45 protein-coding genes, 3 tRNA genes and 2 pseudogenes are annotated in these 56,379 nt (G+C 37.3%); 41 read left to right on the top strand and 9 right to left on the bottom strand.

Annotated features, from left to right (window positions below; translation table 11 throughout):
• A partial coding sequence (locus ACFIKD_RS06555; RefSeq protein WP_375647553.1) for an autotransporter outer membrane beta-barrel domain-containing protein occupies positions 1-407 on the top strand: 407 nt, incomplete at its 5' end.
• A 393-nt stretch (positions 408-800) separates the two neighbouring features.
• On the top strand, positions 801-1,223 hold the full coding sequence (gene ndk / locus ACFIKD_RS06560; RefSeq protein ID WP_375628682.1) for a nucleoside-diphosphate kinase: 423 nt from the start codon (positions 801-803) through the stop codon (positions 1,221-1,223).
• A 297-nt stretch (positions 1,224-1,520) separates the two neighbouring features.
• Here the strand turns inward: ndk and pgsA are convergent, their stop codons facing one another.
• The 3 genes from pgsA to ACFIKD_RS06575 all read right to left on the bottom strand — a co-directional run bounded on the left by pgsA (position 1,521) and on the right by ACFIKD_RS06575 (position 5,415).
• Positions 1,521-2,102, bottom strand: coding sequence for a CDP-diacylglycerol--glycerol-3-phosphate 3-phosphatidyltransferase (gene pgsA / locus ACFIKD_RS06565; RefSeq protein ID WP_375647554.1), 582 nt, complete (start codon positions 2,100-2,102; stop codon positions 1,521-1,523).
• A gap of 72 nt (positions 2,103-2,174) precedes the next feature.
• A complete protein-coding gene (uvrC, locus tag ACFIKD_RS06570) occupies positions 2,175-4,154 on the bottom strand; it encodes an excinuclease ABC subunit UvrC (protein WP_375636520.1) in 1,980 nt (659 codons plus the stop codon).
• Positions 4,155-4,551: 397 nt separating this feature from the next.
• On the bottom strand, positions 4,552-5,415 hold the full coding sequence (locus tag ACFIKD_RS06575) for a 23S rRNA (adenine(2030)-N(6))-methyltransferase RlmJ (protein ID WP_375644903.1): 864 nt from the start codon (positions 5,413-5,415) through the stop codon (positions 4,552-4,554).
• A gap of 1,183 nt (positions 5,416-6,598) precedes the next feature.
• Here ACFIKD_RS06575 and tatA point away from each other — a divergent pair.
• The 9 genes from tatA to ACFIKD_RS06620 all read left to right on the top strand — a co-directional run bounded on the left by tatA (position 6,599) and on the right by ACFIKD_RS06620 (position 15,343).
• Entirely contained in the window at positions 6,599-6,910 is a 312-nt protein-coding gene (gene tatA / locus ACFIKD_RS06580; protein ID WP_375636516.1) for a twin-arginine translocase TatA/TatE family subunit, read from the top strand.
• Between the two features lie 55 nt (positions 6,911-6,965).
• Entirely contained in the window at positions 6,966-7,370 is a 405-nt protein-coding gene (locus ACFIKD_RS06585) for a twin-arginine translocase subunit TatB (protein ID WP_375647555.1), read from the top strand.
• Positions 7,367-8,149 carry a twin-arginine translocase subunit TatC gene (gene tatC, locus ACFIKD_RS06590; RefSeq protein WP_375636512.1) on the top strand — a complete coding sequence of 261 codons (783 nt, stop codon included), beginning with the start codon at positions 7,367-7,369 and terminating at the stop codon, positions 8,147-8,149. The genes ACFIKD_RS06585 and tatC overlap by 4 nt, the downstream gene beginning before the upstream one ends.
• 61 nt (positions 8,150-8,210) lie before the next feature.
• Positions 8,211-9,488 (top strand): serine--tRNA ligase, encoded by a 1,278-nt coding sequence (gene serS / locus ACFIKD_RS06595; protein ID WP_375636511.1) that lies wholly within the window; start codon positions 8,211-8,213, stop codon positions 9,486-9,488.
• Positions 9,489-9,621: 133 nt separating this feature from the next.
• Entirely contained in the window at positions 9,622-10,281 is a 660-nt protein-coding gene (locus ACFIKD_RS06600; protein WP_375636528.1) for a protein-L-isoaspartate(D-aspartate) O-methyltransferase, read from the top strand.
• Between the two features lie 155 nt (positions 10,282-10,436).
• The gene (locus ACFIKD_RS06605) at positions 10,437-11,618 is read left to right on the top strand and encodes a peptidoglycan DD-metalloendopeptidase family protein (protein WP_375647557.1); all 1,182 of its coding nucleotides are present in this window, start codon (positions 10,437-10,439) and stop codon (positions 11,616-11,618) included.
• Positions 11,619-12,305: 687 nt separating this feature from the next.
• A complete protein-coding gene (yajC, locus tag ACFIKD_RS06610) occupies positions 12,306-12,758 on the top strand; it encodes a preprotein translocase subunit YajC (RefSeq protein WP_375647558.1) in 453 nt (150 codons plus the stop codon).
• Between the two features lie 461 nt (positions 12,759-13,219).
• Positions 13,220-13,606 (top strand): Mth938-like domain-containing protein, encoded by a 387-nt coding sequence (locus ACFIKD_RS06615; protein ID WP_012754989.1) that lies wholly within the window; start codon positions 13,220-13,222, stop codon positions 13,604-13,606.
• A gap of 876 nt (positions 13,607-14,482) precedes the next feature.
• Complete coding sequence (locus tag ACFIKD_RS06620; protein ID WP_375644900.1) at positions 14,483-15,343, top strand: phytoene/squalene synthase family protein; 861 nt, start codon at positions 14,483-14,485, stop codon at positions 15,341-15,343.
• 735 nt (positions 15,344-16,078) lie between these two features.
• Here the strand turns inward: ACFIKD_RS06620 and ACFIKD_RS06625 are convergent.
• On the bottom strand, positions 16,079-17,968 hold the full coding sequence (locus tag ACFIKD_RS06625; protein WP_375647559.1) for a peptidyl-prolyl cis-trans isomerase: 1,890 nt from the start codon (positions 17,966-17,968) through the stop codon (positions 16,079-16,081).
• A 152-nt stretch (positions 17,969-18,120) separates the two neighbouring features.
• Between ACFIKD_RS06625 and tpiA the strand changes: the two genes are divergently transcribed.
• The 13 genes from tpiA to ACFIKD_RS06690 all read left to right on the top strand — a co-directional run bounded on the left by tpiA (position 18,121) and on the right by ACFIKD_RS06690 (position 32,228).
• Positions 18,121-18,885: a triose-phosphate isomerase gene (gene tpiA / locus ACFIKD_RS06630; RefSeq protein WP_375647561.1), complete on the top strand. Its 765-nt coding sequence runs from the start codon at positions 18,121-18,123 to the stop codon at positions 18,883-18,885.
• A gap of 82 nt (positions 18,886-18,967) precedes the next feature.
• The gene (gene secG, locus ACFIKD_RS06635; RefSeq protein ID WP_375647562.1) at positions 18,968-19,420 is read left to right on the top strand and encodes a preprotein translocase subunit SecG; all 453 of its coding nucleotides are present in this window, start codon (positions 18,968-18,970) and stop codon (positions 19,418-19,420) included.
• Positions 19,421-19,547: 127 nt separating this feature from the next.
• Complete coding sequence (locus ACFIKD_RS06640) at positions 19,548-21,176, top strand: CTP synthase (protein WP_375647563.1); 1,629 nt, start codon at positions 19,548-19,550, stop codon at positions 21,174-21,176.
• 36 nt (positions 21,177-21,212) lie between these two features.
• The gene (gene kdsA, locus ACFIKD_RS06645; RefSeq protein WP_012754995.1) at positions 21,213-22,049 is read left to right on the top strand and encodes a 3-deoxy-8-phosphooctulonate synthase; all 837 of its coding nucleotides are present in this window, start codon (positions 21,213-21,215) and stop codon (positions 22,047-22,049) included.
• A gap of 71 nt (positions 22,050-22,120) precedes the next feature.
• Positions 22,121-23,392: a phosphopyruvate hydratase gene (gene eno, locus ACFIKD_RS06650; RefSeq protein ID WP_375647565.1), complete on the top strand. Its 1,272-nt coding sequence runs from the start codon at positions 22,121-22,123 to the stop codon at positions 23,390-23,392.
• A 111-nt stretch (positions 23,393-23,503) separates the two neighbouring features.
• A complete protein-coding gene (locus ACFIKD_RS06655) occupies positions 23,504-23,911 on the top strand; it encodes a TM2 domain-containing protein (protein ID WP_012754997.1) in 408 nt (135 codons plus the stop codon).
• A gap of 915 nt (positions 23,912-24,826) precedes the next feature.
• Positions 24,827-25,138: a septum formation initiator family protein gene (locus ACFIKD_RS06660; protein ID WP_012754998.1), complete on the top strand. Its 312-nt coding sequence runs from the start codon at positions 24,827-24,829 to the stop codon at positions 25,136-25,138.
• 135 nt (positions 25,139-25,273) lie between these two features.
• Positions 25,274-26,314, top strand: coding sequence for a pyruvate dehydrogenase (acetyl-transferring) E1 component subunit alpha (gene pdhA, locus ACFIKD_RS06665; RefSeq protein ID WP_273788346.1), 1,041 nt, complete (start codon positions 25,274-25,276; stop codon positions 26,312-26,314).
• Positions 26,315-26,330: 16 nt separating this feature from the next.
• The gene (locus ACFIKD_RS06670) at positions 26,331-27,695 is read left to right on the top strand and encodes a pyruvate dehydrogenase complex E1 component subunit beta (protein WP_375636497.1); all 1,365 of its coding nucleotides are present in this window, start codon (positions 26,331-26,333) and stop codon (positions 27,693-27,695) included.
• Between the two features lie 14 nt (positions 27,696-27,709).
• Positions 27,710-29,053, top strand: a complete 1,344-nt coding sequence (locus ACFIKD_RS06675) for a pyruvate dehydrogenase complex dihydrolipoamide acetyltransferase (protein WP_375636495.1) — start codon at positions 27,710-27,712, stop codon at positions 29,051-29,053.
• 220 nt (positions 29,054-29,273) lie between these two features.
• Positions 29,274-30,734 (top strand): dihydrolipoyl dehydrogenase, encoded by a 1,461-nt coding sequence (lpdA, locus tag ACFIKD_RS06680; protein ID WP_375636493.1) that lies wholly within the window; start codon positions 29,274-29,276, stop codon positions 30,732-30,734.
• Between the two features lie 67 nt (positions 30,735-30,801).
• The gene (lipA, locus tag ACFIKD_RS06685) at positions 30,802-31,764 is read left to right on the top strand and encodes a lipoyl synthase (RefSeq protein WP_273723360.1); all 963 of its coding nucleotides are present in this window, start codon (positions 30,802-30,804) and stop codon (positions 31,762-31,764) included.
• Between the two features lie 2 nt (positions 31,765-31,766).
• On the top strand, positions 31,767-32,228 hold the full coding sequence (locus ACFIKD_RS06690) for a type II toxin-antitoxin system RatA family toxin (RefSeq protein WP_273788342.1): 462 nt from the start codon (positions 31,767-31,769) through the stop codon (positions 32,226-32,228).
• Between the two features lie 540 nt (positions 32,229-32,768).
• Here ACFIKD_RS06690 and ACFIKD_RS06695 read toward each other — a convergent pair.
• From ACFIKD_RS06695 to rirA, 3 genes are read right to left on the bottom strand one after another with little or no spacing between them, the layout of a single operon-like run.
• A complete protein-coding gene (locus ACFIKD_RS06695; protein ID WP_375636491.1) occupies positions 32,769-33,257 on the bottom strand; it encodes a CinA family protein in 489 nt (162 codons plus the stop codon).
• A complete protein-coding gene (locus ACFIKD_RS06700; RefSeq protein WP_375644921.1) occupies positions 33,254-34,444 on the bottom strand; it encodes a bifunctional 2-C-methyl-D-erythritol 4-phosphate cytidylyltransferase/2-C-methyl-D-erythritol 2,4-cyclodiphosphate synthase in 1,191 nt (396 codons plus the stop codon). Before ACFIKD_RS06700 ends, ACFIKD_RS06695 begins: the two co-directional genes overlap by 4 nt.
• A gap of 24 nt (positions 34,445-34,468) precedes the next feature.
• The gene (gene rirA, locus ACFIKD_RS06705) at positions 34,469-34,912 is read right to left on the bottom strand and encodes an iron-responsive transcriptional regulator RirA (RefSeq protein ID WP_273788340.1); all 444 of its coding nucleotides are present in this window, start codon (positions 34,910-34,912) and stop codon (positions 34,469-34,471) included.
• A 172-nt stretch (positions 34,913-35,084) separates the two neighbouring features.
• Between rirA and ACFIKD_RS06710 the strand changes: the two genes are divergently transcribed.
• The 8 genes and pseudogenes from ACFIKD_RS06710 (at position 35,085) to ACFIKD_RS06745 (ending at position 46,268) form a co-directional block, all read left to right on the top strand.
• Positions 35,085-37,352, top strand: a complete 2,268-nt coding sequence (locus ACFIKD_RS06710; protein ID WP_375636489.1) for an ATP-binding protein — start codon at positions 35,085-35,087, stop codon at positions 37,350-37,352.
• Position 37,353: 1 nt separating this feature from the next.
• Positions 37,354-38,712, top strand: a complete 1,359-nt coding sequence (locus ACFIKD_RS06715; protein ID WP_375647566.1) for a sigma-54-dependent transcriptional regulator — start codon at positions 37,354-37,356, stop codon at positions 38,710-38,712.
• Between the two features lie 4 nt (positions 38,713-38,716).
• A complete protein-coding gene (gene trkA / locus ACFIKD_RS06720) occupies positions 38,717-40,093 on the top strand; it encodes a Trk system potassium transporter TrkA (RefSeq protein WP_375644896.1) in 1,377 nt (458 codons plus the stop codon).
• A 10-nt stretch (positions 40,094-40,103) separates the two neighbouring features.
• Positions 40,104-40,911 (top strand): annotated as a pseudogene (locus tag ACFIKD_RS06725) (hypothetical protein).
• A gap of 146 nt (positions 40,912-41,057) precedes the next feature.
• A complete protein-coding gene (clpP, locus tag ACFIKD_RS06730) occupies positions 41,058-41,690 on the top strand; it encodes an ATP-dependent Clp endopeptidase proteolytic subunit ClpP (RefSeq protein WP_012755012.1) in 633 nt (210 codons plus the stop codon).
• A gap of 183 nt (positions 41,691-41,873) precedes the next feature.
• On the top strand, positions 41,874-43,148 hold the full coding sequence (gene clpX / locus ACFIKD_RS06735; protein WP_012755013.1) for an ATP-dependent Clp protease ATP-binding subunit ClpX: 1,275 nt from the start codon (positions 41,874-41,876) through the stop codon (positions 43,146-43,148).
• Positions 43,149-43,331: 183 nt separating this feature from the next.
• Complete coding sequence (gene lon / locus ACFIKD_RS06740) at positions 43,332-45,758, top strand: endopeptidase La (protein ID WP_375644895.1); 2,427 nt, start codon at positions 43,332-43,334, stop codon at positions 45,756-45,758.
• A gap of 231 nt (positions 45,759-45,989) precedes the next feature.
• Positions 45,990-46,268, top strand: a complete 279-nt coding sequence (locus ACFIKD_RS06745) for an HU family DNA-binding protein (RefSeq protein WP_012231443.1) — start codon at positions 45,990-45,992, stop codon at positions 46,266-46,268.
• A 1,118-nt stretch (positions 46,269-47,386) separates the two neighbouring features.
• Here the strand turns inward: ACFIKD_RS06745 and trmFO are convergent.
• Positions 47,387-48,781 (bottom strand): methylenetetrahydrofolate--tRNA-(uracil(54)-C(5))-methyltransferase (FADH(2)-oxidizing) TrmFO, encoded by a 1,395-nt coding sequence (gene trmFO, locus ACFIKD_RS06750; RefSeq protein ID WP_375647567.1) that lies wholly within the window; start codon positions 48,779-48,781, stop codon positions 47,387-47,389.
• A 134-nt stretch (positions 48,782-48,915) separates the two neighbouring features.
• On the opposite strand from trmFO, the gene ACFIKD_RS06755 reads away from it, so the two are divergent.
• The 6 genes from ACFIKD_RS06755 (at position 48,916) to ACFIKD_RS06780 (ending at position 54,895) form a co-directional block, all read left to right on the top strand.
• A tRNA-Leu gene (locus tag ACFIKD_RS06755) sits at positions 48,916-48,998 on the top strand.
• 135 nt (positions 48,999-49,133) lie between these two features.
• Positions 49,134-50,561, top strand: coding sequence for a trigger factor (tig, locus tag ACFIKD_RS06760; protein WP_375647569.1), 1,428 nt, complete (start codon positions 49,134-49,136; stop codon positions 50,559-50,561).
• A 128-nt stretch (positions 50,562-50,689) separates the two neighbouring features.
• On the top strand, positions 50,690-52,189 hold the full coding sequence (gene gatB, locus ACFIKD_RS06765) for an Asp-tRNA(Asn)/Glu-tRNA(Gln) amidotransferase subunit GatB (protein ID WP_375647570.1): 1,500 nt from the start codon (positions 50,690-50,692) through the stop codon (positions 52,187-52,189).
• A gap of 181 nt (positions 52,190-52,370) precedes the next feature.
• Positions 52,371-52,769: an NADH:ubiquinone oxidoreductase subunit NDUFA12 gene (locus ACFIKD_RS06770; protein ID WP_012755018.1), complete on the top strand. Its 399-nt coding sequence runs from the start codon at positions 52,371-52,373 to the stop codon at positions 52,767-52,769.
• An 89-nt stretch (positions 52,770-52,858) separates the two neighbouring features.
• Positions 52,859-53,284, top strand: a complete 426-nt coding sequence (locus ACFIKD_RS06775; protein WP_375644920.1) for a DUF2155 domain-containing protein — start codon at positions 52,859-52,861, stop codon at positions 53,282-53,284.
• Between the two features lie 885 nt (positions 53,285-54,169).
• The gene (locus ACFIKD_RS06780; RefSeq protein WP_375636474.1) at positions 54,170-54,895 is read left to right on the top strand and encodes a rhomboid family intramembrane serine protease; all 726 of its coding nucleotides are present in this window, start codon (positions 54,170-54,172) and stop codon (positions 54,893-54,895) included.
• A 3-nt stretch (positions 54,896-54,898) separates the two neighbouring features.
• On the opposite strand, the gene ACFIKD_RS06785 is transcribed toward ACFIKD_RS06780, so the two are convergent.
• Positions 54,899-55,729: an RNA methyltransferase gene (locus ACFIKD_RS06785; RefSeq protein WP_026500346.1), complete on the bottom strand. Its 831-nt coding sequence runs from the start codon at positions 55,727-55,729 to the stop codon at positions 54,899-54,901.
• Between the two features lie 205 nt (positions 55,730-55,934).
• Here ACFIKD_RS06785 and ACFIKD_RS06790 point away from each other — a divergent pair.
• The 3 genes and pseudogenes from ACFIKD_RS06790 to ACFIKD_RS06800 all read left to right on the top strand — a co-directional run.
• Positions 55,935-56,018, top strand: a tRNA-Tyr gene (locus ACFIKD_RS06790).
• Positions 56,019-56,049: 31 nt separating this feature from the next.
• Positions 56,050-56,123, top strand: a tRNA-Gly gene (locus ACFIKD_RS06795).
• A gap of 180 nt (positions 56,124-56,303) precedes the next feature.
• Positions 56,304-56,379 (top strand): annotated as a pseudogene (locus tag ACFIKD_RS06800) (elongation factor Tu); the annotation flags it as partial.

Here is a 56,379-nt window from a genome sequence, read left to right on the forward strand (position 1 = left end):
CAAAGAGCAGTTGGTTGCAGCCTTATGGACAATTTACATGGTTGCAAGTTGAGGGTAAAGAAATCAAGTTATCGAATGACATGACAGGTAACATGCGTCCATTCACTTCATTACGCAGTGAGGTTGGCTTAACTTTAGGATATGAATTTGGTTCTCGCGTGGATTCCTCATCACTTGCGTATATTACAGCAGCATGGTTGCGTGAGAATAAAAATGACAACCATACATTGATTAATCAACGGCATTCATTTACCACTGACTTATCGGGTAATGCAGGTAAGTTAGGAATCGGTTTGAGCAGTTTAGTGAGTGAGAAGTTAAAGTTATATGGTGAGGCACATTATGTTAAAGGACGTAAAACAAAACAGTCCCTTCAGGGTATTTTAGGTGTACGCTATAGTTTCTAATCATATGGTTATTTTTTGATAGATCTCAATGTGTGTAGAAGGATTTTCAAACCTAGATCGGAGTATCTAGGTTCATCCTCTTTAAAGAAGAAGGCTTTCAAAAAGATATATATTTTGCATGTTAGGCTTTTCTTATGATTCTTTATTGCTTCAATGATAAATTTGATGAGAGGCATTTAAGATTATGTAAGAAGGTTCAATATTTATTGAGAGTCGGTAGCGCATCTTTATGATGGGATGAGAAATTAAAGGTATTTCTATTAAAGTTTTTTTTATAATTCATTCTATATTTTTGAGAATTTGTGTAGATTTTTGCAGAGTCACTTGGCAAAGGGCTTCTTGCTCGCTATAGAAATGGCGAGAGAATGTTATAAATGAAATAAAGGTGGTTAAATGGCTTTAGAGCGTACTTTTTCGATGATTAAACCAGATGCAACCCGTCGTAATTTGACTGGCGCAATTACTAAAATGCTTGAGGATGCGGAGCTACGTGTTATTGCGTCTAAACGTGTCTGGATGAGCAAACGTGAGGCTGAAAATTTTTATGCTGTTCATAAAGAACGCCCTTTTTTTAGTGAATTGGTGGAATTCATGTCTTCTGGTCCAACCGTTGTACAAGTTTTGGAAGGCGAAAATGCAATAGCTAAAAACCGTGAAGTAATGGGGGCTACGAATCCTAGTGATGCAGAAGAAGGGACAATTCGTAAGGTTCATGCTTTATCGATTGGCGAAAATTCTGTCCATGGATCCGATAGCGCTGAAACGGCAAAAACAGAAATCGCCTTTTGGTTTTCTGAGGTAGAAATTGTTGGTTAATAAAGCGTTTATAATAATAAAGCGTATATAAGAAGCAAAAATCCGAAACACTATATTTCGGTTTTTTGCTTATAAGATTATAGACTTTTTTAAAAGCATAGGGAGCATTCATCGTTTTTTTAGCTTTTTACTATTTTTTTGAAGAGCTTTTATCTACACGCCACCCTTACTTGTAATGTGCAAAAAAGTGTTTTATTGATTTATCATTAATAGATTTAAAATAAATTAATCTTATGCTATCCTCATCTCTTATTTAAGTACAAAAAGATAAATTATCATTATAAATCTCCATACTCTTCATGGGATAACGTGTTTTAAACCTGCACGAAAATAGTCCCATCCTGTCCACAATGTAAGGAGGGCAGCAATCCACAGCATAGTAATGCCAAACTCTACTGTGTAAGGGAAAATTTTATTACCGGCTGGTCCAGCTAAAAGAAATACAATAGCGATCATCTGTACAAAAGTTTTCCATTTTGCAAGACGAGAGACAGGAACACTAACTTTTAACTCAGCCAAATATTCACGTAATCCTGATACAAGAATTTCTCTGCAAAGAATGATAATAGCTGCCCATAGTGTCCACCCAGCGATGGTACTGTCTGCGGCAAGCAAGAGCAAACAGGCAGAGACGAGAAGTTTATCAGCAATTGGATCTAACATGCGACCAATATTGGATGTTTGTTCCCAAATACGAGCAAGGTAACCGTCAAGAAAGTCAGTAATGGATGCAATGATAAAAATGGAAACAGCAATCCAGCGAGTGATATCACTTGATTGTAGTCGCCCTTCTAAAAAAAAGCATGCAACAACCATTGGGACTGCAACAATTCGTGCATAAGTTAAAATATTTGGAAAAGAAAAAGTATGATTTTTCATGGAGCCATTTTTAATTCTTGTGAAAGAGAATATATTTCCTAAACGTAACAAGGCAAAGGTTATGAAACAAGCCTATTTTTCATGAAAATGGTTATGAATTTTTTGTGCAATTGTCATAGAAATTCCCGTAACTTTTTTTAAATCTTCAAGTGAGGCACTAGCAATAGCCTTGGCACTTCCAAAATGATGAAGCAACGCACGCTTTCTTGTCGGACCGATATTTTCGATTTCATCAAGTGGGTTTTTGAATGTTTCTTTTTTTCGTTTTATCCTATGAGCTCCAATCGCAAAACGGTGTGCTTCATCACGCAGACGTTGCAAAAAATAGAGGATAGGATCACGTGGAGGAAGTGTAAAGGGGGGGATACCTTTTATAAAAAATCGTTCACGTCCCGCATGGCGGTCAACACCTTTGGCGATTCCAACAACTGTGAAGAGGTCATTTAATTGTAATTCAGCAAGTATTGCATGTACGCTGTTGATTTGTCCTTCACCACCATCGATTAAGATAAGATCAGGCCAAATGGGAAAAAGATCATTATCTTTTATGTCATGACTTCTATTTGACTGATCATGCTCTTTTATAAGGCGTGAAAATCTTCGTTTAATCACTTCTTTCATCATGCCAAAATCATCGCCAGGCGTGATATCTATTGAGCGAATGTTGAATTTGCGATATTGATTTTTAACAAATCCCATCTGACCAGCAACAATCATAGCCCCTACAGCATTTGTTCCCATGATATGAGAATTATCATAGACTTCTATCCGGCGTGGAGGAAAAGGTAGTTGGAATGTTTTGGCAAGACCTTGAAGCAATTTTGTATGAGTGGCTGTTTCAGAAAGCTTATGTTCAAGTGCTTCATGAGCATTGAGATAGGCATGATTAACAAGAGTTTTCCGTTCACCTTGTTTGGGTAAAGAGAGAGACACTTTGTGATTTGCTTTGAGACTCAATGCTTCTGTAAGAAGTGTCTTTTCTTCAATTTCTTCAGATAAAAGGATGCTTTTGGGAAGTGGTTTATCATCGTAAAATTGGGCAAGAAAACTCGCTAAAATTTCAGTACAGGAAAAAGAGGGATCTGCTTTAGGAAAATAGGCACGATTTCCCCAATTTTGCCCCATGCGAAAAAAGAACACTTGAATACAGGTCATTCCTTCTTTTTGCGCAATTGCAAATACATCCGCTTCTTTTATCGTTTGAGGATTAATACCTTGATGGCTTTGTATATGAGAAAGGGCTGATAAGCGGTCACGATAGGAAGCTGCTTGTTCAAAATCAAGATTTTCTGCGGCTTTATGCATAGCTTGAACCATATTGTTTTTAACAGATTGATCTTTTCCCGAAAGGAACGCTTTTGCTCCCCTCAGCAGTTCTTTATAATCATTGTCACTAATTTCATGGGTACAAGGTGCAGAACATCGCTTAATTTGATAAAGCAAACAGGGGCGTGTACGGTTTTCAAAAACTGAATCAGTACAGGTTCGTAATAAGAAGGCGCGTTGTAAAACATGAACTGTTTGTGTCACTGCACCAGCAGAAGCAAAAGGACCAAAATAGTGAGCTTTTCGTGTTCGGGCACCACGATGTTTGTAAAGTCCAGGCGCTCGATGATCATCTGTAATCATAATATAAGGGAAACTTTTATCATCACGTAGTAATACATTAAAATGTGGATGCAATCTTTTGATGAGATTGGCTTCTAAAAGGAGTGCTTCTGTTTCTGTATGGGTGACGATAAATTCCATATGATATGTTGCGCGAATCATGCGGGTAATACGATTATTGTGTCCCTGTTCACGTGTATAGTTTGAAACGCGTTTTTTGAGATTACGAGCTTTGCCAATATAGAGAATATCACCATTTTTACCAATCATCCGGTAAACCCCTGGCTTATGCGGAAGGTGTCTAACAAACTCTTGTATGAATTTTACACCTTGGAATTGATTTTTCTCATTACTTTGATTGGCATTATTCCATGTAATGTTAGAGAGAAAAGAAAGCTTTTCCCGCTCATTTTTCGGACAATTTGTATTATTTTTCAGGACCATTCCGTTTATTAAGAATATGTTTTTTGTTTAATATATGAAATATTCTTTTTTATTAAATAATGATTATTTATATCCTTATAATTTTTTCTATAAATAACATCTTATAGCATAAGAGTATGATTTTAGAGAGCCGATTTTTCATAAAAAATATGAGAGTTGTTATTCTAAAACAGCTTTATGAATTTGCCCAATTTATTCATTAAAATGATTGGAATAGGAAATTCATGATGATTAAGAAGATAGACGTTCTAAAAGGGAAAAAATTAATTCACGCTGATCGTTATTAGCTTATCATTATAACGTGTTGATATTATTCAAAAAATCAAAGAACTTTATCATTTAATGCGTTTGTATCTTACAACATGATATTTGATTTAGAAAAAATACAGAGAAAGATCTAACATAATAGATGTTCTTTTTGAAGCCACTTATGCGTTATTTGGGCATTTTCATCTTGTCCCAGGCGATTGATAAGAAAGGGGCTGAGTTTTTTCATTTCTTCTTCCAAAAGGTAGGGAGGGTTAATAATAATCATACCACTTCCATTCATTGTCGGTGGACTTGAACTTTTTCGGATACGCATTTCAAGCTGTAGAATCTTAGGAATTCCTGTTTGATAAAGCGCGTGAAGAAAACTTTCAATTTCTTTGTCATATTTAACAGGATACCATAAAGCGTAGATCCCTCCAGAAAAGCGACGATAGGCTTTCGTTAATCCCTCAATAAGGCGGAAAAATTCTCCAGTTTTTTCAAAGGGAGGGTCAACAAGGATAAACCCACGTTTTTCTTTTGGTGGTACATGAGCATTTAAGGAAAGCCAACCATCTAAATGCAGAACTTTTGTCTGATAATCTCCGGCAAAGTTTTTTGCTAAAATATGATAATCTTCATTGTGCAATTCTATTGCGGTGAGGCGATCTTGTTTCCGTAATAATTGACGAATAAGAACAGGAGATCCAGGATAAAATACAATTTCTTTTTCCCCTTTATTGAGGGCATCAATGATATTACACCATGGACAAAGGAGTGCTCTTAAATCTTCTGGGATAGGAGTTGAAAAAAGTCGTTGGACACCTTCGCGATACTCTCCTGTTTTATGTGCTTCTAAAGAAGAAAGGTCATAAATACCGATTCCAGCATGCGTATCTATAACGCGAAAAGCTTTTTCTTTGCGTTTGAGATATTCTACAATGCGAGTGACAATAATGTGTTTAAAAACATCAGCAAAATTGCCAGCATGATAAATATGCCGATAATTCATGGAATAAACTCTATCATATGTATAACTGTACCGGATTATTAGCATAGAATATTAGTGAAGTTTGTTAAAAAATTTAAGGTTATCTTTCAAATTCATTCATAAATTTACTTGTTTAAAGATTAAAGAATTTAAAATGCTTGATAAAAACATTATTACATTTATCAGTTTTTTTAGCGAGCGTAAAATTATGGATAGAGCAATAAAGTGCTGGTATTATAGTGATAGATTTTTGTAAAAGTGTGGATGAATCTCATTGGTTTAAGCGGAGCCCAAGCTTTACATTATACACGCTAAATGGCTAGATTATTGTGTATGGTGCTAAAACAAAACTTTTGAAAAGTGATATGCTCTCTGCAAGCGATCTCAATAAAATGAGCGATTTTTAACTAAAGTAAATAGGTTTATCTATTTCTAACACTGTATTATCTAGCGGCTTTATGAGATAATCTTATAAAAAGACTAGGATAAGAAATTCTTTTACATGGATTATGCTTCGATTCCATGCTTTTGATTGAATGTAATTTTCTATTAATGCCTATTCTGTTTTCAATACTGAGATAAGTTAAGCACATGATATTATGAGAACGCATGCCCAGAATCCGGAGACTTGTAATAGTTAGGGCATGCAGCGGTTCAAAGAGCTGGTTATATGGAGGTATTTTACTGAATAAAGGCGCAAGCTGGTACCATTTTTATTTTTTAGCAGTATTGCCATACCTCTTGGCACTTGAGCTGATTCATAAAGTGCATTTTTACTCTTTCCGCTAATAGTTTTTATTTACACGCCAGATATTTAATTGAATGCGATGATGGCTCATATTTCGTATTGTATATGGAATCATGAATTTCGTATTGTATATGGAATCATGAATGATAAAATTCCTACCAACGCAAAGAATAAATGTTGTGCGTAAGATGATAGTTTTTGAAGAGACTAATGATGTGTCAAGAAAGTTTTTAAGCCTTTTGAATTTTGTATGAAGCGGTTTATCATTTTTGAATGGTTTGTGTTATAATACGCTAAAAAGGGATGAGAGGATAAAAAGTTCTTTTGCAATAAAAGCGTGTGATTGCTTTTAAGTTAAGAAGAAAATATATAAGTAAGATATTATATTTGATACATTCTTCAGAGGAAGCATGAATAAATGAAATCGAATTTACAAGCATAAAGTTAGAGAGAGTAATGGGTAATATTTTTTCACCAACGCATTTAATTATAATTTTACTGATTATCTTTGTGCTTTTCGGTCGCGGTAAGATTTCTGAATTAATGGGCGATGTTGCTAAGGGAATTAAAGCCTTCAAAAAAAATATGAAGGAAGAAGATGACGGCATTGAGGATAAAGTTGAAATGGCTACTACTTCCCAAATAGTTGATGTAGAATCTCAACAATCTCAGCCGTTATCGGTAAAACATGTAACAGCGCGCAGAAAGGCTTCTTCTGCTTCTAAAAGAAGCAAAACATCTGTTGCTAAAAAACAGCGTGTCAAATAACAAAAACGTAATCATCATTGTGCGTTATTTTTTGATGAGGAAGTCGAATTAAGAGATGTTTGGGATTGATGGACCAGAGTTTGTCGTAATCTTACTTATTCTCATCATTGTTGTTGGACCGAAAGATTTACCTAAAATATTAAAGACAATAGCAAAGGTAAGAGCTCATATGTGTTTAATGGCAAATGAACTTCGTCATCAGTTTGAAGATGCAATAAAACAAATCGAGCTCGACGATTTGCAAAAAACATATTCAGATATTAGCGATTCAAGCAAGAAGTTGACAGAGACTTTTGATCCCATTCAAAATACATTAGAAGATATCCACGATAATTTGGATGTTAAGGCAACACACCATAAATCAGAAAAAGGTAAAGAATTTTTGGAATGCGATCACAACGTAACCAATAAAGATATGACAGGATCTATAGCTTCTAAAGATAAAGAAGATGTGTCATGAATGTTAACAAAGATGAAGTTGATGCCCATATGGCACCACTTTTGGAACATTTAATTGAACTTCGTCAGCGAATTATTGCTGCCTTGGTTGCATTTATGATCGCTTTTATGATGTGTTTTCTTGTTAAAGATTATATCTTAAATTTTTTACTATGGCCATATCAGTGGGCAATGAAAATAGCAGGGGGTAATCCTGAGGGTATTCGTTTGCAATCAACGCAAGTATGGGAAACTTTTTTAACGAAGATGAAGCTTTCTGCTTTTGGGGGAATTATTTTATCTTTTCCCTATACGGCTTTTCAGTTTTATAGTTTTATTGCACCAGGGCTTTATAAAAATGAGCGTATGGCTTTTTTACCATTTCTCATTGGGGGGCCTATTTTATTTTGTATTGGGGGAGCGTTTGTTTATGGTCTATTGGCGCCAATAATACTATGGTTTAGCCTTTCTCAACAATTTCTTCCAGATGTTCATTTAAAAATAGAGTTTATAGTGCGTATTTCTGATTATTTGGGCTTTATGACATCGTTTATCCTAATTTTTGGTTTGATTTTTCAATTACCTCTTGTCATCAGTCTTTTAACAAAAGTTGGATTTTTAACGTCTCATGATTTGGTGTCTAAACGAAAATGGGCTATTTTACTCTCTTTTATCATTGCGGCAATCATAACGCCGTCGGATTTTTTTACGATGTTTGCAGTGGCTTTACCAACGATAGCACTTTACGAGATTTCAATTTTAATTGCTTACAGTATAGAAAAGAGAAGAAAATCCGCTTAAGAAAAGTGTATAATCTTATGCGACAAGAAATGAATAAAAACAATATAAATGAGGAATTTTTATGCTTGATATTAAGTGGATTCGTGACAATCCTGAGAAATTAGATAAAGCACTCGTAAGTAGAGGTCTTGAGCCACAAGCTGAAAGGTTAATACAACTTGATCTTGCACGTCGGTCGCATATTGCTAAGGTGCAATTGGCGCAGGAACGTCGCAATGCGGTTTCAAAGGAAATAGGACAGGCTTTAGCGGTATCTGATCAGCAAATGGCTGAAAGCTTTAGAGCTGAAGGTGAAGAGATTAAAGTCTTTCTTTCCTCTGCAACAGCGGAAGAAAAACAGCTGACGGAGAGTCTTGAGAAAATTCTTTCAGCACTTCCAAATATTCCATTAGATGATGTTCCAGAAGGTAAAGATGAAAGTGATAATGTCGTCATTCGACATTTTGGTACACTTCCAACATTTAATTTTACACCAAAGGAACATTTTGATCTTGGTCAAGATCTCAAGCAGATGAATTTTGAACGAGCTAGTCGTTTGTCTGGAACACGTTTTACAATACTTTCAGGGGCGTTAGCACGGCTAGAACGAGCATTAGGCCAATTTATGCTTGATGTGCATGTCAATGAGCATGGTTATACAGAAGTCTCAATACCTTTTCTTGTTCGTGATGAGATTGTTTACGGAGCAGCACAATTGCCGAAATTTGCTGAAGACCTTTTTCGTACAACAGATGGTCGATGGCTTATTTCTACAGCAGAAGTGCCATTAACCAATTTGGTCAACGATGAAATTCTTGAAATATCAGATTTACCACTGCGATTTTCTTCTTTATCTCCCTGTTTTCGTTCAGAGGCGGGAGCAGCCGGTCGTGATACGCGCGGTATGTTGCGTCAGCATCAATTTTGGAAAGTTGAAATGGTCTCAATTACCAGTGAAGAACAGTCTTTAATTGAATTAGAACGTATGACGGAATGTGCAGAAGATATATTAAAACGACTTGGTTTGCCTTTTCGCACAGTGGTTCTTTCTACGGGTGATATGGGGTTTGCAGCACGTAAAACCTATGACATCGAGGTTTGGCTTCCTGGTCAAGAATGTTATCGTGAAATTTCTAGCTGTTCAGTTTGTGGAGATTTTCAAGGTCGTCGTATGAATGCGCGTTATCGTAAAGAAGGCGATAAAAAATTGCATTTTGTTCATAGCCTTAATGGTTCTGGTACAGCTGTTGGACGTTGTCTTATTGCCGTGCTTGAAAATTATCAACAGGCTGATGGATCAATTATTGTTCCAGATGTTTTACAACCTTATATGGGAGGCATGCGTTGTATTACTGCTTAATTTTACGAAAGGAGAGACAATATGCGTTTATTGCCAAGAGGTGATGATATGCAAACGCAAGTTTTTGCCATTTTAAAAGAAGCAGTTTGTCAGTATGATAAAAGTGCACCTCCATTGGAGATTGAATGATACTATGGGGCAAAAGGGTATTTTACAATTTCGTGAGGAGTTAGCCGCTCTTGTACTGAAAATGCGTAGCAAAGGCATTGATGACGTGCGATTTTTTTCGGCATTAGAGAAAATTCCGCGTCAACAGTTTGTTTCTGCTCCTTGGTTTAATAGTGCTTATGATAATAAAGTTATTCCCCTTGAGTGTGGTGAATATATGGAACGTTTGGAAGAACAACTCTTAATTCTTTCGGCATTATCGTTGAAAAAAAGGCATCGCGTTTTAGAAATCGGTACAGGATCTGGTTTTTGTACTGCGCTTATGGCATGTCTGAGTGACCGTGTGACAACGATTGATCGTTATAAAACGCTTGTTGATTTGGCACGCCAAAAATTTCAAACTTTAGGAATTGAAAATATTATTATACGGCAGATTGATGGAAGTCATAGTGTGACAGGTTTGGGATCATTTGATCGCATTCTTATTTGGCCATCACGTTTTGATGAACCCAAGGAATTTTTAGAACTTTTAGCTGAAAACGGAATTCTCATTCAGGCGATAGGACCTGACGAAGGGGTACAAGCGGTGACGCGCTATACAAAAATTGGTAGTCGATTTGAGTGTTTAGAACTGTTTCAAGTGCGTTACCAACCTTTTATTAAAGGCATTGCGGAGATACTTTAATTTTTAAAAGTTAAGAAATAGCCGCGAATAGCCTACGTTAAATTCATTTTGATCTTATATAAAGATATTTATGAATAAAACATCTCATTTTAACTCTTCGGTAATTTAAAAAAGCTTTAATGGAGTGAGTTGATTATTGATGAGTGAGCAAAACGATGCGTTTAAAAGCTTTGGATAATATTTTCCAGCATAATTTTCAGAGAATAACTTTTTTAGCGGTGGTAACTATTGTTGCTGGTTGTAGTTCTGGTACACAGCGTTTTTCCAATATTGTCTCTCATCGTACGGTATCATCTCAATCAAATATATCGAGTACTATGTCTACAGATCCGCGAATGCTATCGTACGGTAGCGGTATGATACAAAGCACTGAATTGCCACCTGTGGAATCAAGCGATGATTCGTGGGGAGATGACAATTCTCCCTATAATTTTCCACATCAAGGTAGGATAACTTCTTCTGATGGTCGCGTTATGGGAGTCCCTCCACGTAATCTTGGAACACTTTCCCATTCACAAATGGATAAATCTCCTATTTTTCGGCGGAACTCTTATATTGTCCAGAGTGGAGATACACTGCTCAGTATTGCACGACAAATAGGGGTTAGTGTTGAGGCATTAAAATTAGCAAATGGTATAAACAGCAATTCCATTTATATCGGTCAGGTACTTGTTGTTCCAAGCAGGCGTACATTAGCAGCTTCAAATGCACACACTAATAACGATTGGGCAGTGTCAAAAACAGAATCTGCATTCCAATCTCAAGTGATGTCCTCTATAAAAAACAAGAAGTCCTCTCCTATATATAAAGCGCCTGTAACAACGCCCCCTTCTGCAAAGATGAACAAATCAAGTTCTGAGAAAAGTTTTTCTAAACAGATGACGCAATTGAATCATGAGACTGGTTTATCAAGTACTGTTACGAATACCGATAATATGACGACTCCGCAAGCCACAGGAATTTCTAAGATGCGTTGGCCAGTACGAGGGCGTTTATTAAGCCAGTTCGGTCAAAAAAAGGGAACAGTAATGAATCGAGGAATAGATATTGCAGTGCCGGAAGGATCTTCGGTAAAGGCGGCAGAAAATGGTGTTGTTATTTACGCGGGAGATGGATTAAAAGAGCTTGGTAATGTTGTGATGATTCGACATGAAAATAATATTATCACTATTTATGGATGTAACAGTAAGCTTGTTGTTAACAAAGGACAAAGGATAAGACGTGGTGATGAGATTGCTAAATCTGGTGTTTCAGGAAATGTTAAAACGCCACGTGTCTATTTTGAGATGCGTAAGAATTCATTACCTGTTGATCCCCTTAAATATTTAGAAAACTAATTTATTGATGATTTTTAAATTTAAATAGTCTTATAGTTTATAGAAACTTCATGAAAAACAATTGATTTTCTTAAATCAATAACACTGCAGCAAAAAATCATTGCTTTAAGGAGAGCAGTTCGTTGGGGTCGTTAGATATTACCATCTTTGTGTCTATGAAAGTGTAAAACAATAGTATCATACTTATTTGTCAGCTTTCAGTGTTTCAACGGCTCTTGCATTTGAGAGAAGCATGAAAAGAGATATTTCACGCCTTTCTTAAAAAGTTTTTATCTACAGGCTCATTTCATATGTGAGACGTGCAAAAAAATCGTTTTGATTAATTCAGAGGGTTTGAAATGAGAGCATTTTACTGTATTTATGTCTGTCATTCGATATCAAAAACGATAAATTATCTATATAAATTAAAGTTTTTTCATTAGAAAAATTATCTTGTATCATTTATTGAGTTAGTGAAAAGGTTTACATTGTAGGATATATAATAGGGGAAAATGAATCTATTTTTAAAGATTTTTCTCATTGTATTTTGGTATTCTGTCTCTTAAGGATTTATTGCATTTTTGTAAAGCTGTGATTAGATTATGTAGTTATTGCTTTTTATGATAAATTCTTTAAGAATTTTTTCTGAATCGGAATTTTATTTTAATAGAGTGGGGAATACCTGAAGTTTAACTATAGGAGATAAAAATGTTTATTACGAACGCTTATGCTCAAGTTGCAGGCGATGTTTCCGGTGGATTTTCATTTGTTAGCGCTGTCCCACTCATTTTAATTTTTGCAATTATGTATTTTTTTATCATTCGTCCACAGCGTACCCAAATGAAAAAACGCCAAGAAATGCTTAATGCAGTACGTCGTGGTGATACAGTTATAACGGGTGGTGGTATTATCGGCAAGGTTACGAAGGTTCACGACGAGAGTGGTGAATTAGAGGTTGAAATTGGTGAGAGTATGAATATTCGTGTTATTCGCTCAACATTAGCTGATGTGCGCGTTAAAGGTGAGCCGATTGCAGAAAAAAAATCAAAGCTTAATGCTAAAGCAGAAACACCACAAAAGTCTAAATCTAAAACGACAACGAAAGAAAATATGAGTGTCTCTAAAGAGAAAAAAGCTATATCAAAAGAAAATGAATCTTAAGGTGTAATGGCAGTTTATTACATTTTTTAAGCATTTTTATAAAAAGCTTGGCAAGATCAAGACAATTTCATTGGAAAAGTGGCTTTTATAGTGGATACAGAAAATCGAGTTTTTGTTTCCTTGAGATTATTAAAATAGTTGCTTTATTTATAGAATATTACGCAATTTTTTTCTGTTTTTTAAACAAGATCATTGTTTCTATAAAAAGAAACTTGTGAGTAAATAAACTGAGAAAACTTTTTAAAAGGTAGATTTATTTAAGCAGGTAGAGCATTTGATCGCGGTTTATTATCAAATTTTCATATACTTGCTGTATGAGAAGATTAAGGTTTTATATAAAATTTTCACTTCAATACTAGGCTATGGTTAACATATCAATGTTTGTATCAGTCTTCCTTTAATTTTTATGGTAAGAAGTAGCAAAGACAATTGGATTATTCAAAAATAAAGGGTGCTTTTTCATGTTCGATGCAATTCAAATTCGTGAAGCACATTTTCCAAGTCGCGCACCTATTGATGCTTATGGAAATGGTGGATTTCGTTTTGCTGATATGTCTCATAGAGGTTCTATTATTTGTGTACCATCGGGTATTTATGGTATTGACATGGCAGGGCCTATTCCCACTCAAGGGGATCTATCTCGTATTTTAGAAGAAGCTTCTGAAATCGAAGTTTTATTAATAGGTACTGGAATTGAATTATTGCGATTACCTGAAGAGTTACGGGTGCTTTTATGGGAAAAACGTATTTCATCAGATACAATGAGTACGGGAGCGGCGGTGCGTACATTTAATGTTTTATTGGCTGAAGATCGCGCTGTTGCGGCATTATTATTTGCGGTAGAATAGAGTATTGTTTAATAAAACAAATGCTCTCGTCTAGTATGAAAGACTTGTGTGATTATTTTACTGCGCCGTAAAATACCGTCGTTTAAAGTGGTGATAGAAGGGGAATAAAATATACACAACTTAACACATTAAGTGTTTTTAAATACAGTAGCAAGTATTCAGGGCAGAGCTTGTTCGTAGTTCAATGAATCACATGAGTGATCAACTCTTGGCACTTGAGACAGTTCATAAGAGGCATTTTTAATTCTTTCTTATACAGTTTTTACCTACAAGCCAGCCCCGCTTGTGACGTGCAAGGGAATAGTTTTGATTGATTCAACATGGAATTGGTTTGAAATGAAAGCATATCTACGATATTTGAGATTCTAATTTAACATATAAAACAATGAATTATCATTATAAATAAATGCGTTGATAGTAATAGAAACTCACCGAGAGCAATTGGATTTTTTACAAATTGGTATTGGTAAGAATCTTTGTCCTTTAGGGTGGGGAGGAGGTTAATGATTTGATGAAGTTTTTGTGATCAGTGCATTTTTATAAAATAACATTGTCATCTATTTAGTGAAAAAGTGTTTTGCGTTGTTTGTTATTCTAAGTTTTACTATGCATGTTACGATTGGTTTTTAGCTTTTTTTACTGCAAATGAAAACTTGAAGCCCGATAAGATAAGTTTTATCAGAAAAGTTATTTATTTAATTTTTTTCTTTCTAAAACGAAAAGTGACTAGAAAAGAAATTCTAATTCATAATACAGTTAAAAGACACATTTAAAAATCTTATTTTCTGAACTGTATTTGCTTATCCCTCATTTTTTAATATGAATAAAAAGAGGATATTAATTTCATTACTAAAAAAGGGACGTTAATAGGTTCAAATGATAGGCTCTCTTCCTTATTGTCTTGATATTTTACGTACCATAGATCGTGATCGCTATATATCGGTTTTATTTGCACCTAGAAAAAAGCGCCAAGCATTGGCTGCTCTTTATGTATTTAATGCTGAAGTTTCTCGTATTCGCGAAAGTGTACATGATCCACTCATAGGAGAAATACGGTTACGTTGGTGGTATGATTCTATTGCTCATGGTGAAATGCAAACGAGTGGAAATAATCCGATTTTGAGTGATTTATTGAAAGCAATAACTCTTTTTAATTTACCTAAGACAGCTTTTTTACGTTATTGTAATGCACAAATTTTAGATCTTTATCACAATCCAATAGAAACGCTTCATGATCTAGAGCATTATTGTGGTGAGACAGCAAGCATAATTTTACAGCTTTCTTGTCAGATATTAGATCCTGATACTGCACAAGAGTTTACAGATATCTATGAACATGGAGGGATTTCTCAAGGATTAAGCGGTGTATTGCGTCTTTTATCATTCATGCAATCACGATATCAATATTATTTACCTACTGATATATTAAAGGCTGTAGGAGTGAATAGGGAAGATTTGGAATCTCATCGTCTCAGTGATCAACAAAAGGATCGTATTGTTGAAGCTATGGTAGCATTATCGCGCGATCATTATACCAAATTTTACGAGTATTCTTGTGCTTTACCTAGAGTTCTTAAGCCAGCTTTTCTTCCATTGGTCATTGTTCCAGCTTCTCTTCAAAAAGCTATACAGCTGGGTGCTGCAATTTTTCAAGAGAGTGCAACGTTGCCATTGATATATCGCTATTGGTTGATAACAAGGGCAGCAATAAGCGGCAATTTTCCAAAGATATTGTAAAAGAATATTACCACGTTGGAATGCGTAACATATAGACTGATTTTCTCATATGAAGATAAAAGGAGCTATGGTGTTTCCAAACCATTTTTTGTTATAAAAAATGTTGATGTTTTGGTTGTTATAAGCGCAAAAGAATAAGAAATTTTATGAGAGAAGTTATCTTGGCAGTCTATAAGTCTATAAAAATTCTTATTTTTGAGAAATTATAAAATCATAATTGATGACAGTTATGATTTATGAATATATTGATTTATAATGATAATTCGTTTTTTCTCATATTGAATGAGAGTCTTGAATAGAAAAAGATTTCTTCATTTTTATAATGAATTTTAAAAATAGTTTTTTGTATACTATAAGTTGGGTGTGTAAATGAAATCATTTAAAGAAAAAGCAATACGCTCCTTATGAATGAGTATTAAGAGTAGCAATATGATAAGCTATAAATGAATGACGATAGGGATGACATTTATAGCTTAATGGGTATAGCTTAGTGTGCGACAACTTTTACAACCTTTGGATGGATAATATTTTTTAATGCGTTGCAAAAACGACTCTACATTCCATTGACTATTTTCTCGCAAATCCATACATGCACTGATTTGCGAGAGAATTAATCATTATACAAATGTTGATCCTAAGATATGCAAACAAGAGATTCATCTTATCTCTTCAACTATAGACGAAGAGCTGATGGAAACTTTATCAAATAAGTTCTTTAAATTATGCACAACCTTTTTATTGGAGAGCGTTAAAGATCTGATTATAATTTGTGCTATTAATTTCCAAAGGATGTTCTTTATTGGCAATTTGTAGCATTTCTAGCTTGAGATCTTCTCTTATCATCATATCTATATTGGCGCGGACCTCAGTTGAAAGAGTATGAGGCGTGATATCTTTAGGCATGGTGACAGTCTTTATTTGATAAATGATACGGTTTGTTGCAACTGGACCTTTTATGATGCCATAATGACCTTTGGGAGCAGAAAATAATGCTTTAATCCCTTCAACGCCAAGAGGGTCAGATGAGTCTTGACGCCGAAGGGCTGGTGTTGTTTGTTTTGTAACACCAAGGGTACGAGCAAGAGCAACAAGACTTTTTCCTTCCGTGAGCTGTTTGAGAGCATTTTGGGCTTTTTCATCAAGAAGACGTTGTATTTCCTCACTTTTCCATTGAGAAAGAACATCTAGCTTAGCCTCTTCAAGTGTTTTATCGCGGGCAGGAATAATTTTATCGACCTTATACCAGAGATATCCACCATTTTGAAAGGAGAGAGGATCAAGATCGACTCCTTCATTTGATTGATAGATGGCATTCAGTAAAATATCTTTTTGAGGTAAATCCGTGAGTATTGCACCTTCAAGCGTTTTTCCCGTTTTATCAATGGTAATTGTGCGCAAAGATAACTTGTATTGGTCAGCTAGCTCTTTGAGAGAAGCACCCTCAAAACGAGCATTTTCAATGGCTACATAATTGTTACGGATATCATCAGTAGCACGATTTTTGGCAAGTGTTTGGCGAATATTTTCTTCGACCTTTTCAAAAGGAAGAGAGCTTGAGGGTTCAATATGCGTGACGCGAATGATAATAGGTCCCTGTAAGTCATTTATCACAGTACTGACTTGGCCTTGTTGAAGTTCAAAAATTTCAGAGGCTAGATGACTAGGAAGTTCATTTTCTGCGAGAGGACCTTTTTTTATGTCATTAAGAGTCTTGTTTTCAGCTTTTACCAGTTCATCAAAACTCAATCCATCAGCTATTTTTTTTGCTGCATTATCGGCTTTTTCACGTGAGGGGAATTGCAGTTCCTCGAATGTACGCTTTTCAGGCGTTACAAAACGTGAAGCATTTTGTGTATAATAGGCTTTTGCCTCATCTGTTGAGATATCTTTAGGTTTTACAAAATCATTAAGTTCCATAGATAGCAAAGAGACAGTGCGGTATTCTGGAGCACGAAATTGACTTCGATGTGTTTTAAACCATTTTTGTAGTGTTTCGTCATCAGGATCAGCAATTGTTTCCTTTTCTTTTAGATCAATAACGAGATAATCAGCAATACGCATTTCTCCTTGATAAAGAGCAAGTGCTTTATAAAAGAGATTTGGTGCCTTCATATCAGAAAGTAAAGCAGCAATAAGCTGATTACGCTTTTCTTGTTTGGTGTAATAATTAAGAAAAGCACTTTCACTAATACGTAAATGCTGAAGATAGTTATAAAACAAGTTTTTATCAAAAGTGCCATTTACTTGGAACATCTTATCAGAACCAATCGTATGAGCTATCGTATCTTTTGAAAGACTTATTTTCATTTTACGTACTTGTTCATCAAGCAATAAATTTTGTTGTAATTGATTAAATACAAAAGCAGGAATTTGGTATTGCTGCATTTCATTTGCTGTAAACATTCGTCCAAGATGAGCAGCATGTGCTAAACGAGCGCTTTGATCGGCAAGTGCAAGATGATAATCATCGACAGTTACTCTGGACTTTCCAGAAGTAATAAGATCTCTTTCACTTTTTTTGTGTAATTGCGGTATTCCCCATAGAAGAATGAAGCATAAGAGTAAAATAGCAAGGAAAATTCTAGAAATCCAAGAATTTGTAGCATTTCTTATGATGTCAAGCATTGTTCAAGTCCATTTTTAATGTGAATTATTATCAAAGCTAATGGAATTTGCAATAAAGAGATGAAAGATGCAAGCTTTAAAGATTTGCTTTCATGTTATAATTTGGTAACTACAGATAAACAATGTATTGTAAGAGCTCTTGAGGTGAAAATATGTCTCCAAATACTCGGCCTTTTCTTGCTGGAAATTGGAAAATGAATGGAACGAGTGAATCGCTTGGAGAGTTGCGTGCTATTGCTACAGGCGTTAGCTCTGATCTCAGTCATCTTTTTGAGGCACTTATTTGCGTCCCAGCAACGCTTTTATCTCGTGCTTCTGATATGCTGGATGGTGAAAATCTCCTTTTGGGAGGACAAAATTGTCATTTTGATGATCATGGTCCCTATACTGGAGATATTTCAGCTTTTATGCTTAAAGAAGCAGGAGCAAGTCATGTCATTATTGGGCATTCAGAACGTCGTACAGTGTATCAGGAAAATGATGCGATTGTCTGTGCCAAAGTGCAAGCTGCGTGGCGAGCAGGTCTTGTGGCTCTTGTGTGTATTGGTGAAACATTGGAGGAGCGTAATAATAATAAAGTGCTGGATATTCTCACGCAGCAGCTTGAAGAATCTTTACCAGATGATGCAACAGCAGAGAATACCATTATCGCTTATGAACCTGTTTGGGCGATAGGCACCGGCAATACAGCGACTCCAGAAGATATTGCAAAAGTACATCATTTCATTCGCGATAAGGTGCGTTCTCGTTTTAGTGGTGAAGGCAATAAGATACGCCTGCTTTATGGTGGGTCCGTAAAGCCATCCAATGCATTTGAGCTTTTAAGCATTCCTCATGTTAATGGTGCTTTGATAGGTGGAGCAAGCTTAAAAGCAATTGATTTTTTAACTATTTGCGATGTTTGTCGTAAACTATAGTAGAGAAATTTGAGTTTCCCCTTGGATTGTGTGTTATTTATGTGTAAATAGCTATGAAAGAGTTATTTGAAGAGCAGGGTTTATGCAAACAGTACTTATAGTTATTCATTTGTTGATTGTGATTACTTTGGTTGGTGTTATATTAATCCAACCTTCAGAAGGTGGTGGGCTAGGTGTGAGTAATAGCTCAGGGTTGATGAAAACTCGTGGATCTCGAAATCCTTTAACACGTTTGACTGCTATTTTAGCCTGTTGTTTTTTTGTTGTGTCTATTGGACTTACCGTGGTGGGTAATATATCAAATTCTAGTTCTGATATTTTAAAGCGTATACCGGTTAATTCAGAGCAGAATTCTAGCAATAAAGGCTCAGAATCAGTCCCATCATCAGATGGTGAGTCTTCCCCTTCTATTCTTGAACAGCTAGGAGGCAATTCGAATTCTCCGCAGGAACAGAAACAGTCCACAAATCCTGAAGCAGAAAGTCCAGTTCCACCGGTTCTTGAAAATACAGTTCCGGATAACAGTACGAAATAGTTTTTTAAGAAAATATAGACTTTTTAAAAAGGTGATTTTTTCACCTTTTTTATTTTAGAAGAAAAATTGTTTCTTTTTGCATTTTTTGCTGGAAAAATCATTATAAATTGCTTATCACCATAAGCCCATGGCACGTTATGTTTTTATTACTGGTGGTGTGGTTTCTTCCCTTGGAAAAGGCATCGCAGCGGCGGCGTTAGCAGCGTTATTACAGGCTCGTGGCTATCGTGTACGTCTTCGCAAACTTGATCCTTATTTAAATGTTGATCCAGGTACGATGTCACCTTATCAACATGGTGAAGTATTTGTGACCGATGATGGTGCAGAAACGGATCTTGATCTTGGTCATTATGAGCGTTTTACTGGGCGTTCTGCAAATAGCCAAGATAATATCACAACAGGGCGTATTTATCGCAATATCATTGAACGAGAGCGGCGTGGTGATTATTTGGGGGCAACAGTCCAAGTTATTCCTCATGTTACGGATGAAATTAAGAGATTCATTACGATGGGAAATGAAGAATTTGATTTTGTTTTGTGTGAGATAGGTGGAACGGTTGGTGATATTGAAGCAATGCCTTTTCTAGAAGCGATTCGTCAGCTTCGCAATGAGCTACCAAGACAAAGTGTCGTTTATGTCCATCTCACATTAATGCCTTATATACCTTCGGCAGGTGAATTAAAAACGAAACCAACACAACATTCTGTCAAAGAATTGCAAGCAATTGGTATTTCTCCTGATATTTTGCTTGTACGTGCAGATCGATCTATTCCAGAAACAGAACGGTGCAAATTATCACTTTTTTGTAATGTTCGCTCCAATGCAGTCATTCAGGCATTAGATATGCCAACAATTTATGATGTTCCTATGGCATATCATAAGGAGGGTTTGGACTCTGAAGTTCTTTGCGCTTTTGGAATCGATTCGGCACCTTCCCCTCAGATGGATCGTTGGGAAAATATTACGCATCGTATTCACCATCCTGAAGGAGAAGTTACGATTGCTGTTGTAGGAAAATATACGGGTTTAAAGGATGCTTATAAATCTCTTATTGAAGCGATTGCGCATGGTGGTTTAGCGAATAAAGTGAAAGTTAATATTGAGTGGATTGATTCGGAACTTTTTGAAAAAGAAGATTCTGTTTCAGCTTTACAAAAAGCCCATGGAATTTTGGTTCCAGGTGCTTTTGGGGCACGAGGAGCAGAAGGAAAGATTCGAGCAATTCAATTTGCGCGAGAGCGTAAAGTTCCATTTTTAGGGATTTGTTTTGGAATGCAATTAGCTTGTATAGAAGCCGCGCGCAATATTGCACAGATTAAGAATGCTTCATCAAGTGAGTTTTGCGAAACAGAAAATCCAATTGTAGGTTTAATGACAGAATGGCTTAAAGGAGACGTTCTTGAAAAACGTACAAGAAATGGTGATCTCGGCGGATCAATGCGTCTTGGTGCTTTTGCTGCTGAATTAAAAGAAGAGAGTCATATTGCTCAAATTTATGGGATGACCAAGATTGTCGAGCGACATCGTCATCGTTATGAGGTCAATATTGATTATAAGGATAAGTTAGAACAGTGTGGTTTGATTTTTTCTGGGATGTCTCCTGATGGTATTTTACCAGAAACAATAGAATATGCAGATCATCCATGGTTTATTGGTGTTCAATATCATCCAGAGTTAAAATCCCGTCCTTTTGATCCACATCCGCTTTTTTCTTCTTTTATTGAAGCCGCTGTAGAACAAAGTCGATTGGTTTAATGCATAAATTGGGTTACTTTTCTTTTGAGGGATAAAATGGCTAAACCAAATGCCTGTGTGAAAGTTGGAAATATTATTTTTTCAAATGAAATGCCTCTTTCATTAATTGCAGGGCCATGTCAGATGGAAAGTCGCGATCATGCTTTTGAAATGGCTGGTCGTATTAAAACAATTACCGATCAGCTTGGTATCGGATTTGTTTATAAATCGAGTTACGATAAAGCTAACCGAACTTCTTTAGGGGCGGCACGTGGTATTGGTCTTGAAAAAGCAATGGCTGTTTTTTCTGATTTAAAAAAGGAGTTTGATTGTCCCATATTAACTGATGTGCATACAGAAGAGCAGTGTACAATTGTTTCTTCTACGGTTGATATTTTACAAATACCGGCTTTTTTATGTCGTCAAACAGATCTTTTGGTAGCAGCCGCTAAAACAGAGTGTGTTATTAACATTAAAAAAGGTCAGTTTTTAGCGCCGTGGGACATGGAGAATGTTTTAAAAAAGGTTGTTTACAGTGGTAATCCGAATGTTATGCTTTGTGAGAGAGGCACGTCATTTGGTTACAACCGACTTATTTCTGATATGCGCTCGTTGCCTATTTTACGTTCATTTGGTGCTCCTGTTATTTTTGACGCAACGCATTCTGTTCAAGAACCTGGGGGGCAGGGTGCTTCATCTGGTGGACAGCGTCAATTTGTTGAAGTTTTAGCACGTGCGGCTGTTTCTGTTGGGGTAGCAGGTATTTTTTTAGAAACGCATCAAGATCCAGATAATGCACCTTCTGATGGACCCAACATGGTTAAACTTGATAATTTACAAAGATTGCTTGAGACTTTAATGGAGTTTGATTATCTGTCAAAGAAGTTGAATTGAGAAGAGAAAAAATATTCCATTAATAGGACATTAGAAATGAATCAAGACTTTTATTGGATAAGGAAACACATATGACTATAATTGTCGATATCATTGGACGTGAAGTTCTTGATAGCCGTGGTAATCCAACGGTAGAAGTTGATGTTCATTTGGAGAATGGAGCTTTTGGTCGTGCTCTGGTTCCATCGGGAGCTTCAACAGGAGCACACGAGGCTATAGAGCTTCGTGATGGTGGTTTGCGCTATCAAGGGAAAGGTGTTGAAAAAGCGATTGCTGCAGTTAATGGCGAAATTCTTGAAGAACTTGGTGGGCGGGATGCAACAAATCAAATCGCTATTGATCAAGCGATGATTGCTTTGGATGGAACGCCAAACAAAGCCCGTCTTGGTGCCAATGCACTTCTTGGTGTTTCATTAGCTGTTGCAAAAGCAGCTGCGGATTCATTAAATTTACCTTTGTATCGTTATATTGGTGGTACACAAGCACATATTCTTCCAACCCCTATGATGAATATTATTAATGGTGGCGTTCATGCTGATAATCTGATTGATTTTCAGGAGTTTATGATTATTCCTATAGGAGCCCCTACTGTAAGAGAAGCCATTCGTTATGGCGCTGAAATTTTCCATGCGTTGAAAAAGCGTTTAAAAGATGCGGGTTATAATACCAACGTTGGTGATGAAGGTGGCTTTGCACCTCAATTTAAAAGTGCTGATCAAGCAATTGATTTTATTATGGAATCTATTACAACATGTGGCTACAAACCAGGGGAACAAATTGCCATTGGTTTAGACTGTGCTTCAACCGAATTTTATAAAAATGGTTCGTATTTTTATAAAGGTGAGGGGAAATGCCGTGACATCCAAGAGCAGGTAGATTATTTAGCGCAGCTTGTGAAAAATTATCCTATTATTACAATTGAAGATGGAATGGCTGAGGATGATTGGGAAGGTTGGAAGTTACTCACTGACACAATTGGAGGAAAATGTCAGCTTGTTGGCGATGATTTGTTTGTAACGAATTCAGCACGTTTGCGTGATGGCATCAAAATGGGGGTAGGCAATTCTATTCTCATAAAAGTTAATCAAATTGGTACATTGAGTGAAACACTTGATGCTGTAGAAGTAGCACATAAGGCAGGTTATCGTGCCATTATATCTCATCGTTCAGGCGAAACAGAGGATTCTTTTATTGCAGATCTTGCTGTTGCAACGAATTGTGGACAAATTAAAACAGGTTCTCTTGCACGTTCGGATAGATTAGCAAAATACAATCAACTTATTCGTATTGAAGAAATGCTAGGAGCCCAAGCGCGTTATGCTGGTGATTTATATCGTGTATAGTTGTGAGCACAAAATATAAAAGTATGAGATCATTTAGACTATGAAATTGAGATTTCTTATCAAAGGCATATACGCAATAATTTTTAAGTGTTTAAATTTATAGGGATTAAGATGAGAGGTATAATTATTAGTCAAGATCAAGGAACTTATCTCGTTTCGGGTGATGATGGTAAACGTTATCAGTTTGCGACTTGGGATTGGATGGGAAAGAATCCGCCAAGGATCGGTTGTACTGTTGATTTTGTTTGTGAGGGGGGTGTTGTCAGTTCTGTTTTTCCATTGTTGAGACCAGGTACAGAGAACTCAAAGATAATGTTCGCACTCCTTTGTTGGTGTTCAGGTATCTTTGGTGTCCATCGCTTTATGGTTGGTAAAGTTCGGACTGGTGCTTTAATGCTGGTTCTATCCTTATCATTGTTTGGATTGATAATTACCGGTATTTGGGCAATTGTTGATTTTATAGTCATTCTTGGTGGAAGATTTACGGATAAAGATGGGAATCAGATTACAGATTTTTAAAAATTTTATAATAAAGAGAAAGTAATTCAGTTCTCTTGTTATTTTTATCAATATATTAAGTTCATAATGCCGAATTATTGTACTATATGTCTTTAATGTGAGATATTAAGAGAAATATGCACAGTTGAATAAAAGTATTGAAAAAGACTGTGCTATTTTATGTGAGTAAAACAACGGCGTAAATCCACTAAGGTGTGTTTTGTATTGCTGCTTATAGCAGCAGAAAACATTAGCTCATTGGGGGGATCAAAACTATTTTAATTTCACGTTTATCACGGCTGCTACAAATTTTATTTATACCGTGAGGTTAATCAACATATTATAAAAAGAAATAATCTCTTTATGAATAACACATGAGGAGAAGCTTTATAGGTGGTCGAGGATGAAAGGTAAGATTATTGGTCAGGATCAAAGGGTTTATCTCGTTTTTGGAGATGATGGTAAGCGTTATCAATTTTCGCCTGAAGATTTGTTAGGGAAAAAACACCAAAGGTAGGGGATACCATTGATTTTGTCTATGAATGGATACCATTAAATCTATTTTTCCTATCTCGGTTGAAGGTCAGTCACAAAAATTAAATGTGATGCGAGCGATCGTTTACCTGTTTTTGTGCATTGGGGATTCATCACTTTATGGTTGGTAGAGTTGTATCGGGACTTATAACGCTTCTTATAAGTGTAATAGGTCTGCTATTTTTGGGGATCGGGTTTTTTGACAACTATACTTTGATAACTATACCTTGGGCATTGATTGATTTTATATTTATTTTAACAGGAAATTTTAGGGACAAAGATGAGGGTAAATTGAAAATAACAAATTATTTTGGTGTAGATTTGGTAATGAGGTATTAATCAAAATCGTGCATAGTTGGGCAAAATATTAAAAAATTTGTGCTGTAAAGACTGTGCTATTTTATGTGGACAAAGCAGAAACGTCGATCAATCAAAGTGCGCTTTGTACTACCTCTTATGACGGTGGGAGTCTTAAGCTATTTCAGTTATCACATTTATCATGGTGAGTATGGATTGTATTCACGCAGTGAAGTTAATCAGCATATTAGCGAATTAGAAAAGGAGCTTCATAAAATAGAAGCTGAGCGGATATTCATGGAAAAGCGTATTTCTCTTTTACGCAATGGACATATAGAAAAAGATATGTTGGATGAGTATGTCCGAAAGAATTTGAACTTTTCTAAGCCAAATGAACTGACAATCTTAATACCTTGAAATGATACCAAAGGTAAATGAAAAATCGCTTAATTTAAACAACAATCAGCAATGATATTGTTTAAGCCGATTGATAAGGCTTGTAACTTTTGTTCGTAAAGGTTATTCCTAAATAATCATAAAAGGGAGTTTAATATGGCAGAACGACTTAAAAAAAATTCTGCGTCGGTGGCGCGCACTGCATTATCAAGCACCACAAAGAAAGCACCAATAGCAGACTTTACAAAAGAAGAAGAAATTGATGCTTATCGTGAAATGCTTTTAATTCGCCGTTTTGAAGAAAAAGCAGGACAGCTTTATGGTATGGGGCTTATTGGGGGATTTTGTCACCTTTATATTGGTCAGGAAGCCGTTGTTATAGGAACATTGAAAGCGGCAAAAGAAGGTGATCAGGTTATTACGTCTTACCGTGATCATGGTCATATGTTAGCCGTTGGGATGAGTCCGCGTGGTGTCATGGCAGAATTAACGGGACGTCAAGGTGGCTTTTCCAAAGGGAAAGGTGGCTCGATGCATATGTTCTCTAAAGAAAAGAACTTTTATGGAGGACATGGTATTGTTGGTGCGCAGGTTCCAATTGGTTCAGGTTTGGCATTTTCGAATCAGTACCTTGGTAAAGATAATGTGACATTGGTTTATTTTGGTGATGGTGCCGCAAATCAGGGGCAGGTTTACGAAAGTTTTAATATGGCTTCACTTTGGAAGCTTCCTGTTGTTTATATTATTGAAAATAATCAGTATGCTATGGGAACGTCAGTTTCACGTGCATCTGCAGAAACTGATTTTTCCCGACGTGGTCTTTCTTTTGAAATTCCAGGTATTGTTGTTGACGGTATGGATGTTCGGTCAGTAAAAGGAGCTGCTGATGAAGCGATTTCTTGGGCACGCTCAGGTAAAGGACCGATCATTCTTGATATGCAGACCTATCGCTATCGTGGTCATTCCATGTCTGATCCAGCAAAATATCGTTCAAAGGAAGAAGTCCAAAAAATAAAAGAGGAACACGATCCGATTGATCAAGTAAAAAGTCGGATTCTTAAGAAAAATTGGGCGAACGAAGATGATTTAAAGTCTATTGAGAAAGAGGTTCGTGCAATTGTTGCTGATGCGGCAGATTTTGCACAAAGTGATCAAGAGCCAGATGCTTCTGAGCTCTATACTGATATTTTAGTTTGATGCGAGGGAAGCAAGTATGTCTATTGATATTTTGATGCCGGCGCTTTCACCAACTATGGAAGAAGGTAAACTGTCTAAATGGCTCAAGAGAGAAGGTGATAAGGTTAGCTCTGGCGATGTTATTGCTGAAATTGAAACGGATAAGGCTACAATGGAAGTAGAGGCCGTTGATGAAGGTACTCTTGGTAAAATTTTTGTGCCTGAAGGTTCTGAAGGCGTAAAGGTCAACACTGTTATTGCGATTTTGTTAGAAGAAGGTGAGCGTGCTGAGGATATTTCGCAACCTACGGATACAGCACAAAAACCTAAGGAATCTCCTCTTTCTCTGCCTTCGTCAGTTCCGCAGGTTCCTACTTTTGATACGTCTCCTGATTTTGATATTCCAGCGGGAACACAAATGGTTACAATGACAGTTCGTGAAGCGCTTAATCAGGCTTTGGCTGAAGAAATGCGGCGTGATGAAAAAGTTTTTCTCATGGGGGAAGAAGTCGCGCAATATCAAGGTGCCTATAAGGTTAGTCAGGGTTTATTGGAAGAATTCGGAGAGCGCCGAGTTATTGATACCCCAATTACAGAGCACGGCTTTGCTGGGTTGGCTGTTGGGGCTGCTTTTGGAGGGTTACGTCCCATTGTTGAGTTTATGACCTTTAATTTTGCGATGCAGGCGATGGATCAAATTATTAACTCAGCAGCAAAAACACGTTATATGTCTGGTGGACAAATGACCGCTCCTATGGTTTTCCGAGGTCCCAATGGTGCGGCTGCCCGTGTTGGTGCTCAACATTCTCAATGCTACGCTGCATGGTACAGTCATGTACCAGGTTTGAAAGTTGTCATGCCTTATAGTGCTGCAGATGCAAAAGGTTTGCTGAAAGCTGCTATTCGTGATGATAATCCTGTTATTTTTCTTGAAAATGAGATTTTGTATGGGCATCAATTTGATGTCCCTCAACTGGATGATTTTGTTTTGCCTATTGGTAAGGCGCGTATTCATAAGTCTGGACAAGATGTGACGATTGTCGCGTGTGGAATTGGAATGCATTATGCCGTTCAAGCGTTGCCGGAAATTGAACAGCTTGGTATTGATGTTGAATTGATTGATTTACGAACCATTCGCCCGATGGATCTTCCAACAATTCTTTCTTCGGTTAAAAAAACAGGTCGTTTGGTAACAATTGAAGAGGGATTTCCTCAGTCATCCGTGGGAACTGAAATAGCAACGCGTGTTATGCAGCAGGCTTTTGACTATCTTGATGCGCCAATTGCTACGATTTCTGGCAAAGATGTTCCGATGCCTTATGCCGCTAATCTTGAGAAGTTGGCTTTGCCTAATACTGCTGAAATTATTGAGGCCGTTAAGGCTGTGACATACAGAGCATAACGGAGGAAAGCATAATGCCCATTAAAATTACAATGCCAGCGCTTTCCCCTACGATGGAAGAGGGAAATTTAACAAAATGGAATATTAAGGAGGGAGATAAAGTTTTCTCTGGTGATGTTATTGCTGAAATTGAGACGGATAAAGCGACAATGGAAGTCGAAGCCGTTGATGAAGGTAGGGTTGCCAAAATTGTTGTTCCTGCTGGAACACAAGGCGTTAAAGTAAATGCTTTAATTGTTGTTTTAGCAGAAGAAGGTGAAGATTTAGCTGAAGCTGCAAAAGTTTCAGAAGAAATCTCTTCTTCTACAAGACAAGAACCAGAGGGCGTAAAACAGACAGATTCTCTGAAACAGACGGACTCAAAGGGTACAAAAATGTCTCATGAATCATCAGCTCAGCAATTAATGCAGCAAGATAAAAAGGAAGCGCGTCTTTTTGCCTCTCCCTTAGCGCGGCGATTAGCATCTCAGGAAGGTCTTGATTTATCCCTTATTTTTGGAAGTGGTCCGCATGGGCGTATTATCAAGCGCGATGTAGAAAAAGCTGTAAGTAGTGATATTTCTAAAGTGTCTTATTCATCACAAATAGGGGAGCTAGTAGCTACAGGTGCTTCTGACAAACAGATACTGAAACTCTTTAAAGAGGATGAATATACCTTCGCACCCCATAATAATATGCGTAAAACAATCGCAACACGTTTGATGGAATCAAAACAGAGAGTTCCACATTTCTATGTAACGGTAGATTGTGAACTTGATGCGCTATTAGCACTGCGTACACAACTGAATGCTGCTGCACCAATGATTAAGGGGCAGGAAGAAACTCAGCCTACTTATAAGCTTTCTGTTAATGATATGGTGATCAAAGCTGTCGCACTTTCTTTGAAAGCTGTTCCTGATGCGAATGTCTCTTGGCTTGAAGGCGGAATGCTTCATCATAAACATTGTGATGTTGGGGTTGCTGTTTCTATTCCCAATGGATTAATTACGCCGATTATTCGCCATGCAGAGGAAAAGCAGTTATCCCTTATTTCCAAAGAGATGAAGGATTTTTCAAAGCGTGCGCGTGAGGGCAAATTAAAAATGGAAGAATATCAGGGTGGAACAACAGCTGTATCAAATATGGGGATGTATGGTATAAAAAGTTTTTCGGCTATCCTTAATCCACCGCATGCGACGATTTTTGCGATTGGTGCAGGGGAAGAACGCGCCGTTGTTAAAAATGGTACATTAGTTGTTGCGACAGTTATGTCAGTTACAATTTCTGCGGATCATCGTGCTGTCGATGGTGCTTTAGCCGCAGAGCTCGCGCGGACTTTTAAGAAGATAATTGAAAATCCATTAGCAATGTTAGTTTGAACTATTTAACAGTTCTTCACGTAAGTTGTGAGAGAGTGTGTTAAGAGAATAAAAACAAATTTAAGAGTTTGAAGAGCAATGTTATTGCTATTTCTGGTTTGGGTAAAGCATTTACGTGAAGCTTAAAGCAAAAGACATAAGATAATTCTGTGATGTTGTTTTGCAGTCTTAAGTTCAAAAAATGCATATCCGTTTTATATATATCCATGGAGGAATTACTGTGGCAAATCTTTATGATGTAATTGTGATTGGATCAGGTCCAGGCGGATATGTAACCGCAATTCGTGCAGCACAATGTGGTTTTAAGACTGCGATTGTTGAACGTGAACATTTGGGAGGGATCTGTTTAAATTGGGGATGTATTCCAACAAAGGCCCTTCTACGTTCAGCGGAAATGAAACATTTTGCTGAACATGCAAAAAATTATGGATTAAAAATTAATGGTTCAATTGAGGCAAACATCAAAGATGTTGTGGCACGTTCACGCGGTGTTTCAGCACGTTTAAATGCTGGCGTTGATTTTTTAATGAAAAAAAACAAAATTGATATTATCTGGGGTGAAGCAAAGCTTACCAAAGAAGCGAAGGGAAGCCATCCTGCGGAAATTATGGTTTCTTCATCCTCAAAACCGATTATGCAACCGCAAAATCCAGTCCCTAAAGGGACGTTAGGGGAGGGAACTTATCAAGCAAAGTATATCATTATTGCAACGGGCGCACGTCCTCGTGTCCTTCCTGGTATTGAGCCAGATGGAAAACTCATTTGGACTTATTTTGAAGCTATGATACCGCCAGCAATGCCAAAATCGCTTTTGGTTATAGGGTCTGGGGCTATTGGCATTGAATTTGCCTCTTTTTATCGTGATATGGGAGCTGAGGTAACTGTTGTTGAAATGATGCCCCACATCATGCCTGCTGAAGATATTGAAATTTCAACGTTTGCTTGTAAACAGTTAGAGAAAAAAGGTTTACGCATTCTTCGTCAAGCAAAAGTAACAAAGGTTGAAAAATCTTCTGATTCTGTGACTGTACATATTGATGTTCAAGGTAAAATAGAGTCAATGACTGTTGACCGATTGATTTCCGCTGTTGGGGTGCAAGGTAATATTGAGAATCTTGGTTTAGAAGCTTTGGGAATAAAAACCGATCGCGGGTGCATTGTAACCGATGAATGGAGTTGGACGGGGGTGGAAGGCATTTATGCTATTGGTGATGTAGCAGGTCCTCCTATGTTGGCACATAAAGCAGAAGAAGAAGGTGTGATATGTATTGAGCATCTTGCAGGTTTAAAGAATGCTCATCCGCTTGATAAAAGAAAAATTCCAGGGTGTACATATTGTACACCACAGGTTGCCTCTGTAGGGCTTTCAGAAGCTACAGCAAAAGAAGCAGGTTATGATATACGTATTGGTCGTTATTCTTTTGCTGCGAATGGCAAGGCGATTGCTTTGGGTGAAGATCAGGGGTTAGTAAAAACGATTTTTGATAAAAAAACAGGACAGCTTCTTGGGGCCCATATGGTAGGGGCTGAGGTAACAGAATTGATACAGGGTTTTGTTATTGCCATGAATCTTGAAACAACAGAAGAAGAATTAATGCATACTGTCTTTCCACATCCGACTTTATCGGAAATGATGAAAGAAAGTGTATTGGATGCTTATGGTCAAGTTTTAAACGCTTGATGACTGGATTGTGTGAAAGATTTTATATTTTTGATTGTTACTTCGTATTTATAAGGCAAAGGCTTAAATGGTTACGGTTGTTGATAGAGTTACAAATAGACGTTTGCGTCATCCTGAAAAGGCACATCGTCCTGATACAAGCGTTCAAAAAAAGCCAGATTGGATTCGTGTAAAAGCGCCAACATCACCAATTTATAAGGAAACACATGGTATTGTACGTACGCATAAGTTAGTGACTGTATGTGAAGAAGCTGGTTGCCCTAATATTGGCGAATGTTGGAGCCAGCGGCATGCTAGCTTTATGATTTTAGGTGAAATATGTACGCGTGCTTGTGCTTTTTGTAACGTTGCAACAGGTATTCCACTTGCCGTTGATGATAATGAGCCAGAACGCGTAGCCGATGCTGTTGCACGGATGGAATTAAAACATGTTGTCATTACATCTGTTGATCGTGATGATCTTGCTGATGGTGGTGCTGAGCATTTTGCAAAAGTTATTTATGCGATTCGTCAAAAAACTCCTAAAACAACAATTGAAGTTCTGACACCTGATTTTCGTCATAAGGATGGCGCTTTAGAAGTTGTTGTTGCTGCTAAGCCTGATGTTTTTAATCATAACTTAGAAACAGTTCCTTCTAAATATTTGAAGGTTCGTCCAGGGGCACGTTATTTTCATTCAATTCGTTTATTACAACGCGTTAAAGAACTTGATCCAACAATTTTTACAAAATCGGGAATTATGGTTGGACTTGGGGAGGAGCGAAATGAAATTTTGCAATTGATGGATGATTTGCGCTCTGCTGATGTTGACTTTATGACGATTGGACAATATTTGCAGCCTACACGAAAACATCATCCAGTTGTTCGTTTTGTGCCTCCTGAAGAATTTGAGTCTTTTGCCAAGATTGGTAAAGTAAAAGGATTTTTACATATGGCCTCCAATCCTCTGACGCGTTCATCTCATCATGCTGGAGATGATTTTGCTATTTTGCAAAAAGCGCGTGATGAAAAATTTTCCTTACAGAGATAATTATGCCGATTTTTACAATACATCGGCAGATCACCCATAGTGCCAGTGAAATGTTTGAGCTGGTTTCAGATATTGAGCGTTATCCTGAATTTTTACCAATGTGTGAGTCTTTGATAGTACGTTCTCGAAAAGAGTATGGGAAAAAAATGTTGCTTCTTGCGGATATGACCGTTGGCTATAAGATTATCCGTGAAACTTTTACGACTCAAGTATTTCTTCAGCCGGAAAAAAATCTTATAGAAGTTAAATATATTGATGGTCCATTCAAATATCTTGAAAATCGTTGGTCCTTTCATGATATTGAAAATACCAATGCATGTAATGTAGAGTTTTTTATTGATTATGAATTTAAAAGTAAAACGCTTGGATTAGTGATGGGCTCAATGTTTGATATTGCGTTTCGTAAATTCACCGACGCTTTTGAGAAGCGTGCGCATCAGATTTATGGCTCTACGATAACATAGTCTATTCTGTTATTTTTTAACAATACGTATTGCTTATAACAGCGTGAAGGTGAAAACTGGTTTTCATCTTTACTATTTGTTTTAATTCATCTTTTTCAGCTTTGAAAAGCATATTAAAGGAATATCATTTTAAATGATGAAGATGATGCACAGCTTTACGCTTTTGTTTCTCTTTTTTAATAGAGGCATATCCAAACAAAACGCCCAAATAGGACATGCTTGCGTCATACCCATTTCATAATAAATAGTAGAGATACTCGTAAAAGTATATAAATCAACATCTTTACACTTATGAAAAAGTCAGCCTGCACCATTGATTTGCCATCTCTCAAGATGTTGCGCGAGCTCTTAGCATTTGAGAGAGGTACAAGTATCCCTTTCTTTAATCATTTTATTTATACAGTTTTTTTCTTGTGGCGTGCAAGTGAATAAATTTGATTGATTCAACTTAAAGTTGTGACACAATAAATCATTTTTTCAAGATGTTGACGATTATAGACTCAATGTGGAATAGAGAGCTTTGAAATTAGTATGGGGAATTCAGTGAAGCAATTCCAGAATCATTTTAAAAACATTTTCAACAGTTGCATGGCGGATAGCATTGCGGTTAAGATGACCAAAGTGCATTTCTTTGTGCAGAGTTTTATGATTTTTGTAAGCAACTGCGCAGTGCACAAGTCCTACAGGTTTATCAAGACTTGCTCCTCCTGGACCAGCAATTCCTGTTACAGAGACTGCAATGTCAGCTTGTGAATGTTTTAATCCACCCTCAGCCATTGCAAGAGCAACTTCTTTTGAAACGGCGCCATAGGTTCTTATAAGTTCAGCACAAACGCCAACAAGGCGTGTTTTAGATTCATTTGAATAAACAACAAATCCACAATCGAGAACATCTGACGAGCCTGCAATATTTGTGAGGCTTGCAGCAATGAGTCCTCCTGTACAAGACTCTACAGTTGTTAACAGCAAACCTTTTTGGCGAAAGATATTAAGGACTTCATGTGCTTGTTTTTCACAAAGATATGTCATTGGGGAAGTTCTCCTGAATAAAGAACGCTCACTGTTGCAAGAGCAGCAATTCCTTCACCGCGACCAATAAATCCAAGCCTTTCATTTGTTGTTGCTTTGATAGAGATTCGATCAGGTGTTATTGAAAGTATCGTCATAAGATTTTCTGTCATGGCATGACGATAGGGACCAATTTTAGGATTTTCAGCAATAATTGTGATATCAACATTGGCGATACGACCACCTGCTTGTTTTAGAATATCAAGAGCATGACGGAGAAAAATTTCTGATGATGCATTTTTCCATTGAGGATCAGAGGGAGGGAAATGTGTGCCAATATCTCCAGCACCTCGCGTAGCGAGCAGGGCATCTGTTAGCGCATGAAGAGCAACATCCGCATCGGAGTGTCCATTCAATTTTTTATGAAAAGGAATTTTTATACCACATAAAATAAGAAAATCACCATCCTCGAAAGAGTGAACATCATAACCATTGCCGGTGCGGATATCAGGAAATATTTGCATTTTCTTTTGGAGATATAAATGTGCAGTATTAAAATCTTCATGCCATGTAATTTTTATGTTGTTAGGATCCCCAGGAACGGTACGCATAGGAATTCCAAACCATTCGGCAATCGCAGAATCGTCAGTGAATTCTTTTTTGCAAGCTTGTTTTGCTTGTTTATGGGCCGCTAAGATATGTTCAAAGGGAAAACACTGTGGAGTTTGTGCACTATAAAGATGGGTACGGGGAATTGTTTCTAAAACATGCTGATTATTTATACGTTTAAGGGTATCAGAGATGGGCAGAACAGGAAGAACACCTTCTTGAGGTGTGATCGTGTTGTGAATGTTATCAAGAAGCTTGTTTTCGATAAAGGGGCGTGCACCATCATGAATATGCACATATTGGGGATTGAATTTTTTGAGTGCCTGAAGTCCATGTAAGGTAGAGATTTGACGTGTCCTGCCTCCTTCAACGATAATAAGGCGCTCTTTAAAATCGCCGATAGCTTGTTCACAGATTTGACGATCTTCTGGATGAATAACAAGGATAATTGTTGTGATAGCTGGATGCTGCAAAAAACAATGCACGGTATGATAAATAATCGGCTTTTGTCCTAGAAGCCGATATTGTTTTGGAATTTTATGGGGAGACCCTGCTCTTTCACCGCGTCCAGCAGCTAATATTATTGCTGCAATAGAAATACTTAATCTCCTCGTGTTATAATCTTAGTTTGCTTTTTTGTCATTAATTTTAAAATGATTTTGAAAGGATGGTTGTTGTAGATCAGCAAGGGATATCACGGATAACACCTCAAAAAAAGCATTTAATGCTTTTTGAAGTGCGGTATTTAAACCACAAAAATCAATCAAGGGGCAAGTCGGTTCTGCAGTATCGAAACATTCTGCGAGGGAAAAGTTGTCTTCTGTTACTTTCACAACATCAGCGACTGAAATCTCTGCTGCGGGTTTCGCCAACCTAACTCCACCATTGCGTCCACGCACTGTTTGTATAAAACCTGCTTGAACAAGCAGTTGAAGGATTTTAAATAAAAAAAGTTCTGAAACGGCATATGCTTTAGCAATTTCTGGAACACGACTGAGAGTTCCCTGATTATCTGCACAATACATGAGCATTCGAAGAGCATAATTTGTTTGTTTTGTTAATCGCATCTCATTTCCTTCGTAAAGTATCGTCGAACACAGTTTATTTTAAGATATTTTGCAAAATGTAGAAGTTCTTTCTCATTGACTATATTTGCCCTATTTTAAATGTAGTATTAGTATTGTCAATTTTTGCTACAAAAGGTTATATGAGAATAATGGGATAAGGGTATGTAAGCTCATGACGAATATAACATCTGTAACGAATCTTCAAGACATAGATAAAAATACTTATAACGATGAGTTGTATCGTTTAAGTAAGGTATATATTTTTTTAGGGATTACAATTATTGTATTGGCGTTACTTACGGCCTCTGTTTCATTTATTATTCTTATTGGATTAACCCCTGTTGTTCCCAGTAGAACAGTAACCCTTATTCTTATAGGGATTAATAGTTTTTGGGTTTTAGGGCTTATTGTCATCGTTTTTTATGAGATGATTCCGATTATTCGTGCTTGGCGTTCAAGGCGTGCAGGATCGCGTCTTCATGTGCGCCTTATTTCATTGTTTGCACTTGTTGCGACAATGCCGGCTGTTGCTGTAGCTCTTGTATCGGGTCCAGCACTAAATTTGGGACTTGATCGATGGTTTGATACAACAACGCGGCAAATTGTGGGCTCTTCTATTGATTTAGCAAATGCTTATGCAGATGAAATGCTTCAAAATTTAAAAAATTTATCCTACGCGATGGCATTTGCACTTGATAACAAAAAACTCTTAGAACGTAATCCGGCTGAATATAGGATGCAATTGACGCGTCATGCTATAGGACGCAATTTGCGTGGCGCATTTTTGTTAAGTTCTAGCGGAGCTATTTTTATATCGAGTGCTCTTGGTGATGAAGATAAACTGCCAATTCCTCCTTCCAATCTTATTGAACGTGCAACCAGTGCGAGGCCTTTTTCTTTTCAACCAGGCGTGCATGATTATTTTGGTATTATTTTAAAATTTACCAACATTCCAAACACATTTTTATATTTGGTGCGTGACGTTGATAAAGGTGTTTTATCTGCTTTGCGTTTAACAGAAGTCAATACAGATCGTTATCGTGATTTAAATGAAAATCGCCTGCTGACGCAAATTGCATTTGGTATGCTTTATTTATGTCTTTTTTTTAGTTTATTCCTATCGGCTATTTGGGCTGCTATTGCTGTCGCTGATCGCTTAGTACGTCCTATTCGTCTTCTCATTAGTGCTGCTGATGATGTTGCTACTGGAAATATGGAAATTTTTGTGCCAGTACGCGCGAAGGACGGAGATATTGGGCAATTATCCAAAACTTTTAATTACATGGTCAGTGAATTGAAAAGTCGGCGCAATGAGTTGATTGCAGTACGTGATCAAATTGATGAGAGACGGCGTTTTTCTGAAGCAGTGTTATCGGGTGTAACAGCAGGAGTAGCGGGTATAGATGATAATGGTGATATTACAATTATTAATCGATCTATTGAAGCGATGTTTGATATTCGCTCTGAACACGTTGTTGGACAAAGTCTTTTATCTTTAAGTGCTGAAATTTGGCAGGTTTTTCAGTTTGCACGTTCATTGGATCGTAAAAATCATCGTGAGCAGGTTACTTTAAACGTTGCAGGAAAAGAGCGTGTCTGTAATGTCCAAGTTACGATGGAAGAGGATGATGGACAGGGGCAATCTTGGGTCCTAACAATTGATGATATTACAGACCTTGTTGCAGCACAACGTACAGCGGCGTGGGCGGATATTGCACGGCGTATTGCACACGAAATAAAAAATCCTCTCACACCCATTCAGTTATCCGCTGAACGCATTCGTAAACGTTATAACAAAGTTATTACACAAGATAGAGAGGTCTTTGAGCGGTGTATTGAGACAATTATTCGACAGGTTGGAGATATTGGGCGTATGGTTGATGAGTTTTCCTCTTTTGCACGTATGCCCAAACCACAAATGCATATTTTAGATATACGAGAATTGTTGCGCGAAGCATGTTTCTTGATAGAAGTGACACGACATGATATTCATTTTGAGCAAGATTTAGGAAGTCTACCACTTATGGGTGCATTTGATAACCGTCTCATTGTACAAGCTTTTTGCAATGTGATCAAAAATGCGAGCGAATCCATAGATTCAGTTATGCGAGAGGAAAATATTCACGGTCATATTCTTATCCGTTCTTATCGTCAAGAGGAATGGGTGGTTGTGGATGTTGTTGATAATGGGAAAGGACTTCCTAAAGAGCAAAGACAAAAGTTATTAGAGCCCTATATAACAACGCGGGAAAAAGGAACAGGGCTCGGGTTAGCCATTGTGCGCAAAGTTATTGAAGATCACGGTGGTTCCATGGAGCTTCATGATGCACCGGAGAGTTTTTATGAAGGTCGTGGTGCGATGATTCGTTTGATGTTTCCGGCGGATGGGGGTAAGCAGGGTAGTATTATACAAGCCATAAATCATAAGATAGGGGAATAGTATGGTATCAGATATCTTGATTGTTGATGATGAAGCAGATATTCGTGAGCTTGTTGCTGGTATTTTAGATGATGAAGGTTATGAAACGCGTGTTGCTTGTAACTCTGATGAAGCATTGGCTCAAATTAGTGAGCGTATTCCAAAGCTCATTTTTTTGGATATTTGGCTACAGGGTAGTCGTCTTGATGGTTTAGCATTGCTTGATGAAATTAAAACGCAATATCCGGCTCTTCCGGTCGTTATGATCTCTGGTCATGGTAATATTGAGACGGCTGTTTCCGCTATAAAGCGAGGGGCATATGATTTCATTGAAAAACCTTTTAAAGCAGATAGACTTGTATTGGTTGCAGAGAGAACACTTGAAAACTCAAATTTAAAACGTGAGCTTTTAGAATTGCGAAAGCGTTCGAACGAAACATTAGAGTTGCTCGGAAAATCGACAGTTGTAAAAAATTTGCGTCAAATCATAGAAAAAGTAGCACCAACCAATAGTCGCGTCATGATAACAGGTCCTTCAGGGGCAGGAAAAGAGACTGTTGCACGAACTATTCATGCGCTCTCAACGCGTTCGAATGGGCCATTTGTTACAATAAATGCTGCAACGATTACTCCGGAAAGAATGGAAATAGAGCTGTTTGGCAGTGAAATGGAAGGAAGAGAGCGCAAGATCGGTGCCTTAGAGGAAGCTCATGGCGGTATATTATATCTTGATGAAATTGCTGACATGCCACGTGAGACTCAAGGTAAGATTCTTCGGGTGTTAACGGGGCAGACATTTGAAAGAGTTGGCGGCACAAAACGTGTTAAGGTGGATGTCCGTATTATTTCTTCGACAGCGCAAAATCTTGAAAACCTCATTTCCGATGGGCGCTTTAGAGAAGATCTTTTCCACCGTCTTTCGGTTGTTCCTATTGCTGTTCCGCCCCTTTCAGCGCGTCGTGAAGATATTCCAGAACTTGTACATCATTTTGTAAAAACAATATCACAGCAGGTTGGGATTAAACCGCGTGTAATCAGTGATGATGTGATTGCTATTTTGCAAACGCATGCTTGGCCGGGTAATGTGCGGCAATTACGTAATAATATTGAGCGTCTTCTTATTCTTGTGCGGGATGGTGATGGTCCTATAACAGCGGATTTTCTTCCCAGTGAAGTAAGTGATTCTTTGCCACGTCTTCAAATGGATTCAGATGAAAGTATAATGGATTTGCCGTTACGTGAAGCACGAGAATTGTTTGAAAAGAGATATTTAGTGGCACAGATTGGGCGTTTGGGTGGAAATATATCACGTACTGCTGAATTTATAGGCATGGAGCGTTCAGCTTTGCACCGTAAACTTAAAGCGCTTGGAGTTTCTTAAAGCGATGCGTGTTATTATTTGCGGAGCAGGACAGGTTGGTTATGGGATAGCAGAGCGTCTTGCTGCTGAAAATCACGATGTTACTGTTATTGATATTGAAACGAGATTAATTGAAAAGATTCGCGATACATTGGATGTGAGAGGTTTTGTTGGTCACGGTTCACGTCCTGAAGTTCTTTTGGCTGCAGATGCAGACAAAGCTGATATGTTGATTGCTGTCACTTTGTTTGATGAAGTCAATATGGTAGCTTGTCAAGTAGCACATTCATTATTTAATGTGCCCACAAAAATTGCTCGTATTCGTTCACAATCTTATTTAGAACCACGTTATAAGACGCTTTTTTCCAGAGAGAATATTCCCATTGATGTGGTTATTTCGCCAGAAGTTGAAGTTGGGGAAATGGTTTTGCGCCGTATTGCCTTACCTGGTGCGATAGATGTCCTTTATTTTTGTAATGATGATGTTGTTGCGCTAGCCTTGGAATGTATGGAAGATTGTCCAGTTATTAATACACCTTTGCGTCAATTAACAGAGCTTTTTCCAGATCTTCATACGACGGTTACCGCTATTAAACGTGGTACGGAATTATTGGTTGCACATTCAGAAACGCAATTACGCGTTGGTGATATAACCTATCTTGTTGTTGCTCGTGATCAAATGCGCCGTGCTGTTGGGCTTTTTGGTCATAAAGAACAAGATGCCCACCGCATGATTATTGCAGGAGGCGGTCACATTGGCCTTTATGTTGCACAGGCTATTGAAAAGCGTTTCCATAAATTAAAATTGAAGATTATAGAATCGCATAGAGAAAGAGCTCTCACGATTGCTGATCAGCTTGAAAAAACAACAGTTTTATACGGTAACGTGTTAGATCCAGTGATTCTTCAAGATGCGAGAATTGATCAGTCCGATTTAATGATTACCTTGACCAATCAAGATCAGGTTAATCTCTTAAGCGCTATTATTGCTAAAAGATTGGGCTGCAAAGCCAATATGGTATTGATTAATAATGTTGCCTATCAAGAATTTAGTCGTGCTGTTGGTGTGGATGCATATCTTAATCCCCATAGCGTTACAATATCGAGAATTTTGCAACAAATGCGCCGTGGACGTATTCGTTCTGTTCATTCAGTTTTTAATGGCCGAGCAGAAATTATTGAAGCTGAAGTGATGCAAACATCTTCATTGGTTGGTAAGTCATTATCAGAGCTCAATTTATCAGATGGTTTGAGAATTGGTGCAATTTATCGCAATAAGACAATAATACAGCTTTCGGCAGATACGCGCATTTTGTCTGGTGATAGAATAGTGATTTTTGCTCTTGCTGATAGGGTTCGTGATGTTGAACAACTCTTTCGCGTAAGTTTAGAATATTTTTGATATATTATCTATGGATATTTGTACTTTTTGGTATAGTGGACAATTAAGATTGGTGGATAGGCTTTGTGTGTCCTCAATGGTTAAAACTGGACAGCGCGTTAAGCTTTTTAGTTATGATAAAAAAATAGATAATCTTCCTGCCGGTGTTGAGTTGCATGAAGCCGAATCAATTTTACCACGCTCAGCAATTTATCGCCTTGACCCCGATTTTTCTGATGACAAACCAGGGTCACAATTGTTCAGTTTTCGGATTTTTTCGTGTTATGCTGATGAAATATCAACAAGGAGTTTGGTTAGATACAGATGTTTACCTTGTTAAACAATTTCATCCAGATGCGGATAAGGTTTGGTTGGCAAGAGAAAATAATACAAGAGTAGGCGTTTCTGCACTTTATTTTCCGCCTAATAACCCTATTATAAAAGCATTTGAAGATTATTGGGCAGGCACAAAAATTATTCCTCATTGGCTTGGGTTTAAGCGTCGTGTTTGGAGACCGTTCTGGTTAAAGAGGAAAAAAATGCCGATTTTGCCGGGAAGTCTTGGCGTTACGATATTTGGCAATGATGGTATTTCGCGATTAGCAAAACGATATGGTTTTTTTCATGAAGCAAAGGAAAAGGAAACTTTTTATTATTGGACTGGGCGAAAAGCTGAACGTATTTTTGAACCAGCTTTTGGCGTAAAGCCGCTTACAGATTCACGCTTGATAGGCTTTCATATTCACAGAAAGACAAAGACCACGAAAAGACCTCAGAAAGGAAGTTTTTACCATTGGGCGGTATCTCGCATTCCTGATGTTCATCATTTGTTTAAGTAGAGTTATTATTGCTATTTTAACTATTGGGATTTTAATCTATCTTAAACAGCTCTTGATTGTAGCTTGCGCAAGAGAGTAATGTTAACGTATGGATAAAAACATTGAATGTGTAAAAAGCGGTTGTTATATGAACGGAAAGTAAAAATATGAGTGATCCAATGAAAACAGCATTAAGCCTTGTTCCTATGGTTATTGAACAAACCAATCGTGGTGAACGGGCCTATGATATTTTTTCCCGTCTTTTAAAGGAGCGGATTATTTTTATTAATGGTCCTGTCGAAGATGGTATGGCAATGCTTGTTTGTGCACAATTGCTTTTCTTGGAAGCGGAAAATCCTAAAAAAGAAATTAGTCTTTATATTAATTCTCCAGGTGGTGTCGTAACATCTGGTATGGCTATTTATGATACTATGCAGTTTATTCGCCCTCCTGTTTCTACGCTTTGCATGGGGCAGGCGGCATCTATGGGGTCTTTATTGTTAACAGCTGGAGCAAAAGGTCATCGTTTTACATTGCCAAACGCACGTATTATGGTGCATCAACCATCTGGTGGTTTTCAAGGTCAAGCTTCAGATATTGAGCGACATGCGCAAGACATTATAAAGATGAAACGGCGTTTAAATGAAATTTATGTTCAACATACAGGTCAAGATTATGAGATTATTGAGAGAACTCTCGATCGCGATCATTTTATGACAGCAGAAGAAGCCAAAGCGTTTGGCTTAGTTGATGATGTTATACAATATCGTGCAGAAACTGAAAAAGAAGAAAAAGATTAAGAATTTTTATAGAAAAAACAGCTACTTTAAATCACAGAGTTTTATAAAAAATATCGCAAAATAAGAGAAACACCTAAAAATATTGAGACATGCATGGTTTTCTATATGTCTTTTAGTTTTCATGATGAAAAGCTTCCTTTGAAAAGGCAAAGTATTCATATATCGTGGTGAAAGGAAAGAAAAATGAGCAAAATTAGCAATAGCGGGAACGAATCAAAAAATACTCTCTATTGCTCGTTCTGCGGCAAGAGTCAGCATGAGGTGCGGAAGCTCATTGCGGGGCCTACTGTGTTTATCTGTGATGAATGTGTAGAGCTTTGCATGGATATTATTCGGGAAGAAAATAAGTCTTCTGGGGTTAAGGTGCGTGATGGTGTTCCTACGCCACAGGAAATTATAACAGTTCTTGATGATTATGTTATTGGTCAGCAGCATGCAAAGCGTGTTCTTTCTGTTGCTGTTCATAATCATTATAAACGGTTGGCGCATCAGTCTAAAAGCAATGATATTGAGTTGGCTAAATCAAATATTCTTCTTGTTGGTCCAACGGGCTGTGGTAAAACTTATCTTGCACAAACATTAGCACGTATTATTGATGTGCCTTTTACGATGGCGGATGCGACCACTTTGACGGAAGCAGGCTATGTAGGTGAGGATGTAGAAAATATTATTTTGAAACTTCTTCAAGCTGCTGACTATAATGTTGAACGTGCACAACGTGGCATTGTTTATATTGATGAGGTCGATAAGATTTCTCGTAAAGCAGACAATCCTTCTATTACAAGAGATGTTTCGGGGGAAGGAGTTCAGCAAGCGTTATTAAAAATTATGGAAGGAACGATTGCTTCTGTTCCTCCTCAAGGTGGACGTAAGCATCCGCAACAAGAGTTTCTTCAGGTTGACACCACAAACATCTTATTCATTTGTGGGGGAGCTTTTGCTGGTTTAGAACGAATTATTTCAGGGCGTGGTGAAAAAACTTCTATTGGTTTTTCTGCGACCGTTAAGGCTCCTGATGAGCGTTGTGTCGGTGAAATTTTTCGTGATTTAGAGCCTGAAGATCTTATAAAATTTGGTTTAATACCAGAATTTATTGGGCGCCTTCCTATAGTCGCTACCTTAGAGGATTTAGATGTTAACGCCCTCATGCAAATTTTATCACAACCTAAAAATGCTTTAGTAAAGCAATATCAGCGTCTTTTTGAAATGGAGAATGTCGAGTTATCATTTCATGAAGATGCTTTACGTGTTATTGCGAAGAAAGCAATTGAACGTAAAACTGGTGCTCGTGGTTTACGTTCTATTATGGAGAAGATCCTTCTTGAGACGATGTTTGAGCTACCGGCTCTTGAAGGCGTTCAAAAAGTGGTTATTTCGAGTGATGTCGTTGATGGGAAAGCGCGCCCTCTTTATATTTACTCAGAACGTGCAGAAGATAAAGAAAATGTATCAGCATGATATTGTGCTAAGCACAATATGAAAGGTGGTAATGAACGGTATTTGATGGGTGTTTATAATAATATCATTATAATGCTTGATTTATGTATTAGTAATTACCACTTCATGTATTGTGAAGAGCTGAGGTTTTCTAAAGGTGGGCTGGTTGTTGTAGATAGCTCATAGGCTCCAGAAAGGAGAGTTATGCAATATATTGATGAAAAGACAGATGAAGTAAGAGATGGGGTTTATGCTGTTTTACCTCTTCGTGATATTGTAGTCTTCCCCCATATGATTGTTCCACTTTTTGTGGGCCGCGAAAAATCAATTCGTGCTCTTGAAGAAACGATGGCGGTTGACAAGCAAATACTATTGGTGACACAAAAAAATGCTTCTGATGACGATCCAAAATCAGAGGATATTTATCATATTGGTACATTTGCTAATATTCTTCAACTTTTAAAGCTTCCTGATGGTACTGTAAAGGTTTTGGTTGAAGGAACTGCACGTGCAAAAATTAGTCAATTTGCTTTAAGTGAAGGTTATCATCAGGCATATGCGACTGTTACAGAAGAATCTAGAGAGGGTGATGTTGAGATTGAAGCTCTTTCAAGGTCAGTGATTGCTTATTTTGAAAACTATGTAAAGCTTAATAAAAAAATCTCTCCTGAAGTTGTTAATGCGATTGGTCAGATTGATAATCCTTCTAAGCTTGCTGATACGATTGCTTCTCATTTGATGATTAAACTTGCAGAAAAACAGGAAATATTAGAGCTCTTACCTGTACGGGCCCGTCTTGAACGTGTTTTGTCCTTCATGGAAGGAGAAATTTCTGTTTTGCAGGTTGAAAAACGTATTCGTTCGCATGTTAAACGGCAAATGGAAAAAAACCAACGAGAATATTATCTCAATGAGCAGATGAAGGCTATTCAAAAAGAGTTAGGGGCAGGTGATGATAGCCGAGATGAACTCTCTGAATTAGAAGAACGTATCAAGAATACAAAACTATCCAAGGAAGCACAGGAAAAAGCTGGGGCAGAATTGAGAAAATTACGGAATATGTCTCCTATGTCTGCAGAAGCGACAGTTGTCCGTAACTATCTTGATTGGTTATTAGCAATGCCTTGGGGTAAAAAATCTAAGATTAAAAACAATTTAGATTTTGCTGAAAAGGTCATGAATAATGAACATTTCGGTCTTGAAAAAGTTAAGGAGCGAATTATTGAATATTTGGCTGTACAAAGTCGCGCGTCAAAGATAAAAGGTCCCATTATTTGTTTGTTAGGTCCTCCTGGTGTAGGGAAAACATCATTAGCGCGCTCTATTGCAAAGGCGACGGGGCGTGAGTATGTTCGTATCTCATTGGGAGGTGTGCGGGATGAAGCAGAAATTCGCGGACATCGTCGAACATATATTGGTTCGATGCCTGGAAAAATTATCCAGTCTATGAAAAAAGCAAAAAAATCTAATCCTCTTTTCTTGCTTGATGAAATTGATAAAATGGGACAAGATTTTCGTGGAGATCCTTCATCCGCTTTATTAGAAGTTCTTGATCCTGAACAAAACAGTACATTCATTGATCACTATTTGGAAGTTGAATATGATCTTTCTGATGTCATGTTTATCACAACTGCCAATACGCTTAATATTCCAGGTCCGTTAATGGATCGTATGGAAATTATTCGTATTGCTGGTTATACTGAATGTGAGAAAATGGAAATTGTTAAACAGCATCTTTTACCAAAGGCACTAAAAGATCACTGTTTGTCTAAAAAAGAACTCAGTATTTCTGATGGAGCACTAAGGTCAATTATTCAGTTTTATACACGTGAGGCAGGCGTTCGTAACCTTGAGCGTGAACTCATGAAAATTTCCCGCAAATCTGTTACAAAAATTCTCAAAACGCATCAAAAATCTGTAAAAGTTACAGAAAGTAATATTCATGATTTCTTGGGTGTTAAACGTTATCATTACAATCAGATTGAAGGAGAAAATCAAATTGGTGTTGTGACAGGCCTTGCGTGGACAGAAGTCGGTGGAGAGTTATTGACCATTGAAGGAGTTATGATGCCCGGCAAAGGTAAGATGACTGTAACTGGAAATTTACGTGATATTATGAAGGAGTCCATTTCAGCGGCAGCATCTTATGTACGTTCTCGTGCTGTTGATTTTGGTATTGAACCTCCACTTTTTGAAAAACGCGATATCCATGTTCATGTTCCAGAGGGTGCTACGCCAAAAGATGGCCCATCTGCTGGGATTGCAATGGTGACAGCAATTGTTTCGGTTCTTACAGGAGTAGCTGTGCATAAAGATATTGCAATGACTGGTGAAATTACTTTACGTGGACGCGTTTTACCAATTGGTGGATTAAAAGAAAAACTCCTAGCAGCTCTTCGAGGAGGGATAAAAAAGGTTCTTATTCCTGAAGAAAACGCAAAAGATTTGGTTGATATTCCTGACGATGTCAAAAATAATATGGAAATTATTCCGGTAAATCATGTGAGTGAAGTTTTGAAACACGCTTTGGTTCGTTTTCCAGACACTATTGAATGGAAAGAACCCTCTACGGTGGCTGTCCCAATCCGGTCAGAGGGAAGTGATAGTGAAGGAATACAGATTGCACACTGATTCACTTATCTCATTTATAACGGCATTTTTTAGGTGGCAGAAGGCGTTGTTGAGGTTATTATTCTGTTTTTTGTTGGAAAAAGTGAAAAATTCCGTGAATAACTGTGATTATTGCTAAAAAAACAATGTTTTGGATAAAAATAAGACTTCTGTTTGCTGTACTTTTCAATAAACTGACCAATAACATGATTAAGTCATGTTGTCAGGTAATATAGGGAAAGGAAATATTTTATGAATAAAAGTGAATTGGTTAGCTCCGTTGCTGAAAAGGCAGGTGTTTCGAAAGCGCAAGCTGGTGCTGTTGTTGATGCTTTTATGGCTTCTGTAACAGAAGCTTTGGCTTCAGGGGGAGATGTTCGTCTTCCAGGTTTTGGCTCTTTTGAAGTTTCTCATCGTGCTGCAACAAAGGGGCGTAATCCTTCAACTGGTGCTGAAATCGATATTCCGGCACGTTCTGTACCCAAATTTTCTGCAGGAAAAAGCCTTAAAGAAGCAGTTAATAAAAAATAATTTAAGCTACATAAAAAAACCCGATTTATTTATAAGCGGGTTTTTTTTAACACATGTATTATGCTCATTTTTCATATAACACGTTGAGATCTTTGCGATATTTTTTATTTTCATGTATTACTTGTATTTTTGAAAATAATTTTAAGTGTTGTATAAAATACTGTCAGCTTAAAATATATTTTTTAGCCTTTTCAGTAAAATATTGCACTGTATTAATGCAGTACCAGTGTGGCTTATAAAATGTAATGTTAACTTTTATTACGCTGAAGTGTTACGGTATTTATTTCAAAACAAGATCCGTAAATAGTATGAGGCAAAAAACTCTGTAAACTCTATAAAAGTTATTATATACCACCATTTACGCTTAATAAAAGTGCATGTTGGTGCCGCCGTACTGTTTTTCTCAGTTCCTATAATGTTGCAATTAGCCCTCAATATCTGAGACGAGTGTATAAGGGATAGTTTTATTCTTTTACTTATACGCCAACCTTGCTTGTGACGCACCAAGAGAATAATTTTTATTGATTTATTATAAGAGATTCTGAAATGAAAGAATCTTATGATATTCAGATTTCGCTTTCAATATTTTGATTTTTCTTGGCATTTGAGAGGGAAGAGATAGATCCAGCTCTATCCTACAAATATTTTTTCCATATCCCTATTTCACTTGTGGTATGCAAGCGAGCGTTTTTTCTTCATCACACAAGAGTTAAAGTGAGAGAATATCACAAATTTTGATGGAGGAAGTTAAAAAACAGAAAAATTACTCTTATAAAATAATGTATATTACGTAATATAAAAAATATTAATAGAGATAATACAGTATTGCTTGTTTATTTTCCATCTATTTGATTTTTTATTATTTATAATATATTGATATGATTATTTTATTTTTAGTCATTAAATCATATTAAATTGTTGATAGCGGTAAAGGTTTTTTATAGCCAAAAGTTATTTTACAAGCACCTACATAATTAAATAAATGATGAAACGTAGAGTAGTATTTATTGATTGGGGGAGACAGTCTTTAAAAGGCTTTAGAATGATTTTTTCACGAAAGTCATAAAGATCTATTCAGTAGATGAGAGGCGAATCGTGTATTTTTATAAGGAACTCTTTTATTCTTTATCTGCTAACCACTGAGTACAATCATTGAGAGCTCTTGCTGTGATGGCTTGTTTTTTTACTAATTTTTTTTCTTTACTTGCTAAGCGTTTTCCTGAATGTCTAATAGAAGCAATAGGGGGAAAGAGTCCGAAATTGATATTCATTGGCTGAAAGGACTGTGTTTCTGCTTTTTCATCTATGATGTGTCCCCCTGTAATATGATTCAAAAGGGCTCCGAATGCTGTCGTTTGTGGGGGTAGGCAAGGGGAAATATGATGATATTCGGCAGCAGCAAAACGTCCAGCAAGAAGCCCTATTGCCGCTGATTCTACATAACCTTCACATCCGGTAATTTGCCCTGCAAAGCGTAGTTGTTTTTTTTGTTTTAAACGAAGGGTTTGATCAAGAATAATTGGCGAGTTGAGGTAGGTATTGCGGTGAAGACCACCAAGACGCGCAAACTCTGCTTTTTCAAGACCGGGAATCATTCTAAAAATGCGAATTTGTTCACCATATTTCAGTTTTGTTTGAAAGCCGACCATATTGTAAAGCGTTCCAAGTTTATTATCTTGGCGTAATTGAGCGACAGCATAGGGTTTAACTGTAGGGTTATGGGCATTGGTTAAGCCCATAGGTTTCATAGGACCGTGTCTTAACGTTTCAAGTCCGCGCTCAGCCATAATTTCAATGGGGAGGCATCCATCAAAATAGGGCGTTTTTTCAAAGTCACGAAACTCTGTTTTTTCAGCATTTTTTAATGCTTCAACGAATGTTTTATATTGTTCTTTGTTGAGGGGACAATTAAGATAATCTTTTCCTGTTCCCTCAGGACCAATTTTATCATAGCGAGACTGATACCAACAAATGTTGATATCAATACTATCGGTATGGATAATAGGTGCAATCGCATCAAAAAAAGAAAGAGCTTTTATACCGGTTATTGCTTGTAATTCTTGAGCAAGTGCAGGTGATGTAAGGGGACCCGTTGCAATGACAACATGTTTCCAAGCTTTAGGAATTTCTTGAACTTCTTCACGTTTGATTATTATAAGAGGATGGTTTTCGATTGCTGTCGTAACGGTTTTTGAAAATCCATCACGGTCAACAGCAAGGGCACTACCTGCGGGAACTTTGTTGGCATCAGCAGCTTTCATAATTAACGATTTCGCTAATCGCATTTCAGCATGTAAAAGCCCTACGGCATTTGTTAATGAATCATCGCAACGAAATGAATTTGAACAAACCAGTTCTGCCAAATTATCGGTTTTATGGGCATCTGATTTTTTTTCGGGTCGCATTTCATGCAAAACAACAGGAATTCCTGATTGAGCGATTTGCCAGCTTGCTTCACACCCCGCAAGACCACCACCGATGATATGAATTGGGATATCGAATGTCTTTAACATAATTGACTTTTAGCGTAAGCAGTTATGTATGAAAAGCATAGATTTTGTTTTTTTTAATATATTTGTTTGCTTTTTTCCCGTAATTAATGGTATAGAGACGCCGCTTGTATAAGGTTATTAGCTTGTAAGTTTGAGCGGATGTGGCGAAATTGGTAGACGCACCAGATTTAGGTTCTGGCGGGAGACCGTGGGGGTTCGAGTCCCTCCATCCGCACCAAAGCAATCCCTTAAGTGCTACGGATTTCTACGTGTCTGAAATTCCGCTTCATGGTAAATGTAACACTCGAAGTGTTAGAATGTAATGATTATTAGAGTGGGTTTATCCCTCTCCTTAGGAAAATGAAGGTGTTTAATGCAGGTTACCGAGACGCTTAATGAAGGACTGAAGCGCGAAATTAAGATCGTGGTTCCAGCGAAAGATTTAGAAGAAAAGCTGAATGAAAGATTGGATGATACCAAGGGAAAAATCAAGCTTAATGGTTTTCGTCCCGGTAAAGTGCCTAGTGGGCATTTGCGAAAAATGTATGGTAAATCCTTTATGGCGGAGATTCTCAATGAGATACTCAGTGATGCGCCTCGGTCTATTTTAGCAGATCGCAATGAACGTGCAGCGATGCAGCCAAAAATTGATATAGATGAAGATGAAAAAATTCTAGATGGCAAAGCTGATTTTACTTTTAGTTTAAAGTATGAAGTTTTACCAAAAATTGAAATTAAAGATTTTGAACATATTAAGGTTATCCGTGAAATTGCAACTATTCCTGAACAGGATATTGATGATCAAATCAATCGCGTCCTTTCTTCTACGCGTAATTATTCCCTAAAAGAGGGGGCTTCTGAAGAAGGTGATCGTATTACCATAGATTATCAAGGTAAGCTTGAAGGCGTTCCATTTGAAGGTGGGGCAGATAGTGATGCACAACTGATTCTTGGATCAAAACAATTTATTCCTGGTTTTGAAGAGCAATTGGTTGGTGTGAAAGCTGGGGATGCAAAAACGATTTTTGTTAAATTTCCTGATGATTACAGTGCAGCACATTTGTCCGGACGGGAAGCAGAGTTTGACATTACTGTCAAAGCTGTCTTTAAACCAGATGAATTAAAAATTGATGATGAAGCAGCACAAAAAGTTGGTTTAGAGTCTCTAGATCGCTTACGTGAGGTCGTTCGTGGGCAGATTGAAAGCCAATATGGTTCAGTGACACGTCAAAAAGTTAAGCGTCAAATTCTTGATGCTTTAGATGCTGATTATAATTTTGAGATTCCTGAGGAACTTTTAGAGATTGAGTTTAACAATATATGGGCTCAGGTTAATGATGATTTGAAAAAGGCTGGGCGCAGTTTTGAAGATGAAGGTATTACAGAAGAAAAGGCACGGGAGGAATATCGTGTCCTTGCGCAACGTCGTGTTCGTCTTGGTTTGGTGCTTTCTGAAATTGGAATGAAGGTTGGTGTTAAAGTTAGTGAGGATGAGCTAAAAGCAGCCGTTTTTGATCAGGTTCGCCAGTATCCTGGACAAGAGAAAGAGATTATGGATTTTTTCCGCAGGACTCCGGAAGCTGTTGAAAATCTACGTGCTCCGATTTTTGAAGAAAAGGTCATTGATCATTTATTAGCACAGATAAAAGTCACAGATAAAGAAGTGACGGTTGAAGAGTTGATGAAAGAATATGACGAATCAGATGTCCCTGAAGAAAAGCCGGCAAAGAAAAAGTCTGCAGTGAAAGAAACGTCTACAGAGAAAACATCAGCTAAGAAAAAAGCTCCTAAAAAAGCTTAATATTTATGCAAACAGAAAAAGCCCGATAGAATCGGGCTTTTTGTAAGATTTATATCCTAGGATTGCACTGAGAGAATGGTTTTAGATAAGCCATGAGTATATTTTAAAATATTGGTAGTGGATTGGCAATGAGCATCATTGATACGCGTACTCCTGATTCTAAGCGTTTTATTTCTGGAGTTACAGGTGATTGGGAAGTCATCATTGGCATGGAAGTTCATGCGCAAATCATATCAAATTCAAAACTTTTTTCAGGAGCATCAACCAAATTTGGTGCAGAGCCAAACAATCATGTATCACTTATTGATGCAGCCATGCCAGGTATGTTGCCTGTTCTTAATCAAGAATGTGTCCGTCAAGCGGTTCGAACGGGGTTAGGATTAAAGGCGCATATTAATTTAAAATCTGTTTTTGATCGCAAAAATTATTTTTATCCAGATTTACCGCAGGGGTATCAGATCTCTCAATTTCGCTATCCCATTGTGGGAGAGGGAAAGATTATCATATCTGTTGGTCCAGATTCGAATGGCCAATTTGAGGATATTGAAGTAGGAATTGAGAGGTTGCATCTTGAACAGGATGCTGGAAAATCGATGCACGATCAACATCCAACGATGTCTTTTGTAGATCTTAATCGTTCTGGTGTTGCTCTTATGGAAATTGTTTCCAAACCTGATATGCGCTCATCAGATGAAGCCAAAGCCTATATGACAAAATTGCGTACGATTGTTCGTTATTTGGGCACTTGCGATGGCAATATGGATGAAGGTTCTATGCGTGCAGATGTCAACGTATCTGTTCGTCGTCCTGGTGAAAATTTTGGAACGCGCTGTGAAATTAAAAACGTTAATTCTATTCGCTTTATTGGTCAAGCCATTGAGTATGAAGCGCGTCGTCAGATCGCAATTTTAGAAGATGGAGGCGTCATAGATCAAGAGACTCGGCTTTTTGATGCGGCTAAAGGTGAAACGCGCTCTATGCGCTCAAAAGAAGAAGCACATGACTATCGTTATTTTCCTGATCCTGATCTTTTACCATTAGAATTTGATCAAGCGTTTGTGGATGCTTTGGCAGCAGACTTACCAGAATTGCCTGACGCTATAAAAGCACGTTTTGTTAAGGAAATGGGATTGACAGTGTATGATGCTTCCATTCTTGTGACAGAAAAGGCTATTGCTGATTATTTTGAAGAAGTAGCACGTGGGCGTGATGGAAAAATAGTTGCCAATTGGGTGATTAATGACCTTTTAGGGGCTTTAAATAAAGATAATTGTGAGATTGAAGAGTCACCGGTATCGCCAAATCAATTGGGAAGCATTATTGATCTCATAAAAGAAGGAGTTATTTCTGGAAAAATTGCCAAAGATCTTTTTGAGATTATTTGGAATGAGGGGGGAGATGCACGCCAAATTGTAGAAGAGCGAAATATGAAGCAGGTGACAGATACAAAGGCAATTGAAAGAGCAGTTGATGAAATCATTGCTAATAATTCTGATAAAGTTGCGCAAGCAAAACAGAAACCCGCTTTAGCTGGTTGGTTTGTTGGACAGGTAATGAAAGAAACAGGTGGTAAGGCAAACCCTCAAGCTGTTAATGAATTGGTTAAGATGAAACTTGGCATAGATTAAATTTTATGGGGTGGAGAAGAAGCCATACATATGATATCTTCTTGAAATTAAGGGATAGCACGTTATCCTATCAATTGGAATTGTAGCTGAATTTACTAGTAACTTTTTCGGTAATTTCAATCGTTAACAGTTTTATTCCAACGATTAATTTCATGAGCGCACTAAATGAATGGAATAGCAGATGGCTCGTTTTTTTAAGCAAATCTTCACATGGTGGAATGGCAATACCATTGGTACGCGTTTTTTCACATGGCGCAAAGGTAAGCGGATAGGGGAAGATCAATTTGGAAATATATATTATGAAGGGGGACTTCATAAGGATGGTTATCCGCACCGTTGGGTTATCTATAAAGACTATTCTGAGGCCTCTACTATTCCACCAGGTTGGCACGGCTGGATTCATCATCGCTGTGAGTGCCCACCAACACAGGAGGATTATCATCCTTATGAATGGGAAAAGCCTCATGTTGCAAATATGACAGGAACAAGTGAGGACTATCGACCAAAGGGGGCTATCACCTCCAATGGAGAGCGTTCTTGTGTGCATGAAGATTATGATGCGTGGTCACCTAAAAAATAAAAGATTTTAGTGTGTGCGTGTATTTTTGTCTTATTTGACTCTATGTTATGAAAAGAATTATTTTTTAAGATGCGATTGATTTTGATATGATGAGATTTTTTTTATTGTTAGGGGTGAAGCATTTTATATATATTTCTTTAATGGGAGTTTTAGTATTTTTATCCTTAAATAGTGGAGTGCGGGCTGAGCGTATTAGCAATGGAATTGCTGTTTTTGCAGGTCTTGACAAAATCACAGGGCGGACCACACGTTTTGAAGTTACTCTTGGTAAAATTTATCAGTACGGTGCATTACAGGTAACGCCACGTGCGTGTTATACGAGCTCTAAAGATGAACCAACGCGTACAACTGGTTTTGTTGAAGTCAATGAAGTGACATTAGATAAAAAAGTACGGCGTATTTTTACAGGATGGATGTTTGCAGATAGTCCTGGTTTGAACGCTGTTGAGCATCCTATTTATGATGTGTGGTTAAAGGATTGCAAGCAGAATTCTCAAGATCTTCCTCTTCAATGATTAGTGTGTTATCTATTTATAATACATTGATTTATAATGGTCCTTTATCGTTTTACAACTTAATAAGAGGTTCAATTTCCTATGATTGCCTCATTTAAAATTTTTCTATATTGAATTAATCCAAATTATTCTCTTGCGCATTACAAGTGTCGGATGTGCAGATAAGATTCTCTAAGATAAGGAATAAAAATTTCCTTCATGAACTGTTTAAATTCAAAGATGCATCATTAAAATCAACATATTTTGCAGTGTTTCATAGGAGACAGTTCTTGAATTATATTTGTTAGAGGTTGAAATGAAAGGCTTGTTGATATTTGTTAAAGAGATGAACTGAAGCTTTTACATTTATGAGGGAAACAGACTACCAAGTGAGTAGTTCATCATAAAACACCAATGAGTATATCTAGAGAAAGATGTGTTGACAGTTTTTTCTCATAGAGATGTTGTTTTTCATTCAAAGAGTAGAAGCAATGCAAGCTATATTAATGGAAAAATTGAGATTTAAGATTATTTAAAGTTTATCAATCGAAGTATAGTTTGGTTATAAAATGCAATGATCAGTATGTTTCTAGTAAAAAAACAATGTTTATATATTTTTATTATACACCACCTCATAAGTGAGTTTGTCTATTCGTAAGTTCTTGTATATTACATGATAACTTCACATTTAAATAAGCAGGATACCGCTAAGTTTGTAAATCATATTCTTGATATCCGTGCTTTTTAAAATCTTTTGTATAAAATACACGTGTTTTCATGTAGAGCTATTGAAAATTTAAAAAGGGGCTTCGAAGAGGCGTTGAAAAGATTCTGCATCACTGGGAGTGGTATATTTATTTTGTATAAAGAATAACCCATTCTCTAAAGAATACGAGATTTTATAAAATGAAAGTTTCTAGTCACCAACATAATAATGTTTCTCGATTACCGAAACAACCTAAAGAACCCTTGTTGAATGTTCCATTTATTATAGTTGTTTTGATAGCATTTTGTTTTTGTCTTTATTGCATTTCTCAGTATTTTTTTTCTCATAAGGTTTATGTTGAAAGTCTTGAATTTTTTTCATTTATACCAGCATTGTTTAAGAGGGATCCTGTAGCACTCTGTTATACCATGGTGAGTTATTCATTTATGCATAGTAGTTTTAAACATGTTGCTCTTAATATGGTTTGGCTTTTGGTTTTTGGCTCTCCTTTAGCAAGGCATTTTGGTGTTTTACGTTTTTTAATTTTTTGGGTGTTAACGGCAGTTATTTCTGTTTTGACTTATTTTACATTTCATCAAGAAAGTACCATATCACTTATTGGGGCGTCAGGTGCCGTATCTGGAATGATGGGAGCTATTGCACGTTACGGTTTTTCTAGTGGTTATCTATCTGTTAATGCGCAGAACGAAAATTTTTTGGGACCTTTATTGTCCGTCAAAAAAGCTCTGTGTTCTAAGGGGGTACTTGTTTATATGAGTGTATGGCTGACGGCTGATTTTATCATAGGTATTTCTTCTATTTTGTTTGAAGAAAATGGCATCTCAATAGCATGGGAAGCTCATATTGGCGGGTTTCTTGCGGGTTTTTTGTTGGTTGGTTTTTTTGATGTTTCACAAAAAAATTAAAAACTAGAATCTAAGATATTTATGTGCCACATAAAGCGCTATTGTTGCTGCATTTGAAACATTTAATGATTTAATATTTCCAGGCATATCAAGGCGTGTTAAAGCGCAAACGGTTTCACGTGTTTTTTTACGTAAACCTTTACCTTCTGCTCCTAAAACAAGAGCAATTTTATTCCCTGTTAATGCTGTTTCTAGAGGTTTGTCCCCTTCTGAATCGAGACCAAAGCTTGTAAAACCTGTTTGATGAAGTTCTTGAAGAGCTTCAGCGAGGTTTCGTACGGTAATATAATGAATCATTTCCAGAGCTCCAGATGCCGCTTTCGCAAGAACACCGCTTTCGTGGGGAGAGTGACGGCAAGTTGTAATAAGCGCTTTAGCTTTCAATGCAACTGCAGAGCGCATAATAGCGCCAACATTATGCGGATCGGTAATTTGATCCATGACAATGACCAGATCAGTATTGGTTAGTTCCGAAAGTTTGCATGGTTTGAGGGGTAAAGTTTCCAAAACAATACCTTGATGAACAGCCTCACTTCCAACAAGCGAATCAAGATATTTGGGGGTGCATAATGTAACAGAGCAAGGATAATCTGATTCGGATATATTTAATCGTTTTAAGGCATTTTGTGTAACGTAAAGACATTTTAAAATTCTTTTTGGGTTTTCTAAAGCTGCCTGAACAGAATGAATGCCATAAAGATGGATGATCCCTTGCTGTAAAGAAGCAGCTTTCTTCTTTAGGTGTGTAAAAGATCGAGAAGGAGAGCCTTTTGTATCGCGATATCGGCGACGTAAACGAGCATAATGAGAATTTTGTGATGTTTTTTCTTTCATAGCTTCTTTATAGCGTGTTAATAAGAAAAATAGAGAGAAAAAATCTGTGATTTAAAGTTATGAGCAGGAAATTTGTACAGAATTGTATTTATTCTGTTGACAGATACAATAGTAATCGTCATAACCACTTCGCAATCAGATTGAATTGAATGGGTATTCAAGATGGTTTTCGTAATGTCTCATTGCGCGACTTTACCGGTGTAATGGAGGGGTGCCCGAGTGGTTAAAGGGGGCGGACTGTAAATCCGTTGCGTATGCTACGTTGGTTCGAATCCAACCCCCTCCACCATTCATCGAAGGAGAGTTAGTATGTGGGTCATGCGGGTATAGCTCAATGGTAGAGCAGCAGCCTTCCAAGCTGAATATGCGGGTTCGATTCCCGCTACCCGCTCCAAATAGTTGTTGGTGATTGGGCAAATAGGTATGATGGAGGCTATTCCATTTATAGATTGGGTGGGGTTTTCCGTCTAAGAGTTGTGGTGATTGAGCTGGTTACAGCCTAGTCGGATTGAGTTTTGCAGGACTGTCCCTAGGTGCTAACAAGAATAGGGAATAAAACAAGAGATTAATAGCGATGGCGAAGAGCAAGTTTGAACGAACAAAACCGCATGTTAATATTGGTACGATTGGTCACGTTGATCATGGGAAGA

It is taken from the genome of Bartonella sp. CR84HXZ, assembly GCF_042194535.1.
GTDB lineage: Bacteria > Pseudomonadota > Alphaproteobacteria > Rhizobiales > Rhizobiaceae > Bartonella > Bartonella grahamii.

What these genes read in the sequence shown, in the direction of transcription:
- ndk (WP_375628682.1), top strand. Translation starts at nt 801, where the DNA reads ATGGCTTTAGAGCGTACTTTTTCGATGATTAAACCAGATGCAACCCGT.
- pgsA (WP_375647554.1), bottom strand. Translation starts at nt 2,102, where the DNA reads ATGAAAAATCATACTTTTTCTTTTCCAAATATTTTAACTTATGCACGA.
- uvrC (WP_375636520.1), bottom strand. Translation starts at nt 4,154, where the DNA reads ATGGTCCTGAAAAATAATACAAATTGTCCGAAAAATGAGCGGGAAAAG.
- ACFIKD_RS06575 (WP_375644903.1), bottom strand. Translation starts at nt 5,415, where the DNA reads ATGAATTATCGGCATATTTATCATGCTGGCAATTTTGCTGATGTTTTT.
- tatA (WP_375636516.1), top strand. Translation starts at nt 6,599, where the DNA reads ATGGGTAATATTTTTTCACCAACGCATTTAATTATAATTTTACTGATT.
- ACFIKD_RS06585 (WP_375647555.1), top strand. Translation starts at nt 6,966, where the DNA reads ATGTTTGGGATTGATGGACCAGAGTTTGTCGTAATCTTACTTATTCTC.
- tatC (WP_375636512.1), top strand. Translation starts at nt 7,367, where the DNA reads ATGAATGTTAACAAAGATGAAGTTGATGCCCATATGGCACCACTTTTG.
- serS (WP_375636511.1), top strand. Translation starts at nt 8,211, where the DNA reads ATGCTTGATATTAAGTGGATTCGTGACAATCCTGAGAAATTAGATAAA.
- ACFIKD_RS06600 (WP_375636528.1), top strand. Translation starts at nt 9,622, where the DNA reads ATGGGGCAAAAGGGTATTTTACAATTTCGTGAGGAGTTAGCCGCTCTT.
- ACFIKD_RS06605 (WP_375647557.1), top strand. Translation starts at nt 10,437, where the DNA reads ATGCGTTTAAAAGCTTTGGATAATATTTTCCAGCATAATTTTCAGAGA.
- yajC (WP_375647558.1), top strand. Translation starts at nt 12,306, where the DNA reads ATGTTTATTACGAACGCTTATGCTCAAGTTGCAGGCGATGTTTCCGGT.
- ACFIKD_RS06615 (WP_012754989.1), top strand. Translation starts at nt 13,220, where the DNA reads ATGTTCGATGCAATTCAAATTCGTGAAGCACATTTTCCAAGTCGCGCA.
- ACFIKD_RS06620 (WP_375644900.1), top strand. Translation starts at nt 14,483, where the DNA reads ATGATAGGCTCTCTTCCTTATTGTCTTGATATTTTACGTACCATAGAT.
- ACFIKD_RS06625 (WP_375647559.1), bottom strand. Translation starts at nt 17,968, where the DNA reads ATGCTTGACATCATAAGAAATGCTACAAATTCTTGGATTTCTAGAATT.
- tpiA (WP_375647561.1), top strand. Translation starts at nt 18,121, where the DNA reads ATGTCTCCAAATACTCGGCCTTTTCTTGCTGGAAATTGGAAAATGAAT.
- secG (WP_375647562.1), top strand. Translation starts at nt 18,968, where the DNA reads ATGCAAACAGTACTTATAGTTATTCATTTGTTGATTGTGATTACTTTG.
- ACFIKD_RS06640 (WP_375647563.1), top strand. Translation starts at nt 19,548, where the DNA reads ATGGCACGTTATGTTTTTATTACTGGTGGTGTGGTTTCTTCCCTTGGA.
- kdsA (WP_012754995.1), top strand. Translation starts at nt 21,213, where the DNA reads ATGGCTAAACCAAATGCCTGTGTGAAAGTTGGAAATATTATTTTTTCA.
- eno (WP_375647565.1), top strand. Translation starts at nt 22,121, where the DNA reads ATGACTATAATTGTCGATATCATTGGACGTGAAGTTCTTGATAGCCGT.
- ACFIKD_RS06655 (WP_012754997.1), top strand. Translation starts at nt 23,504, where the DNA reads ATGAGAGGTATAATTATTAGTCAAGATCAAGGAACTTATCTCGTTTCG.
- ACFIKD_RS06660 (WP_012754998.1), top strand. Translation starts at nt 24,827, where the DNA reads ATGTGGACAAAGCAGAAACGTCGATCAATCAAAGTGCGCTTTGTACTA.
- pdhA (WP_273788346.1), top strand. Translation starts at nt 25,274, where the DNA reads ATGGCAGAACGACTTAAAAAAAATTCTGCGTCGGTGGCGCGCACTGCA.
- ACFIKD_RS06670 (WP_375636497.1), top strand. Translation starts at nt 26,331, where the DNA reads ATGTCTATTGATATTTTGATGCCGGCGCTTTCACCAACTATGGAAGAA.
- ACFIKD_RS06675 (WP_375636495.1), top strand. Translation starts at nt 27,710, where the DNA reads ATGCCCATTAAAATTACAATGCCAGCGCTTTCCCCTACGATGGAAGAG.
- lipA (WP_273723360.1), top strand. Translation starts at nt 30,802, where the DNA reads ATGGTTACGGTTGTTGATAGAGTTACAAATAGACGTTTGCGTCATCCT.
- ACFIKD_RS06690 (WP_273788342.1), top strand. Translation starts at nt 31,767, where the DNA reads ATGCCGATTTTTACAATACATCGGCAGATCACCCATAGTGCCAGTGAA.
- ACFIKD_RS06695 (WP_375636491.1), bottom strand. Translation starts at nt 33,257, where the DNA reads ATGACATATCTTTGTGAAAAACAAGCACATGAAGTCCTTAATATCTTT.
- rirA (WP_273788340.1), bottom strand. Translation starts at nt 34,912, where the DNA reads ATGCGATTAACAAAACAAACAAATTATGCTCTTCGAATGCTCATGTAT.
- ACFIKD_RS06710 (WP_375636489.1), top strand. Translation starts at nt 35,085, where the DNA reads ATGACGAATATAACATCTGTAACGAATCTTCAAGACATAGATAAAAAT.
- ACFIKD_RS06715 (WP_375647566.1), top strand. Translation starts at nt 37,354, where the DNA reads ATGGTATCAGATATCTTGATTGTTGATGATGAAGCAGATATTCGTGAG.
- trkA (WP_375644896.1), top strand. Translation starts at nt 38,717, where the DNA reads ATGCGTGTTATTATTTGCGGAGCAGGACAGGTTGGTTATGGGATAGCA.
- clpP (WP_012755012.1), top strand. Translation starts at nt 41,058, where the DNA reads ATGAGTGATCCAATGAAAACAGCATTAAGCCTTGTTCCTATGGTTATT.
- clpX (WP_012755013.1), top strand. Translation starts at nt 41,874, where the DNA reads ATGAGCAAAATTAGCAATAGCGGGAACGAATCAAAAAATACTCTCTAT.
- lon (WP_375644895.1), top strand. Translation starts at nt 43,332, where the DNA reads ATGCAATATATTGATGAAAAGACAGATGAAGTAAGAGATGGGGTTTAT.
- ACFIKD_RS06745 (WP_012231443.1), top strand. Translation starts at nt 45,990, where the DNA reads ATGAATAAAAGTGAATTGGTTAGCTCCGTTGCTGAAAAGGCAGGTGTT.
- trmFO (WP_375647567.1), bottom strand. Translation starts at nt 48,781, where the DNA reads ATGTTAAAGACATTCGATATCCCAATTCATATCATCGGTGGTGGTCTT.
- tig (WP_375647569.1), top strand. Translation starts at nt 49,134, where the DNA reads ATGCAGGTTACCGAGACGCTTAATGAAGGACTGAAGCGCGAAATTAAG.
- gatB (WP_375647570.1), top strand. Translation starts at nt 50,690, where the DNA reads ATGAGCATCATTGATACGCGTACTCCTGATTCTAAGCGTTTTATTTCT.
- ACFIKD_RS06770 (WP_012755018.1), top strand. Translation starts at nt 52,371, where the DNA reads ATGGCTCGTTTTTTTAAGCAAATCTTCACATGGTGGAATGGCAATACC.
- ACFIKD_RS06775 (WP_375644920.1), top strand. Translation starts at nt 52,859, where the DNA reads ATGAGATTTTTTTTATTGTTAGGGGTGAAGCATTTTATATATATTTCT.
- ACFIKD_RS06780 (WP_375636474.1), top strand. Translation starts at nt 54,170, where the DNA reads ATGAAAGTTTCTAGTCACCAACATAATAATGTTTCTCGATTACCGAAA.
- ACFIKD_RS06785 (WP_026500346.1), bottom strand. Translation starts at nt 55,729, where the DNA reads ATGAAAGAAAAAACATCACAAAATTCTCATTATGCTCGTTTACGTCGC.